Annotated in this window: 52 protein-coding genes (1 of these 52 running past the window's edge); 30 read left to right on the top strand and 22 right to left on the bottom strand. The window is 71.1% G+C overall.

Annotation, left to right across the window (positions count from 1 at the left end; translation table 11 throughout):
* The 3 genes from dusB to CSC68_RS00250 form a co-directional block, all read right to left on the bottom strand.
* Window positions 1-789 carry the 5' portion of a tRNA dihydrouridine synthase DusB gene (gene dusB / locus CSC68_RS00260; protein WP_162201512.1) on the bottom strand. 210 nt of this gene lie to the left of the window's left edge, so only the first 789 of its 999 coding nucleotides appear in the window; it begins with the start codon at window positions 787-789; its stop codon lies off the left edge, out of view.
* A 10-nt stretch (window positions 790-799) separates the two neighbouring features.
* Entirely contained in the window at window positions 800-1,765 is a 966-nt protein-coding gene (locus CSC68_RS00255; protein WP_162201511.1) for a ribokinase, read from the bottom strand.
* A 74-nt stretch (window positions 1,766-1,839) separates the two neighbouring features.
* A complete protein-coding gene (locus CSC68_RS00250; protein ID WP_162201510.1) occupies window positions 1,840-3,138 on the bottom strand; it encodes a NupC/NupG family nucleoside CNT transporter in 1,299 nt (432 codons plus the stop codon).
* Window positions 3,139-3,332: 194 nt separating this feature from the next.
* Between CSC68_RS00250 and CSC68_RS00245 the strand changes: the two genes are divergently transcribed.
* Together CSC68_RS00245 and hemP are read left to right on the top strand one after the other, a co-directional pair.
* A complete protein-coding gene (locus tag CSC68_RS00245) occupies window positions 3,333-4,307 on the top strand; it encodes an aldo/keto reductase (RefSeq protein ID WP_162201509.1) in 975 nt (324 codons plus the stop codon).
* Window positions 4,308-4,382: 75 nt separating this feature from the next.
* Window positions 4,383-4,577 (top strand): hemin uptake protein HemP, encoded by a 195-nt coding sequence (gene hemP, locus CSC68_RS00240; protein ID WP_162201508.1) that lies wholly within the window; start codon window positions 4,383-4,385, stop codon window positions 4,575-4,577.
* Between the two features lie 106 nt (window positions 4,578-4,683).
* On the opposite strand, the gene CSC68_RS00235 is transcribed toward hemP, so the two are convergent.
* From CSC68_RS00235 to CSC68_RS00225, 3 genes are read right to left on the bottom strand one after another with little or no spacing between them, the layout of a single operon-like run.
* Window positions 4,684-5,757 (bottom strand): PDZ domain-containing protein, encoded by a 1,074-nt coding sequence (locus CSC68_RS00235; protein ID WP_162201507.1) that lies wholly within the window; start codon window positions 5,755-5,757, stop codon window positions 4,684-4,686.
* 27 nt (window positions 5,758-5,784) lie between these two features.
* On the bottom strand, window positions 5,785-6,495 hold the full coding sequence (locus tag CSC68_RS00230) for a hypothetical protein (protein WP_162201506.1): 711 nt from the start codon (window positions 6,493-6,495) through the stop codon (window positions 5,785-5,787).
* The gene (locus CSC68_RS00225; RefSeq protein WP_162201505.1) at window positions 6,492-7,151 is read right to left on the bottom strand and encodes an RNA polymerase sigma factor; all 660 of its coding nucleotides are present in this window, start codon (window positions 7,149-7,151) and stop codon (window positions 6,492-6,494) included. The genes CSC68_RS00230 and CSC68_RS00225 overlap by 4 nt, the downstream gene beginning before the upstream one ends.
* A gap of 145 nt (window positions 7,152-7,296) precedes the next feature.
* Here CSC68_RS00225 and CSC68_RS00220 point away from each other — a divergent pair, with 145 nt between their 5' ends.
* The 6 genes from CSC68_RS00220 to CSC68_RS00195 all read left to right on the top strand — a co-directional run bounded on the left by CSC68_RS00220 (window position 7,297) and on the right by CSC68_RS00195 (window position 12,241).
* Window positions 7,297-8,262 (top strand): SPFH domain-containing protein, encoded by a 966-nt coding sequence (locus CSC68_RS00220; protein ID WP_162201504.1) that lies wholly within the window; start codon window positions 7,297-7,299, stop codon window positions 8,260-8,262.
* A 3-nt stretch (window positions 8,263-8,265) separates the two neighbouring features.
* Window positions 8,266-8,697 (top strand): NfeD family protein, encoded by a 432-nt coding sequence (locus tag CSC68_RS00215; protein WP_162201503.1) that lies wholly within the window; start codon window positions 8,266-8,268, stop codon window positions 8,695-8,697.
* Window positions 8,698-8,728: 31 nt separating this feature from the next.
* Window positions 8,729-9,346, top strand: a complete 618-nt coding sequence (locus tag CSC68_RS00210; RefSeq protein WP_162201502.1) for a cation efflux transmembrane domain-containing protein — start codon at window positions 8,729-8,731, stop codon at window positions 9,344-9,346.
* 67 nt (window positions 9,347-9,413) lie between these two features.
* Window positions 9,414-10,520 carry a glycine cleavage system aminomethyltransferase GcvT gene (gene gcvT / locus CSC68_RS00205; protein WP_162201501.1) on the top strand — a complete coding sequence of 369 codons (1,107 nt, stop codon included), beginning with the start codon at window positions 9,414-9,416 and terminating at the stop codon, window positions 10,518-10,520.
* A 91-nt stretch (window positions 10,521-10,611) separates the two neighbouring features.
* Window positions 10,612-11,007, top strand: coding sequence for a glycine cleavage system protein GcvH (gcvH, locus tag CSC68_RS00200; RefSeq protein ID WP_162201500.1), 396 nt, complete (start codon window positions 10,612-10,614; stop codon window positions 11,005-11,007).
* 763 nt (window positions 11,008-11,770) lie between these two features.
* Window positions 11,771-12,241 (top strand): histidine biosynthesis protein HisIE, encoded by a 471-nt coding sequence (locus CSC68_RS00195; RefSeq protein WP_162201499.1) that lies wholly within the window; start codon window positions 11,771-11,773, stop codon window positions 12,239-12,241.
* Window positions 12,242-12,357: 116 nt separating this feature from the next.
* Here CSC68_RS00195 and CSC68_RS00190 read toward each other — a convergent pair whose 3' ends face one another.
* Window positions 12,358-13,743, bottom strand: a complete 1,386-nt coding sequence (locus CSC68_RS00190; RefSeq protein WP_484573199.1) for a serine hydrolase domain-containing protein — start codon at window positions 13,741-13,743, stop codon at window positions 12,358-12,360.
* Window positions 13,744-13,820: 77 nt separating this feature from the next.
* On the opposite strand from CSC68_RS00190, the gene CSC68_RS00185 reads away from it, so the two are divergent.
* A complete protein-coding gene (locus tag CSC68_RS00185; RefSeq protein ID WP_162201497.1) occupies window positions 13,821-14,426 on the top strand; it encodes a LemA family protein in 606 nt (201 codons plus the stop codon).
* Between the two features lie 103 nt (window positions 14,427-14,529).
* Window positions 14,530-16,428 carry a M48 family metallopeptidase gene (locus tag CSC68_RS00180; RefSeq protein ID WP_162201496.1) on the top strand — a complete coding sequence of 633 codons (1,899 nt, stop codon included), beginning with the start codon at window positions 14,530-14,532 and terminating at the stop codon, window positions 16,426-16,428.
* 43 nt (window positions 16,429-16,471) lie between these two features.
* Here CSC68_RS00180 and CSC68_RS00175 read toward each other — a convergent pair whose 3' ends face one another.
* Window positions 16,472-18,055, bottom strand: coding sequence for a GMC family oxidoreductase (locus CSC68_RS00175; RefSeq protein WP_162201495.1), 1,584 nt, complete (start codon window positions 18,053-18,055; stop codon window positions 16,472-16,474).
* A 285-nt stretch (window positions 18,056-18,340) separates the two neighbouring features.
* On the opposite strand from CSC68_RS00175, the gene CSC68_RS00170 reads away from it, so the two are divergent.
* Window positions 18,341-19,690 (top strand): NTP/NDP exchange transporter, encoded by a 1,350-nt coding sequence (locus tag CSC68_RS00170; protein WP_246193396.1) that lies wholly within the window; start codon window positions 18,341-18,343, stop codon window positions 19,688-19,690.
* Between the two features lie 148 nt (window positions 19,691-19,838).
* Here the strand turns inward: CSC68_RS00170 and CSC68_RS00165 are convergent, their stop codons facing one another.
* From CSC68_RS00165 to CSC68_RS00155, 3 genes are all read right to left on the bottom strand, one after another.
* The gene (locus CSC68_RS00165; protein ID WP_162201494.1) at window positions 19,839-20,315 is read right to left on the bottom strand and encodes a hotdog fold domain-containing protein; all 477 of its coding nucleotides are present in this window, start codon (window positions 20,313-20,315) and stop codon (window positions 19,839-19,841) included.
* A 70-nt stretch (window positions 20,316-20,385) separates the two neighbouring features.
* Entirely contained in the window at window positions 20,386-22,857 is a 2,472-nt protein-coding gene (locus CSC68_RS00160; RefSeq protein ID WP_162201493.1) for an acyl-CoA dehydrogenase, read from the bottom strand.
* Window positions 22,854-23,783: an alpha/beta fold hydrolase gene (locus tag CSC68_RS00155; protein WP_162201492.1), complete on the bottom strand. Its 930-nt coding sequence runs from the start codon at window positions 23,781-23,783 to the stop codon at window positions 22,854-22,856. The genes CSC68_RS00160 and CSC68_RS00155 overlap by 4 nt, the downstream gene beginning before the upstream one ends.
* Before the next feature lie 164 nt (window positions 23,784-23,947).
* Here CSC68_RS00155 and CSC68_RS00150 point away from each other — a divergent pair, with 164 nt between their 5' ends.
* Entirely contained in the window at window positions 23,948-24,544 is a 597-nt protein-coding gene (locus CSC68_RS00150) for a TetR/AcrR family transcriptional regulator (protein ID WP_162201491.1), read from the top strand.
* A gap of 66 nt (window positions 24,545-24,610) precedes the next feature.
* Here the strand turns inward: CSC68_RS00150 and pepQ are convergent, their stop codons facing one another.
* The 6 genes from pepQ to rph form a co-directional block, all read right to left on the bottom strand.
* On the bottom strand, window positions 24,611-25,930 hold the full coding sequence (gene pepQ / locus CSC68_RS00145) for a Xaa-Pro dipeptidase (RefSeq protein WP_162201490.1): 1,320 nt from the start codon (window positions 25,928-25,930) through the stop codon (window positions 24,611-24,613).
* 66 nt (window positions 25,931-25,996) lie between these two features.
* The gene (locus tag CSC68_RS00140) at window positions 25,997-26,320 is read right to left on the bottom strand and encodes a PilZ domain-containing protein (protein WP_162201489.1); all 324 of its coding nucleotides are present in this window, start codon (window positions 26,318-26,320) and stop codon (window positions 25,997-25,999) included.
* Window positions 26,317-28,674, bottom strand: a complete 2,358-nt coding sequence (locus CSC68_RS00135) for a DUF1631 domain-containing protein (RefSeq protein WP_162201488.1) — start codon at window positions 28,672-28,674, stop codon at window positions 26,317-26,319. Before CSC68_RS00135 ends, CSC68_RS00140 begins: the two co-directional genes overlap by 4 nt.
* A gap of 91 nt (window positions 28,675-28,765) precedes the next feature.
* The gene (gene hemW, locus CSC68_RS00130) at window positions 28,766-29,920 is read right to left on the bottom strand and encodes a radical SAM family heme chaperone HemW (RefSeq protein ID WP_162201487.1); all 1,155 of its coding nucleotides are present in this window, start codon (window positions 29,918-29,920) and stop codon (window positions 28,766-28,768) included.
* Between the two features lie 24 nt (window positions 29,921-29,944).
* Window positions 29,945-30,541 (bottom strand): RdgB/HAM1 family non-canonical purine NTP pyrophosphatase, encoded by a 597-nt coding sequence (gene rdgB / locus CSC68_RS00125; RefSeq protein ID WP_162201486.1) that lies wholly within the window; start codon window positions 30,539-30,541, stop codon window positions 29,945-29,947.
* A 14-nt stretch (window positions 30,542-30,555) separates the two neighbouring features.
* A complete protein-coding gene (rph, locus tag CSC68_RS00120; protein WP_162201485.1) occupies window positions 30,556-31,281 on the bottom strand; it encodes a ribonuclease PH in 726 nt (241 codons plus the stop codon).
* Window positions 31,282-31,397: 116 nt separating this feature from the next.
* Here rph and CSC68_RS00115 point away from each other — a divergent pair, with 116 nt between their 5' ends.
* The 15 genes from CSC68_RS00115 (at window position 31,398) to CSC68_RS00045 (ending at window position 45,911) form a co-directional block, all read left to right on the top strand.
* A complete protein-coding gene (locus tag CSC68_RS00115) occupies window positions 31,398-32,261 on the top strand; it encodes a YicC/YloC family endoribonuclease (RefSeq protein WP_162201484.1) in 864 nt (287 codons plus the stop codon).
* Window positions 32,262-32,403: 142 nt separating this feature from the next.
* Window positions 32,404-33,024 (top strand): guanylate kinase, encoded by a 621-nt coding sequence (gene gmk / locus CSC68_RS00110; protein WP_162201483.1) that lies wholly within the window; start codon window positions 32,404-32,406, stop codon window positions 33,022-33,024.
* 146 nt (window positions 33,025-33,170) lie between these two features.
* Window positions 33,171-33,470, top strand: a complete 300-nt coding sequence (rpoZ, locus tag CSC68_RS00105) for a DNA-directed RNA polymerase subunit omega (RefSeq protein WP_013534225.1) — start codon at window positions 33,171-33,173, stop codon at window positions 33,468-33,470.
* Window positions 33,471-33,613: 143 nt separating this feature from the next.
* Window positions 33,614-34,459 (top strand): SDR family oxidoreductase, encoded by an 846-nt coding sequence (locus tag CSC68_RS00100; protein ID WP_162201482.1) that lies wholly within the window; start codon window positions 33,614-33,616, stop codon window positions 34,457-34,459.
* Between the two features lie 3 nt (window positions 34,460-34,462).
* The gene (locus tag CSC68_RS00095) at window positions 34,463-35,449 is read left to right on the top strand and encodes a glycosyltransferase family 2 protein (RefSeq protein ID WP_162201481.1); all 987 of its coding nucleotides are present in this window, start codon (window positions 34,463-34,465) and stop codon (window positions 35,447-35,449) included.
* Complete coding sequence (locus CSC68_RS00090) at window positions 35,439-36,371, top strand: glycosyltransferase family 2 protein (RefSeq protein WP_162201480.1); 933 nt, start codon at window positions 35,439-35,441, stop codon at window positions 36,369-36,371. Before CSC68_RS00095 ends, CSC68_RS00090 begins: the two co-directional genes overlap by 11 nt.
* An 86-nt stretch (window positions 36,372-36,457) precedes the next feature.
* Complete coding sequence (gene mrcB, locus CSC68_RS00085; RefSeq protein ID WP_162201479.1) at window positions 36,458-38,887, top strand: penicillin-binding protein 1B; 2,430 nt, start codon at window positions 36,458-36,460, stop codon at window positions 38,885-38,887.
* A 7-nt stretch (window positions 38,888-38,894) separates the two neighbouring features.
* Window positions 38,895-39,416: a tetratricopeptide repeat protein gene (locus CSC68_RS00080; RefSeq protein WP_162201478.1), complete on the top strand. Its 522-nt coding sequence runs from the start codon at window positions 38,895-38,897 to the stop codon at window positions 39,414-39,416.
* 60 nt (window positions 39,417-39,476) lie between these two features.
* Window positions 39,477-41,525 (top strand): DNA repair helicase YoaA, encoded by a 2,049-nt coding sequence (gene yoaA, locus CSC68_RS00075; protein WP_162201477.1) that lies wholly within the window; start codon window positions 39,477-39,479, stop codon window positions 41,523-41,525.
* Window positions 41,526-41,573: 48 nt separating this feature from the next.
* The gene (tsaB, locus tag CSC68_RS00070) at window positions 41,574-42,278 is read left to right on the top strand and encodes a tRNA (adenosine(37)-N6)-threonylcarbamoyltransferase complex dimerization subunit type 1 TsaB (RefSeq protein ID WP_162201476.1); all 705 of its coding nucleotides are present in this window, start codon (window positions 41,574-41,576) and stop codon (window positions 42,276-42,278) included.
* 226 nt (window positions 42,279-42,504) lie between these two features.
* Window positions 42,505-42,885, top strand: a complete 381-nt coding sequence (locus CSC68_RS00065; protein WP_162201475.1) for a diacylglycerol kinase — start codon at window positions 42,505-42,507, stop codon at window positions 42,883-42,885.
* A gap of 24 nt (window positions 42,886-42,909) precedes the next feature.
* Entirely contained in the window at window positions 42,910-43,659 is a 750-nt protein-coding gene (locus CSC68_RS00060) for a TerC family protein (RefSeq protein WP_162201474.1), read from the top strand.
* A 76-nt stretch (window positions 43,660-43,735) separates the two neighbouring features.
* The gene (gene lgt / locus CSC68_RS00055) at window positions 43,736-44,623 is read left to right on the top strand and encodes a prolipoprotein diacylglyceryl transferase (RefSeq protein ID WP_162201473.1); all 888 of its coding nucleotides are present in this window, start codon (window positions 43,736-43,738) and stop codon (window positions 44,621-44,623) included.
* Window positions 44,620-45,414, top strand: coding sequence for a thymidylate synthase (locus CSC68_RS00050; protein ID WP_162201472.1), 795 nt, complete (start codon window positions 44,620-44,622; stop codon window positions 45,412-45,414). The genes lgt and CSC68_RS00050 overlap by 4 nt, the downstream gene beginning before the upstream one ends.
* A 2-nt stretch (window positions 45,415-45,416) precedes the next feature.
* On the top strand, window positions 45,417-45,911 hold the full coding sequence (locus CSC68_RS00045; protein ID WP_162201471.1) for a dihydrofolate reductase: 495 nt from the start codon (window positions 45,417-45,419) through the stop codon (window positions 45,909-45,911).
* 10 nt (window positions 45,912-45,921) lie between these two features.
* On the opposite strand, the gene CSC68_RS00040 is transcribed toward CSC68_RS00045, so the two are convergent.
* The 5 genes from CSC68_RS00040 to CSC68_RS00020 all read right to left on the bottom strand — a co-directional run bounded on the left by CSC68_RS00040 (window position 45,922) and on the right by CSC68_RS00020 (window position 51,168).
* Window positions 45,922-46,773: a symmetrical bis(5'-nucleosyl)-tetraphosphatase gene (locus CSC68_RS00040; RefSeq protein ID WP_162201470.1), complete on the bottom strand. Its 852-nt coding sequence runs from the start codon at window positions 46,771-46,773 to the stop codon at window positions 45,922-45,924.
* Window positions 46,774-46,783: 10 nt separating this feature from the next.
* Window positions 46,784-47,170, bottom strand: a complete 387-nt coding sequence (apaG, locus tag CSC68_RS00035) for a Co2+/Mg2+ efflux protein ApaG (RefSeq protein WP_162201469.1) — start codon at window positions 47,168-47,170, stop codon at window positions 46,784-46,786.
* Window positions 47,171-47,267: 97 nt separating this feature from the next.
* Window positions 47,268-48,041: a 16S rRNA (adenine(1518)-N(6)/adenine(1519)-N(6))-dimethyltransferase RsmA gene (gene rsmA, locus CSC68_RS00030; RefSeq protein WP_162201468.1), complete on the bottom strand. Its 774-nt coding sequence runs from the start codon at window positions 48,039-48,041 to the stop codon at window positions 47,268-47,270.
* A gap of 79 nt (window positions 48,042-48,120) precedes the next feature.
* Window positions 48,121-49,515 carry a sigma-54-dependent transcriptional regulator gene (locus CSC68_RS00025; RefSeq protein WP_162201467.1) on the bottom strand — a complete coding sequence of 465 codons (1,395 nt, stop codon included), beginning with the start codon at window positions 49,513-49,515 and terminating at the stop codon, window positions 48,121-48,123.
* 51 nt (window positions 49,516-49,566) lie between these two features.
* Window positions 49,567-51,168, bottom strand: a complete 1,602-nt coding sequence (locus CSC68_RS00020; protein ID WP_246193394.1) for a sensor histidine kinase — start codon at window positions 51,166-51,168, stop codon at window positions 49,567-49,569.
* Window positions 51,169-51,345: 177 nt separating this feature from the next.
* Here CSC68_RS00020 and sucC point away from each other — a divergent pair, with 177 nt between their 5' ends.
* The 3 genes from sucC (at window position 51,346) to CSC68_RS00005 (ending at window position 55,351) form a co-directional block, all read left to right on the top strand.
* Window positions 51,346-52,515: an ADP-forming succinate--CoA ligase subunit beta gene (gene sucC / locus CSC68_RS00015; RefSeq protein WP_162201465.1), complete on the top strand. Its 1,170-nt coding sequence runs from the start codon at window positions 51,346-51,348 to the stop codon at window positions 52,513-52,515.
* A 176-nt stretch (window positions 52,516-52,691) separates the two neighbouring features.
* On the top strand, window positions 52,692-53,567 hold the full coding sequence (gene sucD / locus CSC68_RS00010) for a succinate--CoA ligase subunit alpha (protein WP_162201464.1): 876 nt from the start codon (window positions 52,692-52,694) through the stop codon (window positions 53,565-53,567).
* Window positions 53,568-53,713: 146 nt separating this feature from the next.
* Window positions 53,714-55,351, top strand: coding sequence for an NAD+ synthase (locus CSC68_RS00005; protein WP_162201463.1), 1,638 nt, complete (start codon window positions 53,714-53,716; stop codon window positions 55,349-55,351).
* The last annotated feature ends 286 nt before the right edge of the window (window positions 55,352-55,637 follow it).

Genomic DNA, 55,637 nt, shown 5'->3' with positions numbered 1-55,637 from the left:
CAGGTGGCCGATCAGGATGTCGCGCACCTCGGCCACGGACGGGTCGGGCAGTTCCTCGCCGGTGGCCAGGTAATGGGCGATCTGGCGGAAGATCCACGGCCGGCCCTGGGCGGCGCGACCGACCATGACCGCGTCGGCACCGGTGTGGCGCAGCACGAAGGCGGCCTTGGCCGGCGAGTCGATGTCGCCGTTGGCGACCACCGGGATGCGCAGCCTCGACTTCACCTCGGCGATGGTGTCGTACTCGGCCTGCCCGGTGTAGTGCTGGTTGCGGGTGCGGCCATGGATCGCCAGCGCGGCGATGCCGGATTCCTCGGCGATGCGCGCGATGGTCGGCGCATTGCGCACCTCGGCGCACCAGCCGGTGCGGATCTTGAGCGTGACCGGCACGTCGACCGCGGCCACCACCGCCTCGAGGATGCGCGCCACCAGTGCCTCGTCGCGCATCAGCGCTGACCCGGCCCAGGCGTTGCACACCTTCTTGGCCGGGCAGCCCATGTTGATGTCGATGATCTGGGCGCCGTTGGCGACGTTGTAGCGCGCCGCCCCGGCCAGCTGCGCCGGCTCGGTCCCGGCGATCTGCACGCTGACCGGGTCCGGTTCGCCGGCATGGTCCATGCGCTGCAGCGACTTGCGGGTGTTCCAGAAGCGCGGGTCGGAGATGGTCATCTCCGACACCGCCAGGCCGGCGCCCAGCTGCTTGCACAGCAGCCGGAACGGCTTGTCGGTGACGCCGGCCATCGGCGCCAGCACCACCTTCGGCTCGATCGCGTACGGACCGATCCGCATCGCCGCCGCCTCAGCCCGGGAAGCGGGCCAGCACCTCGTCGTGGCGCGGCATCGAGGCGGCCGCGCCCGCACGCTCGGTCGACAGGGCGGCGAAACGGTTGGCGTAGCGCACGTGGGCCGCGAACGGCTGCCCTGGCGCGCGCGCCAGCGAGGCGGCGAGCGCCCCGTTGAAGGCATCGCCGGCGCCGGTGGTGTCGCTGGCGGTCACGCTCTCGGCGCCGATGCGGTAGTACGGCTGGGCGTCGCCGCGCGGCTCTTCCTCGGCATGCGAGACGAACACGCCCACCGAACCCATGGTCACCACCACGGTGCCGTGCGGCAGCAGCTTGCGGCACAGCGCATGCAGGCGCGCGCCGTCCAGCGCGGCGACCGAATCCGGCTCGACCCGCTCGCCGACGTGGCGCGCCAGCTGGGCGGCGAATTCGGTCTCGTTCGGGGTCAGCACGTCGGCCAGGCGCAGCAGGCCCATGCTGGTCGGCGCGTTGGCCGGGGCCGGGTTGAGCACGGTGGTGGCGCCGGCCTCGCGCGCCATCGCCAGCGCGGCCTCGATCGCCTCGGCGGGCGATTCCAGCTGCGCCAGCAGCACGCCCGCGGCGCGCGCCAGGGCGGGATCGGCGGTGACATGGGCCGCGCCCAGCACGCCGTTGGCGCCGGCGCCGATCACGATGGTGTTGCGGCCGCGCGCGTCGACGTAGATGCCCGCGGTGCCGGTGGGCTCGCTGCTGGCCTCGGCGCGCAGGTCGATGCCGTCGGCCGCGGCCAGTTCGCGCGCCATCGCGCCGCCGGCGTCATCGCCCAGCGCGCAGATGAAGGTGGTGGGCGCACCGGAACGGGCGCAGGCCACGGCCTGGTTGAAACCCTTGCCGCCCGGGCCGGTCATGTACTGGCCGGCGATGGTGGCGCCGGTGGCGGGCAGTTCGTTGCAACGCCAGACATGGTCGACGTTGAAGGAGCCGACGACGATGACCGGATTCATGGGGCCTCTGTTGCGTCTGGATATCGGGGGAGGAGAACGGCCGGGTGCACGGGGCACCCGGCGGACGGCGATGCTCAGCCGAAATGCGACAGTACACCCGCGATGGTCGCGGTCATGAAGGTGGCCACCGAGCCACCGAGCACCGCGCGCAGGCCGAAGCGCGCCAGGTCCTGGCGGCGCTCCGGGGCTAGGCCACCGATGCCGCCGATCTGGATCGCGATCGAGCTGAAGTTGGCGAAGCCGCACAGGGCATAGGTGGCGATCAGCGCGCCTTCCTTGCTCAGGAACTGGCCCGGGACCTGGCCGTTCACGATCTGCGACAGCTCGGTGTAGGCCACGAACTCGTTGATCACGATCTTCTGGCCGATCAGCGAACCGACCGTGGTGGCGTCGCCCCACGGGGTGCCGATGATCCACGCCACCGGGGCCAGCACGTAGCCGAGGATGGTCGACAGGCTGGTCGGCTTGCCGATCATGCCGGCGATGCCGGTGACCTCGCCCAGCCAGGTCAGCGGTGCGTTGACCAGGGCGATCAGGGCGATGAAGGCCAGCAGCATCGCGCCGATGTTCAGCGCCAGGCGCAGGCCGTCGCCGGCGCCGGCGGCGGCCGCGTCGATCACGTTGGCGGTGGTCTTCTCGACCTCCATCTTGACCGTGCCGCGGGTCAGCGGCTCGGAGGTCTCCGGCACCAGGATCTTGGCGATCACCAGGGTGGCCGGCGCGGCCATGATGCTCGCCGCCAGCAGGTGCTTGGCGTAGAACACCTGCTGCTCCGGGTCGCCGCCGCCGAGCATGCCCACGTAGGCGGCGAGCACGCCGCCGGCGATGTGCGCCATGCCGCCGATCATCATGGTCAGCAGCTCGGACTGGGTCATCTTCGGGATGTACGGGCGGACCGTCAGCGGCGCCTCGGTCTGGCCGATGAACACGCTGGCGCAGACGCTGGTGGTCTCGGCGCCGGACACGCGCATGACCTTGGTGATCGCCCAGGCCATGGCCCGCACGACCGCCTGCATGATGCCCAGGTGGTAGAGCACGCCCATCAGCGCCGAGAAGAAGATGATGGTCGGCAGCACCTGGAAGGCGAAGATGAAGCCCACCGTCGAGGTGTCCATCAGGCTGCCGAAGATGAAGTTGGAGCCCTCGCTGACGAAGCCCAGCACGCGCACGAAGCCGTGGCTCATCGCGTCGAACACCTGGCGGCCGCCCGGGACCAGCAGCACGACCGCCGCGAACGCGATCTGCAGCAGCACGCCGGTGCCGACCAGCCTCCAATCGATGGCCCGCCGGTTGTTGGAGAACAGCCAGACGATGCCGATCAGCACGGCCAGTCCGAACAGGCCGAAGCCAATCCGCCCGATTGCCTCGATCATGGGGGTCCTGCAAATGTTAAAGATGCGCGAAAGCGTAGCAGGTCGACACCCTGCGCGTGTGTACGGAGTGCGCCCGCGGAAGGTGGATCGGCCCGTCGCAACCCCGCTGCGACAGGCCCTGGAGCGGGACGCGACGCCCGTCGCGGCGGGCTGCGCCTACACTGCGCGGGTTCCCGTTTCCCTGGAGTGATTCCATGCAATACCGCCGCCTCGGCGCTACCGGACTGCAGCTGTCGGCGCTGTCCTTCGGCGCCTGGATGACCTTCGGCCGCCAGGTCGGGCGCAGCCAGGCCCGCGAACTGGTCGCCGCGGCCTGGGACCACGGCATCAACTTCTTCGACAACGCCGAGGCCTATGCCAATGGCGAGGCCGAGCGGGTCATGGGCGACGTGATCGCCGACCTGCGCCTGCCTCGCGATGGCTTCTGCGTTTCCAGCAAGGTGTTCTTCGGCTCGGCCGAGTCGCCGCGCCCGACCCAGCGCGGACTGTCGCGCAAGCATGTGGTCGACGCCTGCCATGGCGCGCTCAGGCGCCTGCGGGTGGATTACCTGGACCTCTATTACTGCCACCGCCCGGATCCGGACACCCCGGTGGAGGAGACGGTCGCGGCGATGGACATGCTCGTGCGCCAGGGCAAGGTCATGTACTGGGGCACCTCGGAGTGGCCGGAGGCGCTGATCCGCGAGGCGGCACGGTTCGCCCGCAGCCAGCACATGGCCGCGCCGGTGGTCGAGCAGCCGCAGTACAACCTGCTGCACCGGCAGCGGGTGGAGCTGGAATACGCGCCGCTCTATGCCGAGCTGGGCATGGGTACCACCACCTGGTCGCCGCTGGCGTCGGGCCTGCTGACCGGCAAGTACGCCGGTGGCGTGGGTGGGGAAGGGCGGCTGGCGCAGGCCGACGCCGTCTGGCTGCAGCCACTGGTGCTGGGCGAGCCGCAGGAACGACGGCTCGAGCGTGCCCAGGCCTTCGTCGAGGCGGCGGCCCAGCTGGGCGAGGCGCCGGCGCCGCTGGCGATCGCCTGGTGCCTGCGCAATCCGCATGTCAGCAGCGTGATCCTGGGCGCCAGCCGGGTCGAGCAGCTGCTGCAGAACCTGGCGGCACTGGAGATCGCGCAGCGGCATGACGAGCAGGTGTGGCAGCGGCTGGAGGTCGTCACCACGCGCTGACTGGCGTTGACATGCAAATGCGAATTATTATCATCGGCGTGGCTGCATTCCTCCTGTCCCCCGCCGGAGTCCGCAATGAGTGTCCTTCGCCTGGCCCCGCCGTCGTCCTCCCCCCGCAGCGCCCCTGCCAGCACGAGCGTTCCGCTCGATGCCGAAGCCCTCAGCAGCGACCAGCTGCTGCGGGGCCGCCGCGAGATCCTGATCCGCCACGGCGACCGCGTCTACCGGCTGCGCCATACCAGCAACGACAAGCTGATCCTGACCAAGTAACCGGACTGGCGCCGCCCGGCCCGGCATTCCCCGCTGCCGGGCGGTGGCATCCACGCCGGACCCGCTGCCCGCACGGCCGTCGCAGCAGGCGGCCTGGTGGCTGGCTTCAGACCAGCGGATCGATCGGCGGCGCCAGCACGTCGGCGGTGGGTGCGGGCGGCTCCGGTGGCGCGGGGGGCGGCGCCATCCCGGGCCTGGCGGGTGGAGCAGGCGGTGCGGGTGGCGCGGGCACGAATTCCAGCGAGCGCAGCCGCTCGGGCACGGTCACCTGGACCTGGCGCGCGCTGCGGTCGCGCATCACCGTCAGCCGCGCCTGTTCGCCGGGCTTCTTCCGGGTCATCTGCCGCATCGCCTCGGCCGGGGTCGACACCGCCCGGCCTTCGACCTGCTGGATGACATCGCCGGCCTGCAACCCGGGAAGCGCGCCCTGCGACAGCACCAGCACGCCGCGGTCGGTGCCGAAGTAGCGTCCCAGCTGCGCATCCAGCGCGACCAGGTGCAGTCCGTTCCAGCGCAGCGCCTCGCTCAGCAGCGGGGCGTGGCAGTCATCGCCTGCGCATGCGCCCGGCAGCGACAGTTGCAGGACCTCGTTGCGCAGCTGCGGCGCCGGTGGCGCATTGCCGGAGAGCCGCTGGGCGAAGACATGCGCCTGCATCGGCTCCGGCACGACCTCGACCGTATGCTCGCGGCCGCCGCGCTGGTAGGCCAGCTGCACCCTGCTGCCGGACTGCAGCTGCGCCAGTGCCTGGCGCGCGGCTTCGACCCGGTCCCTGCCGGAAGTGCCGGCGATGGCCTTGCCGCGGATGCGCAGCAGGCGGTCACCACTGCGCAGTCCGGCCTTCTCCGCGGCGCTGCCCGGGGTCACGCCGGCGATGCGGACGCCGGCTTGGGGGTCCTCGCCAAGCAGCACGCCCAGGCGCGGGCGGGCGGCATCGTCCGCCAGCCTGGCGGCGGCGCCCATCCCGGGCCCGGCCTGCTCGCGCGACAGCCCGGCCACGCGGCGCGCTGCCTGGGCCAGGTCAGTGCGGGCACGCGCGAGTTCCCCGCGGGCGTTGGCCAGTTCTTCGGCGCTGGCCGGGTCCTGGGACGGACTGCTGGCGGCCTGGGCCGGCAGCGCCAGCAGGCACGACATGGCAAGCGCCCAGGGCGTGGCATGTCGGATAACGGGTACGTGGATCATCTCGTCTTCTCCGGAAGGGGCCGGGCCTCAATAGACCTGGACCAGGGCGTAGCGGGAACCGGTGTCGGCAAACAGCGCATCCCAACGCTGGTCGCTGGCGACGGCGGCCAGTTCGCGCAGCAGGGCGACGCGGCGTTGCCACAGGCCTGCACGGGTCTCATCGTCGAGCGCGGCCGATCCCAGGGCCGCGTCGATCTCGCCGACCTGCGCCTGCAGCGACAGGGTCAGCACCAGCTGGGCGCCGTCGACCGGGCCGTTCGTGGACAGATGGACCAGCAGCGTTTCCAGGCGCGCGGACTCCTCCTGCAACGTTGCGAGCGTGGGGTCGTCGGGTTCGGCGGGCGTGGCAGCAGCGTGCGCCGGGAGCGTGGCGGACGACGGCGTCGAGCGGCCGGCTGCGATGGTGCCGGTGGTCGCGCCCGCCGGAGCGGCGCTGGTCCCGCGTGGTTCCGTCGTCGTCCCCGTGGTTGCAGCGGTGGCGGACGCCACGGACCGCGGCGCGGCGTCGATCCGGGGCGTATCCGACGGCTGTCCGGAACGCACCAGCAGCAGTACCGGCAATGCCGCCAGCACGGCGGTGGATGCGGCGATCGCCCACGGCAGTACGCGCCGCACGCGGCGGGGCTTCGGCGCGAGCCGTGGTGCGATCCGCTGCCATGCCCCGACTGGCGGCGACTCCAGGGGCAGCGCGGCGAAGGCGTCGTCCCAGGTCCGTGGCGGGGAAGGGGTCTTGCTCATATTGATTGCTCCTGGACCTGCAGCAGCACGCGCAGGCGACGGGTGCCGCGCGCCAGCTGCGACTTGGAGAAACTCGGGCTGCGCTGCATCAGCGCGGCGATCTCCTCGTGGGTATGGCCCTCGGCGTGGTAGAGCCAGAGCACGCTGCGGGTGGCCGCCGGCAGCGCGGCGAGGGCGCGTTGCAGCAACGCCGCATCGGCGGCCGCCGGCGGAGGCGGTGCGGCATCCTCGGCGTCATGCCCATCCAGCGGCAGCATGTGCTCCAGGCGCCGACCGCGGCGCAGCCGCAGCAGCGCCTCGTTGATCGCGATCTGCCGCAGCCAGCCCCAGAACGGACCGCTTCCGCGGTAGTCGCACACGCCACGCAGCACCTTGAGCATGGTGTCCTGCAGCACCTCGCTGGCCTCCTCGCGGTCGCCGCACAGGCGCATCGCCAGGGTGAACACAGGGCGTTCGAACCAGCGGTAGAGCTGTTCGAAGGCCGCCGGCTCGCCACGCCTGGCGCGTTCCAGCAGCGCTTCGGGCACGGCGATGGCGAAAGCCGAGCGTGGCGCACCTTCCGCGCGGGTGTCGGCGGCGGCAAGCGCGACGCACGGGACGCCGCCGCCGTCGGGCGCGGGCGGAGGGGGGACGCCGGGGAGGAGGCCGTGGGTCATCAGTCTTGTGGATGCCTGGGGCGGCGAAAGCGTCGCAGCCCGGTTGCAGGTCGTGACCGGACGGAAGGCCGGCGGTCCGGCGTCGCTCCGTGCCTATACTGGCGCCGGACCAATCGCGGCCTGGATGGCCACAAGGAGCATGGGGATGTTCTCTTCGGGTTTCGTCGCGGCAGTGCTGGCGGTTGCCGGCATCATCGTCCTGTTCAAGACCGTGCGGATGGTGCCGCAGGGTTTCGAGTGGACGGTCGAGCGCTTCGGCAAGTACACACACACGCTCGATCCCGGCCTGCATTTCCTGGTCCCGATCGTCTACGGCATCGGTCGCAAGGTGAACATGATGGAACAGGTGCTGGACGTGCCCAGCCAGGATGTCATCACCAAGGACAACGCCGTGGTCCGGGTCGACGGCGTGGTGTTCTTCCAGGTGCTGGACGCGGCCAAGGCCGCCTACGAGGTGGCCAACCTCGAAGTGGCGATGATCGCCCTGGTCCAGACCAACATCCGTACCGTGATCGGTTCGATGGACCTGGACGAATCGCTGAGCCAGCGCGAGGCGATCAACGCCCAGCTGCTGGGCGTGGTCGACCATGCCACCAACCCGTGGGGCGTCAAGGTCACCCGCATCGAGATCCGTGACATCCAGCCGCCGCGCGACCTGGTCGACGCCATGGCCCGGCAGATGAAGGCCGAGCGCGAGAAGCGCGCGCAGATCCTCGAGGCCGAGGGCTCGCGCCAGTCCGAGATCCTGCGCGCCGAGGGCGAGAAGCAGGCCGCGGTGCTCGAGGCCGAAGGCCGCAAGGAAGCCGCGTTCCGCGACGCCGAGGCGCGTGAGCGCCTGGCCGAGGCGGAAGCCAAGGCGACCACGATGGTGTCCGAGGCGATCGCCAAGGGCGACGTCCAGGCCATCAACTACTTCGTCGCACAGAAATACGTGGAGGCGTTCGCCAAGCTGGCCACCGCGCCGAACCAGAAGTTCGTGCTGATGCCGATGGAGGCCAGCGGAATCCTCGGCTCGCTCGGCGGCGTGGCCGAACTGGCGCGCGAGGCGCTGGCCGGGCAGCAGGCCAACGCCGCACGCCGCAACACCCCGCCGCCGCGTCCGGGAGCCTGAGCCGTGCGCTGGGACGTGACCACCTGGGCGGTGCTGGCACTGGTGCTGATCGCGGCCGAGACTCTGGCGCCGGGCGCCTTCCTGCTGTGGATGGGTTTCGCCGCCGCGGCGATGCTGCTGCTGGTGCTGCTGCTGCCCGGCATCCCGCTGCTGGCCCAGGTCGCGCTGTTCGTGGTGCTGAGCTTCGTCTCGATCCAGGTCTACCGGCGCTGGTTCCGCGGCCGCGGACGGCAGAGCGACCGGCCGTTGCTCAACCGCCGCGCCGAGCAGAACATCGGCCTGGTGGTGCCGCTGGACCAGGCGATCGTCGCCGGCCGCGGCCGGATCAAGGTCGGCGACGCGTTCTGGACCGTGGAAGGTCCCGACCTGCCGGCGGGCACGCTGGTGCGGGTGGTCGCCGTGGACGGCATGGTCCTCAAGGTGCAGCAGGCCTGACGCAGGCTCCGCGCGGGCCGGGAGCAGGGTGATGGTCGGGTGCCATGGGGGATGCGGGGTCGAGGCGGCACGCCTGCAGGCGTGCCAGCGCCGGGTCCTGCACATCGTGCTGTGGATCAACGCGGCCAGCTTCCTGCTGATGGTCGGCGCTGCGTTCTACGCCCGTTCCACCTCGCTGCTGTCCGGCGCCCTGGACAGCCTGGGCGACGCGCTTACCTATGCGCTGAGCCTGGCGGTGGTGGCCTCTTCGCTGCGGGCCAAGGCCTGGGTCGCGATGTTCAAGGCCGCGCTGATCCTGGGCGCGGCGCTGGCGGTGGCCACGGCGATCGGATGGCGGCTGTTCGTCGATCCGGCGGTGCCGCTGTTCGAGGCGATGGGCTGGGCCGGTGCGCTGAACCTGGCCGCCAACCTCGCCTGCGTGTGGCTGCTGCGCCCCTGGCGCGATGGCGACGTCAACCTCGCCTCGGCCTACGAATGCGCGCGCAACGACATCGCCGACGGCCTGTCGGTGCTGCTCGCCGGCACGCTGGTATGGCTGACCGGCAGGGGCTGGCCGGACCTGGTGGTGGCGGCATTGCTGCTGGCCGTGTTCCTGGCCTCGGCCTGGCGCGTTTCCCGGAACGCGCTCGGGGCGCTGCGCGCGGCATGACCCCAGGCACGCGCCGCCGCGGCGGCGCCGTAGGGGATAATGGCGCCTTTCCATCCCCGAGAGCGCCATGACCCTCAAGACCGTACTCAATGAAAGCCACCGTGCCCTGGGCGCGAAGATGGTCGACTTCGGCGGCTGGGACATGCCGATCCACTACGGCTCGCAGATCGACGAGCACCACCTGGTGCGCCAGGCCGTGGGCATGTTCGACGTCAGCCACATGACCGTGGTCGACCTGCACGGCGACCAGGTGCGGCCCTTCCTGCGCCGGCTGCTGGCCAACTCGGTGGACAAGCTCAAGGTCCGGGGCAAGGCCCTGTACTCGTGCATGCTCAACGAGCAGGGCGGGGTGATCGACGACCTGATCGCCTACTACCTGGCCGACGACTGGTTCCGCCTGGTGGTCAACGCCTCCACCCGCGAGAAGGACCTGGCGTGGATCAGCCGGCAGGCCCAGGACTTCGGCGTCGAGGTCCGCGAGCGTGCCGAGCTGGCGATCATCGCGGTGCAGGGTCCGCGGGCGCGCGACACGGTGATCGGCCTGCTGGCCGAAGGCGAGCGCGACCGCGCCGGCGCCCTGGCCCGATTCGCCGCGATCGACGTCGCCACCGCCAGCGGCATCCCGCTGTTCCTGGCGCGCACCGGCTACACCGGCGAGGACGGCTTCGAGGTGGTGCTGCCGCAGGACCAGGCGGTCGCGTTCTGGAACGCGTTGCTGGAGGCGGGGGTCAGGCCGGCCGGCCTGGGTGCGCGCGACACCCTGCGCCTGGAAGCGGGCATGAACCTCTATGGCCAGGACATGGACGAGTCGACCACCCCGTGGGAAGCCGGCCTGGCCTGGACCGTGGCGCTGGACGAGGGCCGCGACTTCATCGGCCGCGCCGCGCTGGAGGCGCAGAAGGCGGCGGGCGTGCCGCGCCAGCTGGTCGGCCTGGTGATGGACGAACGCGGCGTGCTGCGCCACGGCCAGAAGGTGCTGGCCGCCGGTGGCGAGGGCGAGATCCTGTCCGGCACCTACTCCCCGACCCTGGGCAAGGCGATCGCGTTCGCGCGCATTCCCGCCGGCGAGCCGGGCCAGGTGCGGGTCGACATCCGTGGCCGCGAGGTGCCGGTCCGGGTGGTGAAGTTCCCGTTCGTCCGCGAAGGCCAGGCGCAGCCCGGCGTCCTCGCCTGAGCCAGGGCCCAGCGCGAGGTTTACCTCGGGTTGGGCGCTACTTAGACTAACCACTGTTCCCACATACCCCTGCGCGAGCGGAGCCTTTCCAATGAGCGAGATCCCCGGCGACCTCAAGTTCCTCAAGTCCCACGAATGGGTCCGTGCCGAAGGCAACGGCCGCGTCACCGTGGGTATCTCCGACCACGCGCAGTCGCTGCTGGGCGACCTGGTGTACGTCGAGCTGCCGGAAATCGGCGCCAGCGTCGAGGCGGGCAACGCCGTGGCGGTGGTGGAGTCGGTCAAGGCCGCCTCGGACGTGTACACCCCGGTCAGCGGCAAGGTGGTCGAGGTCAACGAGGCCCTGGCCGACAAGCCGGAAACCATCAACGAGGACGCCTACGGCGAAGGCTGGATGTTCGTGGTCGAGGGCGTGGACGACGACCAGCTCGCCGAGCTGCTTTCGCCGGACGACTACGCCGAGCTGATCGAGGGCGACGAGGACTGACCGTCCGTCGCCGACCTGCGGCAACGAACGACGCCCGCCATCCGGCGGGCGTCGTCGTTTCCGGGCGGCGCGCGCATCGCCACGCACCCGGGTCGTTCCCGTTCCTTGTCCGCCGGCGGCCGCTCGCCGGCGCGCGCATCGCCTTCCAGGGTTCGCGCAGTTCTGCGCAAATCGGCTTGTGCGACGCGAAAAGGACCGGGCGCCGGAAAAAAAATCGCGCGCTCGTCGGGTCCGTTCGGCGCAGTCGGGGTACGCCTCCGGCGAGTCCGTCGGACTGCCCGGTGCGTGCATGCAGAAACGCACGATGCAAAAAAAACCACTTGTTTTTCCGCACCTGCTTGCATGGCGCATCGTGCGCGGTGGTCGACGCGCACGATGCGGTGGCGATCGATGGCGGCGTGAGGCGGTGAGCATGGCGTGCAGGCGCGCGCGGAATTGCGCGCGCAGGTGTTGACAGTAAAAAAAACCGTGATTAGGTTTCGCCCAGCAGACGCTGCCTGCCGAAGCGAGTGAGTCGAATCAACACCACAACGCGAAGCACAACCCGGGCATCCGCCATGAAGTTCCAGCAGGTGGATAAGGCCCGCTTCCCCCAAGCAAAAGCAGCGACCCCCAGGATTCCGGCCCGCGCCATCGCATCGCGCGGGCCCAACCGTATCCGGATCGACGTGCCTGACGCGCCGACGGACCACCCGCTGCCAAGGCGGCGGGCTTTCGCGACTGGGCGATACCCAAACGCAAATCACTGACGAGGAGCTACACCATGGCTGTCAAGAAAGCTGCGAAGAAGAAACCCGCCGCCAAGAAGGCGGTGAAGAAGGTCGCCAAGAAGGCCACCGCCAAGAAGACCGCCGCCAGGAAGCCGGCTGCGAAGAAGGTCGCCAAGAAGGCCACCGCGAAGAAGGCCGTCAAGAAGGTCGCGAAGAAGGCCACCGCCAAGAAGGCGACCAAGAAGGCCGCCGCGAAGAAGACCACCGCCCGCAAGCCGGCCAAGAAGGCCGCGGCGAAGAAGACCGCCAAGAAGGCGGTGAAGAAGGTCGCGAAGAAGGCCACCGCCAAGAAGGCGACCAAGAAGACCGCCGCCAGGAAGCCGGCTGCGAAGAAGGTCGCCAAGAAGGCCACCGCGAAGAAGGCCACCAAGAAGGCCGCTGCCAAGAAGCCGGCCGCCAAGAAGGCCGCCAAGAAGAAGCAGGCCCCGGTTGCCCTGCCGGCCACCCCGGCTCCGCTGATCTGATCAGCTTCCGATTACCGTAGTACCCGAATGCCTCCCTCCCCGATGCCCAGCGGGGAGGGAGTTTTTTTTTTTGGGAGTCGTCGTGGCGGCCGCTACGGCCGCCGGCGGGCCGCCGCTCAGCGCGGCGAAGCGGCGGCGCGGGCGGCGGAGGTGCCGCGCGCCGGCGTGGACGGCGCCTGTTCGCGGTCCACCATCAGGTTGTCCGAACCGAAGTCCACGTCCACGTCGAGCCAGCGCTGCGGCGGCAGGCCGAGTGCCTGGTCGATGATGGTCGGCAGCAGGCCGGACGGCAGGCTGCTCTCGCTGTTCCACAGGATCGCCACGCCCAGGTCGCGCCCCGGCAGCATCGCCGCCAGGCCGCGGTAGCCCTGCACGGCGCCGGCATGGAACACGACTTCCTCGCCCGCGTAGTCGAACACGCGCCAGCCCAGCGCATAGGCGGCGGAGTTGACCCGCTGCCGGCGCCAGCCCGAGCGCAGCTCGCCCGGGGTCGACACGACCGGCGCGTGCAGGGTTGCCAGCAGCGGCGCCGGCAGCACGTCGGGGCGGTGGCCGGTATGGGCGAGCAGCCATTGCGCCATGTCGCTGGCGCTGGCGTTGACGCCGGCGGCAGGCGGCAGGCGGTAGTAGGTCGGCTTCGGCCGGATCGAGACCCAGCCGTTGCGGCTGCGCACGTGCGGGCGCGCCCAGCGGCTGCTGGATTCGATGCCCGGCAGGCCGAGGCTGGCATCGCGCATGCCCAGCGGCTCGAAGATGCGGCGCTGGACTTCCTGTTCGTAGAAGTTGCCGGTGGCGGCGAAGACCACGTCGCCGACCAGGCTGAAGGCCACGTTCTGGTAGGCGTAGCACTGGCCCGGTGCGCACTGCATCGGCGCGTCGGCCAGCTTCTGCGCCACCTGGTAGTACTCGGCGTTGGCCTCGATGTCGCGGTCGTAGGCGTTGTGCGCCTTCAGCCCGACGCTGTGGCTGAGCAGGTCGGACACGGTGACCTGCCGGGTATAGGAGTCATCGGCCAGGCGGAAGCCGGGGACGAAGTCGGCGACCCGGCTGTCCCAGCGCAGGCTGCCGTCGTTCACCAGCAGGCCGGTCATGGTCCCGGCGAAGGCCTTGGACAGCGAGGCCAGGCGGAACACGGTGTGCGCATCCACCGGCTCGGGACGGGCGACGTCGGTGACACCGTAGCCGCGGGCGCTCAGGATGCGGCCGCCCTGGACGATGGCCATCGCCATGCCGGGGACGCGGCGGCCCTGGACCAGCTGCTCGGCCATGGCCTCGAACATGGCGACGTCGAAGCCCTGCGCCGGAGGCAGCACGGCGCGTGTGGCGGTATCGCGGTAGGGCAGGGGTTGGGTCGGCGGCGGAGGCGTGGCCGACAGGGTCGGAGTGCGGGCGGTCGACGGAATGGCCAGTCCCAGCATCAGGCCCAGGGTAGCCAGCCTGAGTGCCCGGGGTGCGAGTGCGCGGACCGCCTTCGCGGACCGGGGAGTGCGCCCGTCTCTCATCGCTTCCTACCTGTGATTTACTGCTGCAACCGATTCTAGCGCCGGTTTTCCGGAATGCACAAACAAGGAGAAGATGAATGGGCAGTTTGTTGATCCTGTTGGTAATTCTGGGGCTGGTCGTGGTGGTCGCCCTGTGGGCGGTGGGGATCTACAACGGGCTGGTGACCGCGCGCAACGCGTGGAAGAACGCCTTCGCCCAGATCGACGTCCAGCTGCAGCGGCGCTTCGACCTGATCCCCAACCTGGTGGAGACCGCCAAGGCCTACATGGGACACGAGCGACAGACGCTGGAGGCGGTGATCGCCGCGCGCTCGGCCGCCCAGGCGGGACTGGCGGCGGCCAAGGCCAACCCGGGCGACGCCGCGGCGATGGCCGAGCTGGCTGCCAGCCAGGGCCAGCTCAACGGCGTGCTGGGCCGGCTGATGGCGGTGGCCGAGGCCTATCCGGACCTGAAGGCCAACCAGAACATGATGCAGCTGTCCGAGGAGCTGACCTCGACCGAGAATCGCGTCGCCTTCGCGCGCCAGGCCTACAACGACGCGGTGATGGCCTACAACAACAGGCGCGAGATGTTCCCGTCCAGCGTGGTGGCCGGCATGTTCAACTTCGCCCCGGCGGCGCTGCTGGAACCGCCGGCCGACCGGGCCGCGCAGGTGCGCGAGGCGCCGCGGGTCCAGTTCTGACCGCGCGGCGCGGGGAGCGCCCTCGCGCGGCCGGCAGGTGCGCGGGGGCATCGTCAGCGTCCGGCGGCGGGAAGCGCCGGACGTCGACCAAGGATATGTGCCGATGAACTTCTTCGAACAACAGGAACTGGCCCGGCGCGGCTCGTTCCGCCTGGTGGTGCTGTTCGCGCTGGCGGTGGCCTGCATCGTGCTGGTGGTGGACGCGGTGACGCTGGTGTTCACCGGCAGCGTCGGTGCGGTGGTGGCCGCCACGGGGCTCACCCTGGCCGTGATCGGGCTGGGCTCGCTCTACCGGATCGCCTCCCTGCGCGGCGGCGGCGCGGCGATCGCCGCGCAGATGGGCGGTACCTGGGTGCCGGAGGACACCCGCGATCCGCAGCTGCGCCGGCTGCGCAACGTCGTCGAGGAGATGGCGATCGCCTCCGGCGTGCCGGTGCCGAAGCTGTTCGTGATGGAGGACGAGCCCGGCATCAATGCCTGCGCCGCCGGCTACAGCCCTTCCGACGCCGCCATCGCGGTCACCCGCGGCGCGCTGGAGCGGCTCAACCGCGACGAGCTGCAGGGCGTGATCGCGCACGAGTTCAGCCACGTGCTCAACGGCGACATGCGCCTGAACATCCGCCTGGTGGGCGTGCTGTTCGGGATCATGATGCTGACCCTGATCGGCCAGCGCATCCTCACCTACGGACGCCTGGGCCGCAGCCGCGACGGCGCGCCGCTGCTGATCACCGCGCTGGTGGCGGTGGGGGTCGGCAGCATCGGCGTGTTCTTCGGCCGGCTCATCAAGGCCGGCGTCAGCCGACAGCGCGAGTACCTGGCCGATGCCTCGGCGGTGCAGTTCACCCGCCAGACCCATGGCCTGGCCGGCGCGTTGAAGAAGATCGGAGGGCTGGAGCAGGGCTCGCGCCTGGCCGACCGCGCCGAGGCGGAGGAAATCGGGCACATGCTGTTCGGCGAGGGCATGGCCCTGTCCTCGTGGAGGGCCACGCACCCGCCGCTGGTGGACCGCATCCGCAGGCTCGAGCCCGCGTTCGATCCCGGGCAGCTGCGGGAGCTGCAGACGCGCTGGCGCACTGCGCCGCCGGATGGACTGGCCGAGGACATCGCCCTGGGACTGGTCGCGCGCGATGCGGCGCCCGGCGCGCCGCCGCCGCTGCCGTCACGCGATGCGCGGCTGGCGCTGGCTCCCGCAACGGTCTCCGGCCAGGTGGCGGCACCTGCCGAGGACGATTACCACCAGGCGCACGGGCTGGTGGAGAGCCTGGACCCGGAACTGCGCGCGCTGGCACGACGGCGCGACCAGGCCGTGCCTTTGCTGCTGGGCATGGTGCTGGACGGCGATGCCGCGGTCGCCGCCCGCCAGCTGCAGGAAATCTCAGTGCACTGCGGCGACGTGGTGGCAGAGCAGGCGCGGCAGCTGCGGCAGGAGCGGCTGGAGTCGCTGCACCCGGCCCAGCGACTGCCGCTGGCCGCGCTGGCGTTCCCCACGCTGCGGCAGCAGCCGCGGCCGGCGCTGGACGCCTTCCTGCGGGCGATCGAGGCGGCCGTGCACGCGGACGGCCGGGTGTCGGTGTTCGAGTACTGCCTGTCGCGGCTGCTGCAGGTGCAGGTACGGGAGGCGCTGGATCCGTCGCGGCACGCGAGCTTCGGGCGCAACAAGGCGCCGGGCGTGCGCCGCGAATTCGCCATCCTGCTGGCGGTGCTGGCCCAGGCCGGGCATCCGGGCGACCCGCAGGCCGCGCAGCGCGCCTACCTGGCCGGCCTGCAGCGGGTACTGCCGCGCGACCACCTGCCGTACGCGCCACCGGCGCAGGGCGTGCAGGCGCTGGACGAGGTCTGGGGGCCACTGGATGCGCTGGCGCCTCCGGCCAAGCAGGTGCTGGTCGAGGCGCTGGTGGATGCGGTCTCGCACGACGGCAAGGTCAGCGTCGCCGAGGCCGAATTGCTGCGCACGGTGTGCGGCGTCCTGCACTGCCCGCTGCCGGCGCTGCTGTCGCGCTGACAATGCGGGCACGCGCCGCGCGAAGCGGCGCGTGCCCGGACGGTCAGGCGCGCCCGCGCAGCAGGTCGGCCATGCGCTCGGCGATCATGATGGTCGGCGCATTGGTGTTGCCGCCGGGGAGTTCCGGCATCACCGAGGCGTCGACCACGCGCAGGCCGTCGATGCCGCGCACCCGCAGCAGCGGATCCACCACCGCCTCGGCATCGCTGCCCATGCGGCAGGTGCCGGCCGGATGGTAGATGGTCTCGGCCTTGGCCCGCACGAATTCCTCCAGGCCGGCATCGGACAGGTCGGTGCGCGGCGGGTGGATCGGCTCGCCCAGGTAGCGCGCCAGCGCCGGCTGCGACAGCAGCTGGCGCGACAGCTTCGCGCACTCCACCATCATCCGCAGGTCGAAGCCCTCGGGGTCGGACAGGTAGCCTGCGTGGATCCGCACCGGGCTGCGCGGGTCGGCATCGCGCAGCGCGATCCGGCCGCGGCTGCGCGGACGCAGGAAGCAGGCGTGTACGGTCAGGCCATCGCCGGCCAGGCGGTTGCGGCCGTGATCGTCGAGCATGGCCGGCACGAAGTGGAACTGCACGTCGGGACGCTGGTCGGTGGCCAGCGCCGAGCGCACGAAGCCACCGGCCTCGGCGATGTTGCTGGTGCCGGCGCCGCGACGGCCGCGCAGGAAGTAGTCGAAGGCGATCTTCAGCTCGCTGGCACGGTCGTAGCTGAGGCCAGGCGGGCAGTGGTGCAGGGTGCAGATGTCCAGGTGGTCCTGCAGGTTGGCGCCGACCCCGGGCAGGTCGGCAAGCACCGGGATGCCATGCGCGCGCAGCTCGTCGGCCGGGCCGATGCCGGACAGCATCAGCAGCTGCGGCGAGTTGACCGCGCCGGCGCTCAGCAGCACCTCGCCGCCGGCCCTGGCGCGATGCGCCCCGCTGCCGGTCCGGTACTCGACCGCGCGTGCGCGTCCGCCCTCGACCACGATCCGGGTGACCAGGGCGCCGGTGACGATCTCCAGGTTGGGACGCGCGCGCGCCGGCGCCAGGTAGGCGGCGGCGGCCGAACAACGTGCGCCGTCGCGCTGGGTGACCTGGTAGAAGCCGAAGCCTTCCTGAGAGGGACCGTTGAAGTCGTCGTTGCGCGGCCAGCCGGCCTGCACGCCGGCCTCGACGAAGGCCTCCGACAGCAGATTGCGGTGGCGCAGGTCGGACACGCCCAGCGGGCCATCGCCGCCATGCAGCGGTCCGGCGCCGCGCGTGTTGCCTTCGGCGCGCAGGAAGTACGGCAGCACCGAATCCCAGTGCCAGCCTTCGGCGCCGGCCGCGGCCCAGGCGTCGTAGTCGCCCGGCACGCCGCGGGTGTAGCACATGGCATTGATCGAGCTGCAGCCGCCCAGCACCTTGCCGCGCGGCCACCACAGCCGGCGCCCGTGCAGCTGCGGCTCCGGCTCGGTGGTGTAGTCCCAGTTGATGCGGCGCTGGCTGACCAGGCGGCCCAGGCCGGCCGGCATGTGGATGAAGGGGTGCCAGTCGCGCGGACCGGCTTCCAGCAGCAGCACCCGGCAGGCCGGATCCTCGCTCAGGCGCGCGGCCAGCACGCAGCCGGCCGAGCCGGCGCCGATGATCACGTAGTCGTACATGGATTCCCCTGTTCCGCCGGCTGGCGCGGGTGAATGCTGGCCGCGGCGTCGCCGGCGCGCAAGCGTGGGGATCCTGCTCTCCTTCCGGAGAGGGGCGGGGAGAACGATGGGGAGAGGGCAGGTCGCTGACGTCCGCCACACGCCTGGTCGACCGGGCAGCGCGATGCGTTGCTCCGCGCTGATCCGCGTGTTCCGCCAACGCCCACCTGCTGGCGGCGATGCCCCGCATCGGCTAACTTGCGCGCCTTACGGCCGGTCCCCAGGCCGGCAACCGGCACCAGGCGCATGACCCGAACCTCCGACGATCCGAACCGCCGCCGCGGCCTGCGGCAGGCGCTGGAGCAGCTCGGGGTCGAGGCGCCGGCCCTGTGGTGGTCGCTGCTGTACTTCTTCTGCCTGCTCACCGGCTACTACGTGCTGCGCCCGGTGCGCGAGGCGATGGCCGCCTCCAGCGACATCGAAGCGGTGTTCCCGCGCGCGATGATCGCGTTCTTCGCCGACCGCGGCGTCTCCCTGGGCGAGTTCGCGCTGCAGGTGATCTTCACCTCGGTGTTCCTGATCATGCTGGTGCTGCAGCCGGTGTACGGCTGGCTGGTCAGCCGTTTCCCCCGGCGGGTGTTCCTGCCGGTGATCTATGGCTTCTTCATCCTGACCCTGCTGCTGTTCTACGCCATGTTCGACAGCGGCATGCCCGGTCGCGGGCTGGCCTTCATCCTCTGGATCACGGTGTTCAACCTGTTCGCGGTGGCCGTGTTCTGGAGCTTCATGGCCGACGTGTTCGAGAACGTCCAGGCGCGCGCCTGCTACGGCTACATCGGCGCGGCCGGCACCGTCGGCGCATTCCTCGGCCCCCTGCTGACCAAGGCCCTGGTGATCCGCCTTGGCGTGGCCAACATGATGCTGGTCTCGGCGGTGATGCTGGGCCTGTGCGTGGTCTGCCTGCTGCGCCTGCGCCACTACGCAGTGCGGCGCGAGCGCGCCCGCAGCCTGGCCAGCGGCGAGCGGCCGATGGGTGGCGAGATCATGGCCGGCCTCAAGCTGATCGCGCGCGAGCCGCTGCTGCGCTGGCTGGCGCTGATGGTGGTGATGGGCGTGGGCGTCGGCACCCTGCTGTACAACGAGCAGAACGCCATCGCCCGCGCCGCCTTCAGCAACGCCGAGCAGCGCGCCAACTACTTCGCCACCCTGGACCTGGCGGTCAACACCCTGACCCTGGTGGTGCAGCTGCTGCTGACCCGCAGGATCCTGTCGCGCTTCGGCATCGCCCCGGCGCTGCTGATCCCGGGCTTCGCCATCATCCTCGGCTTCTCGATCCTGGCCGCCTCGCCGCTGCCGCTGCTGGTGGCGGTGGTGCAGGTGGTGACGCGCGCCAGCGAGTTCTCGCTGGCCAAGCCGGCGCGCGAGACCATCTACACCCGGGTCGGCCGCGAGTGGCGGTACAAGGCCGGCGCGGCGATCGACACCGTGATCTACCGCGGCGGCGACCTGACCTTCGTCTGGCTGCACAAGCTGCTGTCGGCGTTCGGCTCCAGCGTGGTGTTCGGTGCCGGCCTGCTGGTGGCGGGCACCATGACCGTGGGGGCCTGGCGCCTGCTGCGCGAGGAACGCAAGCTGCCGGCCGAGCGCGGGGGCTGAGGGACTACGTTCCGGCGCAGCCCGGACAGGGCCGCGCCCCCGTGCGGCCGACGTGCGACGAGGCCCGGGCCGTCGCCACCGCCCCGCGTCCCCACGGCGCGAGGTCTTTGCGTCGCCCGGATGCGCTGCGCTTGTCCGGGCGACGGGGCTACCGCGACGGGCGCGGCGAGACCCACATGGAGATGCGGGCGCGGAACACGGTTTCGCCTGCGGTATTGCGGGCCTCGACCAGCACCGGCAGGACATGGCCCTCGGCCGCCTCCACCAGCTCCGCTTCCGGCGTGGCCACGGCGTGGATCGTGCCCGTCGCCTTCTTCAGGTACTCGACTTCCATGCCGCGCGGGATCCAGCGCATCGACGGCGGCAGGCTGGCATCGGTCATCAGTCCGGCCACCAGCTCGGCCAGGTTGCACATCGCGATCGCGTGCACCGTGCCGATGTGGTTGGTCACCCGGCGGCGGTGGTGGATCCGGCCCTCGCAGCGGCCGGGCTCCAGCACGGTGATGCGCGGGGAGATGCTGGCGAAGTAGGGGGCCTTGAAGCACACCGCGCGCGAGAACAGCCACTGGCCGGCGGGCCAGCGCTGCATGCGGCGGTACAGGCGCAGCAGCGGGTTATCGGACATCGTCCTCTCCTTTCCGGATGCCGGATACGGAGACGGCGGGCTCAAGGCCCGCCGTCTTCGTCGATCAGGTTCAGGCCGCGGCGCGGCTGCCGGATCCGTGCTTGTCGTAGTAGCTGGCGGCGCGCAGCTCGTGCACGTCGAAATCGTCCACGGTGATGGTGTCCATGGTGATCTCGCGCAGCTCCTCCAGCAGCTTGCGCTCGTCGGCGCTGATCACGCCCTCGGCCACGGCCTCGTCCAGCTGGGCGTTGAACTCCAGCGCCTCGATGCCCTTGGTCTTGAGCGCCTTGAGGAACTTGCGCTCCACCGGCTCGGCCTGCACGGCGCGCGCCAGGTAGCTGTCGATGCGGCCGCCGGGGTTGTTCTCGCACGGGGTCAGGAACACGCCCTGGCCCAGGCGGTCGCGCGCCTCGTTCGGGGTCATCAGCAGCGAGGCGACGCGGTGGTTCAGGCGGTCGCCGGGGGCCTCGGCACGACGGCCCAGCGGGAACACCAGCGCCCACAGCAGCCAGCCCACCGGGCGGATCGGGAAGTTGCGCAGCGCATCCGACAGCGCCTTCTCGATCACGTGGAAGCTGTTGTACATGCTCCACGCCAGCAGCGGCTTGTCCGCTTCCGGGGTGCCCTCGTCGTGGTAGCGCTTGAGCACGGCGCCGGCCATGTACAGGTGGCTCAGCACGTCGCCCAGGCGGCCGGACAGCGACTCCTTGAACTTCAGCTTGCCGCCCAGCAGCATCATCGACACGTCGGTCATCAGCGCCAGGTTGGCCGAGTAGCGGTCGAGCTTGCGGAAGAACGGACGGGTGTAGTCGTTGCCCGGGACGCTGCCGAACTTCGAGCCGGTCAGGCCCAGCCAGAACGAGCGCACCGCGTTGGAGAAGCCGAAGCGGACGTGGCCGGCCAGGCTCTCGTCGAAGCTGGCGACGGCGGCCTTGCGGTCCTTCTCCTGGGCGGCCTTCATCTCCTTCATGACCCACGGATGGCACAGGATCGCGCCCTGGCCGAAGATCAGCAGGCTGCGGGTCATGATGTTGGCGCCCTCGACCGTGATGCTGATCGGGGCGGCCTGCCAGTTGCGGCCAGCGAAGTTGCGCGGGCCCAGGATGATGCCCTTGCCGCCGATCACGTCCATGGTGTCGGAGATGATCTCGCGGCCCATGCTGGTGCAGTGGTACTTGGCGATCGCCGACGGCACCGACGGCACGTCGCCGCGGTCGACGGCCGCTGCGGTGGCCTGCGACAGGGCGCTGACGGTGTAGGCCTTGCCGCCGATGCGGGCCAGGGCCTCTTCCACGCCCTCGAAGCGGCCGACCGACAGGCCGAACTGCTTGCGGATGCGCGCATAGGCGCCGGTCACGCGGGCGCCGAACTTGGAGCCGCCGGAGGCGGTGGACGGCAGGGTGATCGAGCGGCCCACGGCCAGGCACTCGTTGAGCATGTTCCAGCCCTTGCCGGCCTTCTCGGCGCCGCCGATCAGCTGGGTCAGCGGGATGAACACGTCCTTGCCGCGGATCGGGCCGTTCTGGAACGGCGAGTTCAGCGGGAAGTGGCGACGGCCGATCTCCACGCCCTCGGTGTCACGCGGCAGCAGCGCCAGGGTGATGCCGATGTCCTTGGTGTCGCCGATCAGGCCGTCCGGGTCGTACATGCGGAAGGCCAGGCCGATCAGCGTCGCGACCGGGGCCAGGGTGATGTAGCGCTTGTCGAAGGTCAGGCGCACGCCCAGCACTTCCTGGCCCTTCCACACGCCCTTGCAGACGATGCCGAAGTCCGGGATCGAGGTGGCGTCGGAGCCGGCGAACGGGCCGGTCAGGCCGAAGCACGGCACTTCCTCGCCGACGGCCAGGCGCGGCAGGTAGTACTCCTTCTGCTCCTTGGTGCCGTAGTGGTTGAGCAGCTCGCCCGGGCCCAGCGAGTTGGGCACGCCGACGGTGGAGCTGACCACCGAGGAGATCGAGGCGATCTTCTGGATGACCTTGTGGTGCGCCAGGGCGGAGAAGCCCAGGCCGCCGTACTCCTTCGGGATGATCATGCCGAAGAACTTGTTCTTCTTGATGAAGTCCCACAGCTCCGGCGGCAGGTCGGCGTGGACGTGGGTCAGTTCCCAGTCGTTGATCATCCGGCACAGCTCTTCCACCGGGCCGTCGAGGAACGCCTGCTCCTCGGCGGTGAGCTGCGGCTTGGGGTAGTCGAGCAGCTTCTGCCAGTCCGGGTCGCCGGTGAACAGCTCGCCTTCGAAGCCGACCGAGCCGGTTTCCAGGGCGATGCGCTCGGTCTGCGACAGCGGCGGCAGGATCCTGCGGAACACGCTCAGCAGCGGGCCCACGATCAGCGGCTTGCGGATGAACGGCAGCAGCAGCGGCACGGCGATGGCCGCGGTGATGATTGCCATCACCAGGGTGGTGGTCTGGTGTGCGCCCAGGTACCAGCAGGCCGCCAGGGCGATGGCCTGCAGCACGGTCCAGGTGACAAGGCGCATGCGGTGGTAGGCAGCAAACCCGCTTATCAGCAGGAAAGCCAGGATTGGCGCGGCAATGCTCATGGGAAAGCTCCGTTGACGGACGCTGGATCACAGGACGCGGCGCGACGGCCGGTGGGTCCCATGCCGTCCAGTTCGCCCAGGTAGTCCAGCAGGGTGGCGGTAAAACGGTCGTTGTCGTCGCCGGCCAGCATATGCGTGGCGCCGGCGATCCGGACATGGCGCGCATGTGGCGCCAGCCCGAGGAACTCGGTGACGGTGTCGTCGGACACCAGGTCGCTGCGCCCGCCGCTGAGCAGCATCAGCGGACAGCGTACCGCACGGGCGGCGTTGGCCAGGTCTTCCTGGTGGCGCTCGCCGTCGCGGGCCAGCTCGTCCACCAGGCGGCGGTCCCAGTGCCAGTGCCAGCGGCCGTCCGGCTGCTGGCGCAGGACTTCGCGCAGTGCCGCCTCGCTCTTGCGTGCGCGTCCGGGCAGGTATGCCCCGATCGCGTCGGCGGCCGCGTCCAGCGAGGCGAAGCCGTCCGGGAAGGCGGTGATGAAACCGAGGATGCGCTGCATGCCTTCCGGCTCCCAGCGCGGGGTGATGTCCACCAGCACCATGGCCCGGAACAGGCCCGGCCAGCGTGCCTCGGCCGACAGGCCGAACAGCCCGCCCATCGAGGCGGCCACCAGCACCGGCGGCTGCGGCAGTTCGCCGGCGACCACGATCAGGTCGTCTATGAACTGCTGCGCGGTATAGGCCTGGTCGGCGGGATTGCGGTCCGAACCGCCATGTCCGCGGGCGTCGTAGGCCAGGGCGCGGTAGCCCTGCGCCACTACCCTGGCGGCACTGGCCGTCCACGCGCGACGGGTCTGGCCGAAGCCGTGCGCGAACAGCACGGTGGCCGGCGCATCGCAGGCGCCATGGCAGGTCGCGGCCAGTTCGAGGCCGGCGCCGGACAGGCGCAGCTCGTGGCTGCCGGTGGCAGGGGATGGGGGAGAGACCATACCGAATGGTATGGATGCGTTTCGCGCAAAGTCAATACGAATGCGTATGGCAGTGCAGCATCGACCGTATGGTCCGCGCGCCCGGTATGCAAGCCCCTGTCAGGGCTCGGTTTCCGTGGAAACGGCGTACTGCAACGGACCTCGCCGTATGGTTAAATCGGCGCATGGATACCACCACCGCGCCCGTCACCCCGTCCGCCACGCCTGCCCGTGGCGCCCGCCTCAGCGCCTCCGACTGGGCGCAGGCCGCCCTGGACGTCATCGCCGAACAGGGCGTGTCCGCCGTCGCGGTGGAACCGCTGGCGCGCCGCCTCGGCGTGACCAAGGGCAGCTTCTACTGGCATTTCCCCTCGCGCGACGCGCTGCTGCAGGCCGCGCTGGAGCGCTGGGAGGAGGTCGAGCAGGAGCAGGTGTTCGGCAGCCTGGAGGAAGTGCCGGACCCGCGCGAGCGCCTGCGCAAGCTGTTCCAGCTGGTCGGCCACGAGACCAAGCCGCACGCCATCTACAGCGAGCTGCTGCGCGCGCTGGAGCATCCGGCCGTGGGCCCGGTGATCCAGCGGGTCTCGCAGCGCCGCCAGGACTACCTCACCGCCTCGTTCCGCCAGGCCGGGCTCGGACGCACCGAGGCGGTGAACCGCGCGCGGCTGACCTACGCGGCCTACGTCGGCTTCCTGCAGCTGCGCCCGCAGCAGCCGAAGATGACCCACGAGGAATTCGAGGAATACCTCGAGCACGTGATCAATACGCTCATCCCGAACTGAGCGGATGGATGGAACGACGAAGGGCCCGCGCAAGCGGGCCCTTCGCTTTCCCCGCCTGCCGCCAGCTCAGGCGGCGAACGCGGCGCGGGTGAGGTTCTCCGGCGCGTCGCCGGTGCACAGCACGTTGTCCTCGATGCGGATGCCGCCATAGGGGCGGAAGAAGTCGACCCGCGCCCAGTCCACCGCGTCGGCATGGCCCCTGGCCTTCACCTCGTCCAGCAGCATGTCGATGAAGTACAGGCCCGGCTCGATGGTGACCACCATCCCCGGCTCCAGGACGCGGGTCATGCGCAGGTAGGGATGGCCGGCTGGACGGTCGATCGTGCCGCCGCGGTCGCTGGCGGCGAAGCCGGCCACGTCGTGGACCTGCAGGCCCAGCGGATGGCCCAGGCCGTGCGGGAAGAACGCCGCGCTCACGCCGCTGGCCAGCGCCGCCTCCGGCGACACCTTCAGCACGCCGAACTCGCGCAGGATGCCCATCAGCGCCAGGTGCGCGTCCACGTGCAGCTGGCGGTAGTCGGTACCGGGGCGGACGCTGGCGCACATGGCCTGCTGCACGGCGTCGACCGCGTCGATCAGGGCCTGGAATTCGCCGCTGCGCTCGGCCGCGTAGGTGCGGGTGATGTCGGCGGCGTAGCCGCAGTGGCTGGCGCCGGCATCGATCAGGAAGCTCAGCCGCTGCTCCGGCACCTCGCGGTCCAGCTCGGTGTAGTGCAGCACCGCTCCGTGGCTGTTGAGCGCGACGATGTTCTGGTACGGCACCTCGGTGGCGTCCTGCTGCGCGGCCGCGCAGTAGGCCATGTGGATCTCGAACTCGCTGCCGCCGGCGCGGAACGCGCGCTCGGCGGCGCGATGCGCATGCACTGCGCGGCGCTGGGCCTGGCGCATCAGCGCGATCTCGTACGGGGTCTTGTACGAGCGCTGGTAGTGCAGGTAGTCAAGCGCCGCCTGCGGGTTGTCGGGGACGTAGTCGCCCAGGGCGCTGTTGGCCTCGCCGATGATCGCGCTGCGCGCGGCCGGCGGCAGCAGCGGCAGGGCCTCCTCCGGGGTGCGGATCACCTGCACCTCGAGGTGGTCCACCCACCAGCCGCTGGGCGCCTCCGGCACCACGTGCCAGTAATCGCGCGGCTGCAGGTAGATGAGCCGCGGCTTGCGGCCGGGGGTATGGACCAGCCAGCTGTCGGCCACCGTGGTCAGCGGTACCCAGTGCTTGAAGTGCGGATTGACCGCGAACGGGTAGTCGCGGTCGTCGAAGACCTGGTAGTGGCGGCGGCCGCTGGGCACCAGCAGGTGCTCGCGGCCGCAGCGCGCCAGCGCCTCGTCGGCGCGCGCACAGAGGGTGGCCAGGTGCTGGGGATACAGGGCGGCGATGTCGGTGGCGTTCATCCGGGGGACGTTGCGGCGGAAAGCAGCCATTCTGCCCCAGCGCGGGCGTGGGCTGCCCGCCGCCGTTCAGGCCCCGGATTCGACCCAGGCACGCACGCGCGCCCGGTGCACCTCGGAGATGGTCAGGAAGCGGAAGCCGCACCAGGCCTGTCCGGGCGTGTTGGCCGGCGCCGACCACAGCAGGTGCGCACCCACGCCGATCGTCGTGCCGTCGAGCGCGAATTCGAGCTGGTACAGCGCGTCCTCGCACAACGGCTGGGTCGCCAGCAGCAGCAGGCCGCCTTCGGACAGGTTGCCCAGGTGGCCGACGACCTGGCCGCCCATCACGTCCGCTACCGGCACGCTGCCGGCTACCTGGCGCCGCGGCAGGCGGCGTGCTTCCCCGGTCATGCCCCGGCTCCCTTGGTTTCCGGCGCAGGGCGTCCGGCCAGCCCGCGCAGTACCCGCAGCGTGGCATGCCAGGCGCGGTCGACCAGGCGGCCGCGCTCCTCGGTGACGATGCGCGCCTGGCCGGCGGCCATCATCCGGCCAAGGCTGTCGAGCGACTGCTCGCCGAGCTTCTGCCCGCGCGAGTTGACGAACAGGGCGTTGTCGGTGACCGGGCTGTACCAGGACAGCCGCTGCCGGCGCACCGCGCCCTGCTGGTTTATTGCGAATTCGAACCACGTGCCGAACGGCAATACCCGGACCTGGTCGTAGCAGGCCTGTTCGGCGGCGCTGCGCGGGGGCAGCGGTTCCCTGCGCTGGGCGGCCTCCTCGCCCAGGCGGGCACGCGCCTTCAGCCGGGCGGTGAGCTCGGTCTTCGAGGTGACCTCGTCGTCCGCGCTGCGCGACAGGCGCCGCGCGATCGCCCCGGCTTCCTCGTCGTGGTAGCCGACCTGGCGCAGCGCGGTCTCGATCTGCGCCCCCAGTGCCGGGTCCGGTGCCGCCCCGGGATCGCAGGTGACCTCGGCGATGCGCGTGGTTGCGGCGATGCGCTCCTGCCACTCGGGCGAGTCCTCGCCATGGCGCAGTGCGGTGAGCGTAAGCACGTCGGCCCAGGCCTGGTTGAGCAGGGCCTGCGCGAACTGCGGCAGCTTGCGCCCGGCCAGGCTGGCGCGGATCGCGGCGTCGGCCTGGTGCTTGGCGCCGGCCAGGCGGTCGCGACCGCGTGCGGCTTCGACCTGGCGGCGCTCGCTGACTTCGGCCTTGCGCAGCGCGGCGCGCTGCTGCTCCTGCACCTCCTGGTTGGCCAGCTCGAACACGGCGGGGTCGCCGTCGAAGGCCTCGACCACGCGCTGCACGACCTGCTCCAGTCGCTGCACCAGCTGCGGGTCGGCATCCTCCTCTCCCAGCCAGGCGGCACCGGATTCGGCGACGGTGTTGAGCAGTTCACGCGCCGGATGGCGCTCGGCCACGAAGAATGCCTGGTCCTGCAGCGCCGCGCGGGCCACCGGCACCTGCAGCCGTTCCAGCAGGTCCTGGGCCGGCGCATCGCGGCGGACCTGGCGGTCGATCTCGCGGTAGAGGATGGACAGCAGTTCGAAGGCGTCCTCCTGCTCCTGCGGCAGGGTTACCCCTGGCCCGTGCTCGGCGCGCAGCCGCGCCAGGGTGGCCTCGCGTACGTCCTCCATGGTGCGCCGGCGCTGCCCGCGGGCGCGCGCCAGCGGCAACGACTGCAGGCTGCCCAGCACCTGGTTCACGACCTGCGCCGGCAGCACCTGCGGGCCACCATGGGCAGCGGCCGGAACGCCATCGCCCGTGGCCGCGTGGCGACGTGCGGACAGCAGCTGGCGCATGGCGGCGAAGGCCTCCGCCGTCCCCTCCTGTTCGCGGGCCGCCTCCTGCGACCCCGCCGTGCCGTCCGTGTCGGCGCTGGACGGTCCGGGCTGCGGGGCGCCCGCGGGGGCCGGCATGGCCGATGCGGCGAGGCCGGCGAGGACGCGGCCCCAGGCGGCACCGCGCGCCTGGCCGTGCCAGCCCGTCATCGGGCGGTGCCGTGGGACACCCGCGGCCGGCGGGGCCCGGCGTGGCGCGGCCGACGCGCGCGCAGGGCGGTAGGGCGTGTACACCAGGCCCGGCAGCACGCCGGCCTGGTCGAGCAGGGCGTTGAGGCGCTGGGCGAAATCGCCGTGCCGATCCATCACGTGGCGTTCGACCTGGCGGTACAGCAGCAGCTGCGCCTGCAGCGGAAGCTGCAGGACCTCGCCGGCCGCGCCGAGGCACTGGCACAACGCATGCGGACCCAGCGGAAGCTCCTCCAGGTCGAATGCGGGGCGCGCGGCGAGGACGGCGAAACGCTGGGCAAGCAGCAGCAGCTCGTTGCCGCCGCGCTGCACCTGTCGCCGTGCGACCTCCCGCAGCACGATGGCGCGATCCAGCTCGTTGTCCTCGATCAGCGCCAGGGCCGGGGTCGCTTCGCCCGGCCCCGGTGCCGTTGCCACGGCCGGGGGCGTCGTCCGCAGCGTTGCCAGCGACGCCTCCAGGTTTCCCAGGAACCGTGGCACGAAGGCGGCGCGGTGCTGGCGCAGCTGCCGCAGCGCATCCAGGCGCTCGGCCTGTTCGTGGCTGTTGCGCGCGGATTCGGCCTGCTCGAACAGCTGGGCCTCCAGCGCGTCGAGCGCCATTTCCAGCGGAGGCCCGAGTTCGCCCGCAGCCAGCGCCCGGACCTGGCCAAGAATGGCGCGGACGCGCGGCGGCAAGGCGGCGTCCGCCAGTGCCGGGCCTGCCGGTTCACCCGGCATTGGTCGGATCGTGGCATGCATTCTGTGACCGTGCTCTCCCCTTGGCGCCGTATTTAGCACGTTTCCCCGGGCCCGGCATGTGCGTTCCGCTGGCCGGCGCCCCCGGGCCCACTCACAGGAACAGGGAGATGACGTCGTTGGCGAAGCGCCAGCCCAGCGCGGTGGGCACGACCCGGTCCGCGTCGAGCTGCAGCCAGCCCTGGTCGCGGGCCTGTTCCAGGGCCGGGGCGATGCGCCCGCGCGGCAGGCCGGTGCGCACCTCGAAGTCGGCCAGGGCAAAGCCCTCGTGCAGGCGCAGGGCGTTGAGCATGTACTCGAACGGACGCTGTTCCGGGGCGATGCGGTCGTCGCCGCCGATCGCCTGGCCGGTACCGGCGGCGGCCATCCAGATCGCGGGGTGCTTGTGCTTCCAGCGGCGCAGGATCGCCTGCTCGGCGCCCAGGGTGATCTTGCCGTGGGCGCCGGCACCGATGCCCAGGTAATCGCCGTAGCGCCAGTAGTTGAGGTTGTGCGCGCACTGCCGGCCCGGGCGGGCATAGGCGCTGGTTTCGTAGTGGCCGTAGCCGACCTCGGCGAGCAGGGCCTGGCAGCGTTCCTGGATGTCCCAGGCCAGGTCGTCGTCCGGGATGCCCTGCGGCGGCCGGGCGAAGAACACCGTGTTCGGCTCCAGCGTGAGCTGGTAGTGGCTGATATGCGCCGGCTGCAGGGCGAAGGCCCGTTCCAGGTCGCGCTCGGCCATGGCCAGGTCCTGGCCGGGCAGGGCGTACATCAGGTCCAGGTTGAGGTTGTCGAAGCCGGCATCCTGGGCCAGCTTCACCGCGGCCTCGGCCTCGCGGCTGTCGTGGATCCGCCCCAGCCGCTGCAGGCAGCCGTCGTCGAAGCTCTGGATGCCGAAGCTGATCCGGTTCACGCCGGCGGCGCGATAGCCCTCGAAGCGGTCGTGCTCGGCGGTGCCGGGGTTGGCTTCCAGGGTGATCTCGGCATCGGGCGCGAAGCGCAGTCGCGCCGAAGCCGCGGAGAGGATGGATTCGATCGCCGCGGCCGGGAACAGGCTGGGCGTGCCGCCGCCGAAGAACACGCTGTGCACGGTGCGGCCCCAGACCAGCGGCAGGTCGTGCTCGAGGTCGCGCACCAGCGCGGCGACGTAGTCGTCGAACGGCAGCTCCCCCCTGGCGCCATGCGAATTGAAGTCGCAGTACGGGCACTTGCGCACGCACCAGGGCAGGTGCACGTACAGCGACAGTGGCGGCGGGATCAGGTCTGGCATGGCGGAGGGCTCGCGCGGGTGCGCTCAGCCAAGCATTTCCGGAAGGCGCGCGCGCAGCAGCTCCAGCGCCTTGCCGCGGTGGCTGATGCGGTTCTTGAGCTCCATCGGCATTTCCGCCGCGGTCTGGCCGTGTTCCGGATCCAGGAACACCGGGTCGTAGCCATGGCCGCCTTCGCCGCGGCGCTCATGGATGATGCAGCCGCGCCACTGGCCCTCGACCAGCAGCGGCTGCGGATCCTCGGCATGACGCAGCACCACCAGCACGCACTGGAAGTGGGCGCCGCGGCGCGCGTCGTCCACCCCGTGCAGGGCGGCCAGCAGCTTGTCGATGTTGCGCCGTGGATCGGCGGGTTCGCCGGCATAGCGCGCCGAGTACAGGCCCGGAGCGCCGCCCAGCGCGTCCACGCACAGGCCGGAGTCGTCGGCCAGGGCGGGCAGGCCGGTGACGCGGCAGGCGTGGCGCGCCTTGATCAGCGCGTTCTCGATGAAGGTGAGCCCGGTTTCCTCGGCGTCCTCGACGCCCAGGTCCGACTGTGCGACCAGTTCGATGCCGCTGCCGGCCAGCAGGTGGCGCAACTCGTCGAGCTTGCCGCGGTTGGAGGAGGCCAGGACCAGCTTCATTGCCTGTTCCCGCCTCAGCCGGCCAGCGCCTGGCGCTGCAGTTCCAGCAGCTGGCCGATGCCGGTCTCGGCCAGGGCCAGCAGCGCGTCGAGCTCGTCGCGGCGGAAGGCATGGCCCTCGGCCGTGCCCTGCAACTCGATGAAGCCGCCGCCGTCGTTCATGACCACGTTCATGTCGGTGTCGCAGTCGCTGTCCTCGGCGTAATCCAGGTCCAGCACCGGCACGCCCTTGTACACGCCCACCGAAACCGCGGCGACCGCGCCGAACACCGGGTCGCGCTTGATCTCGCCACGCGCCTGCAGCCAGCGCACGGCATCGACCAGTGCCACGTAGGCGCCGGTGATGGCGGCGGTGCGGGTGCCTCCGTCGGCCTGCAGCACGTCGCAGTCCAGGGTGATGGTGCGCTCGCCCAGGGCGCCGCGGTCCACGCAGGCGCGCAGGGTGCGGCCGATCAGGCGCTGGATCTCCAGCGTGCGTCCGCCCTGCTTGCCGCGCGCGGCCTCGCGGTCGGAACGGGTGTGGGTGGAGCGCGGCAGCATGCCGTACTCGGCCGTTACCCAGCCCTCGCCCTTGCCGCGCAGGAAGGCCGGCACCTTGTTGTCGATGCTGGCGGTGCACAGCACGCGGGTATCGCCGAAGCTGACGAGGACGGAGCCTTCGGCATGGCGGGTGAAGCCGCGCTCGATGCGCACGGGGCGCAGCTGGTCGGGGGCGCGGCCACTGGGGCGGACGACGGTCATGGAGTGGTTTCCGGTAGGCGGTCCCGGCGGGTCGCGGCAGGGCCGGCGAAGGCGGGAGGGGGCCGCGGCGGGCCGGCTAGATTAACATTCGCTCCCTGTCAAAGACGGATTCCCACATGATCCGCAGCATGACCGCCTTCGCCAGCGGCGAACGCGGCACACCCTGGGGCGCGCTTTCCTGCGAACTGCGCTCGGTCAACCACCGCTTCTTGGAGACCGGCCTGCGCCTGGCCGACGAGCTGCGCACGCTGGAGCCGGTCCTGCGCGAACGCGTGGCTGCGCGGGTGCAGCGCGGCAAGCTGGACCTGGTGATGCGCCTGCGCGCGCCCGAGGCCGCGTCCAGCCTGACGGTCAACGAGGCGCTGCTGGGGCAGCTGGGCGAGCTGGCCCGGCGCCTGGGCGGGCAGTTCCCGAACCTGCAGGTGCAGTTCACCGACCTGCTGCAGCTGCCCGGCGTGCTGCAGACCCCGGTCGCCGATGGCGAGGCCCTGCAGGCGCAGGCACTGGAGCTGCTGGACCAGGTGCTGGACGAGTTCATCGCCGCCCGCGAGCGCGAGGGCGCCGCCCTGGCCGCCGCGATCCGCGAGCGGGTGGACGCGGTCGAGCGCATCGCCGGCGAGGTCCGCGCGCTGGTGCCGGACATCCGCGAGGGCCAGCGCGCCAAGCTCGCCGCGCGCCTGGCCGACCTGCCGCATCCGGTCGATCCAGGCCGCGCCGAGCAGGAACTGGTGCTGTGGTTGCAGAAGCTGGACGTGGACGAGGAGCTGGACCGGCTGGGCAGCCACATCGCCGAGATCCGCCGGATCCTGTCGCAGAAGGGCCAGGCAGTGGGCCGCCGGCTCGATTTCCTGCTGCAGGAGTTCAATCGCGAGGCCAACACCCTCGGCTCCAAGTCGGTCGACGCCCGCACCTCCGCGGCGGCGGTGGAGCTGAAGGTGCTGATCGACCAGATCCGCGAGCAGGTCCAGAACATTGAGTAAGAGCCGGGATTGGTGATTCGTGGAAGAGCCGGGATTGGTGATTCGTGATTAGTGATTCGAAAAGGCAACGGCTGAAGCGGGATTGCTGTGGGAGGGTGGTGCTGTGACCAATCACGAATCACCAATCACCAGTCACGCCCCGATGAGGGGAACCCTGTTCATCGTCGCGGCGCCGTCGGGGGCGGGAAAATCGAGCATCGTCAACGCGGTGCTGTCGCGCGATCGGTCGATCCGCCTGTCGGTCTCCTTCACCTCGCGCGCGCCGCGTCCGGGTGAGCGCCATGCCGAGCACTACCACTTCGTCACCGAGGAGGAGTTCCGGCGGATGATCGACGCCGGCGACTTCTTCGAGTACGCCCGCGTGCACGGCGACTGGAAGGGTACGGCGCGGCAGTCGGTGGAGCCGCAGCTCGCCGCCGGCCATGACGTCCTGCTGGAGATCGACTGGCAGGGCGCGGCCCAGGTGCGGGCCAAGGTGCCCGACGCGGTCAGCGTCTTCATCCTGCCGCCCTCGCGGGATGCGCTGGAGCAGCGCATGCGCAAGCGCGGCCAGGACAGCGACGAGGTCATCGCCCGGCGGATGGCCGCCGCGCGCGAGGAGATGTCGCACTACGGCGAGTTCGACTACGTCATCGTCAACGAGGTGTTCGACACCGCGGTGGACGAGATGTGCGCGATCTTCGTGGCCAGCCGGCTGCGCCGCGGCCAGCAGCAGCAGCGCCATGCCGGGCTGATCCGGGCCCTGCTGGAACAGGGCGGCTGAGCAGGTTGCGATTGCCAGCCTGAACGCAAGTCACTGAACGCAAAGGAAGAAGCGGTGCCGGGCCTTGCTCCGGCGCCGTCCTGGCGGGTAAACTCCGCCTCCATTTCCCCTGACACGAGTGGCGACCACAGTCGCCTGGAACCCTTATGGCCCGTATCACCGTCGAAGATTGCCTGGAAGTGGTCGACAACCGCTTCGAACTGGTCATGATGGCCGCCAAGCGCGCCCGCCAGCTGGCCAATGGCGTGCCGGCCACCATCGAGAACGAGGACGGCGACGACAAGCCGACCGTGCTGGCCCTGCGCGAGATCGCCGCGCGCACCGTCGACAACGCCCTGATCGATGAAGTGGAGAAGGCCGAGCGCGAGCGCGCCGAGCGCGAGGCGCTGGAGTGGGCCGCCGCCGAGGTCGTGGCCGACGACGACCTGTCCAAGGGCGACGACTGATCCGCTCCGCGTCCCATGCATTTCCAGACGGCCCGCCCTGTGCGGGCCGTCTGCGTTAGGCGGGCGCCCGCGCCACGCGTCGCCGCCGGGCGCGCGCTATAGTCGGCCACCGCGGCGCCCCCGCTTCACTGCCAGCAGTCGCCATGCCCGTCCTCGTCATCGGCGCCACCAGCCAGATCGGCCACTTCCTCCTGCCGCGACTCGTCGCCGGCGGTCACCGCGTGCTTGCCCTGAGCCGCCAGCCACGGCCTGCCGTCGCCGGCGTGCAATGGCTGCAGGGCAGCCTGCCCGGCCCCCTGCCGGACCTGCCGCCGCTCGGCGCGGTAGCCAGCTTCGCTCCGCTGGACGTGCTGGCGGACTGGCTGTCGGGACAGCAGTCCGCACCTGCGCGGCGGATCGTCGCCACCAGCTCGATGAGCGTGCTGACCAAGCGCGATTCCGAGGTGCCGGCCGAGCGCGAACTGATCGCCCGCCTGGCCGCGGGCGAGGCGGGGCTGGCCCGTGAGTGCCGGCGCCTGGGCATCGCCTGGACGGTGCTGCGCCCGACCCTGATCTATGGCGCCGGCCTGGACCGCAGCCTGACCCCGATCGCGCGCCGCGCCGCGCCCACCCGCCTGTTCCCGCTGCCGGCCGGACGCGGCCAGCGCCAGCCGGTGCACGCCGACGACCTCGCCCAGGCCGTGGTCGCCTGCCTGGGATCGGACGCGGCCGCCGGCCGCATCCTCGCCATTGGCGGCGGCGAGCGGCTGCCGTCGGCGGAGATGTTCGCGCGGGTACGCGACAGCCTGCCGTTCGCCACGCTGCCGCTGCCGCTGGGCCGGCCCCTGCTGGCCCTGCTGGCGCGGCTGGTCCCGGGCGCGCGCGGCCCCGTCTCGCGGCTGGACGCCGATCTCATCGCCGACAACACCGAGGCCGCCACGCTGCTCGGCATAGCGCCGCGTCCGTTCCACGTCGACGCGACGATGTGGCGCCTCGATCGGGAGGGCTGAGGCGTGCGCGTTTCGGTGGTGCTGTGCACGTACAACGGCGAACGTTTCCTCGACGCGCAGCTGGACAGCCTGCTGGCGCAGACGCGCCTGCCGGACGAGGTCATCGCCAGCGACGACGCCTCCTCCGACGGCACCTGGGCGCGGCTGCAGGCCTTCGCCGAGCGCGCAGGGGGGCGTGGGATCGAGGTGCGCCTGCAGCGCAACCCTGCCAACCTCGGCTATGTGCACAATTTCGAGCAGGGGCTGCAAGCTGCGGGCGGCGAACTGCTGTTTCCCTGCGACCAGGACGATGCCTGGCACCCACGGCGCATCGAACTATGTGTGAAGGCCTTCGCGCGCGATCCCGGTCTCTTGCTGCTGCACACCGACGCACGCTTGGTCGACGCTGCTGGCGAGCCACTCGGGCGACGCCTGTTTGAGGTGCTGGGCGTAACCGCCGGCGAGTTGACCGCGATGCATGCCGGCCGCGCGGCCGAGGTGCTGCTCCGGCGTAACATCGTCACCGGCGCGACCATGGCGCTGCGCCGGGAACTGCTGGCGCAGGCGCTGCCGGTCGCGGAAGGCTGGGTTCACGACGAGTGGTTGGCTGCGGTAGCCGCCCTGGTCGGCCGGGTGAACACGCTGGAGGAGACCACCATCGATTACCGACAGCACGGCGGAAACCAGCTCGGCGCGCGGAAGCGCAGCTTGGGTGAACGCGCCGATGCAGGGGCGCGGCGTGACTACCGCGAGGCGATGGCGGCGAAGATGTGCGCGCTGGCCTGGCGCGTCGATGCCGGCGGACTGCAGCCGCCTGACGACGCACGCGAGTTGTTGCGCGAGCGCCTGCGCCATGATCGCGTGCGCACCAGCCTGCCGCGGGCGCGTTGGCAGCGTATTGCGCCGGTGCTCGGCGAACTGCGCGCTGGCGGCTATGCGCGTTTCGGCACCGGCCTGCGTGGTGCGCTGCTGGACCTGGTCGGTCCGCCGGGAGGTCGCGATGCAGGCTGAATGCAGCGCGCTGCGCCGCGAGGACGTGTACGCGGTGGTCGTGACCTACCGGCCGGAACTGCCGTTGCTGGAGGAGGCGATCAACGCGGTACTGCCGCAGGTCGGTCGCATGCTGGTATTCGATAACGCAACCGCAGATCTGCAGTACAAGGCATGGCTGGACCAGGCCGAAGCGCGCGAACGGATCGAGGTGCTGCGCTCGCCGGCCAACGTCGGCCTCGGCGCGGCGATCAACCAGGCATGGCAGCGCGCGCGTGCCGCCGGCTTCCGCCATCTGCTGCTGCTGGACCAGGACAGCGTGGCCGACCCGGCCATGGTCGCCACCCTGCACGACGCGCTGGCGCGGCTGCGCCGCGAGCGCCCGGTCGCCGCCGTGGGGCCGGCATTCCATGACGCGCGCGATGGCAGCGCGGCTCCGTTCGTGCGCATCGGCTTCCCGCTTAACCACAAGCTGCACGGCGCGCCCGGGCAATGCATCGAGTGCGACTTTCTGATCACCTCCGGCTCGCTGCTGCCGCTGAACGTACTGGAGCGGATCGGTGGCATGGATGCCGGCCTGTTCATCGACAACGTCGACCTGGACTGGTCGTTCCGCGCACGCAGCCATGGCCATGCGCTGTACGGCGTGTGCGATGCCGGCATGCGCCATCGCATCGGCGATCGCTTGCGCCGGGTGCCCGGTCTGCGCAATCCGGTGCAGATCCATGGCCCGGTGCGGCTGTACTACATGATGCGCAACCGCGTGCTGCTGTACCGGCGCGCCCACGTGCCGCGCACCTGGGTGGCGCAGGACGTGCCGCGGCTGCTCCTGAAGTTCGCTGGGATGAGCCTGTTCGTGCGCCCACGCCTAGCCAACCTGCGGGCCATGCTGCGCGGGATCGCCCATGGCATCGCCGGGCGTGATGGTCCGATGCCCGGTTGAACGTGGCCCAAAGGCCTGGGGGGGCGTGTATCCCGGGCCCGGGTGGGCGCTGCTAGACTCCGGCCATTCTCACGCCCGTACCTCACGTGCCACGCCGCAAACACGATGACAACGACAGCCAGGAAAAGGGCGCCAGCCCGGCCTGGCGCCGCCACCTGCTGACGGCGGTGCTTGCCATGATCGCGCTGGCGGCGGGCTTCCTGATCCCGTACACGGTCCACCTCAACAACCAGGTGACCGAGCGCTTCGGCGCGTTGCAGTGGCAGATCCCGACCCGCGTATACGCGCGTCCGCTGCAGCTGCGGCCCGGCCTGGCGCTCGACGAGCGCACCCTGCGCACCGAGCTCGATGCGGCCGGCTACCAGGAGGATGGCGAGGGCAGGCGCCAGGGCAGCTACCACGTCGACGGCGCGCGCTTCACCATCTCCAGCCGCGGCTATGCCGACATCGACGGGCAGGTGCCGCCGCGGCGCGTGGAGGCCACGCTGTCCGGCGGCAAGGTCTCGCGCCTGCGCGACGCCGACAGCGGCAAGGCGATCAAGGCCGCGCGGCTGGACCCGGCGCGCATCGCCACGCTTTACGGCCAGCGCCAGGAAGAGCGGCGGCTGGTGCGGATCGAGGAGGTGCCGGAGCTGCTGACCACCGGCCTGCAGGCGGTGGAGGACCGCGACTTCGCCCGCCACCATGGCATCGACGTGTCCGGCATGCTGCGCGCGGGGCTGGTGAACCTGCGCTCGGGCGAGAAGAAGCAGGGCGCTTCCACCCTGACCCAGCAGCTGGCCCGCAGCGGCCTGCTGGGAATCGGCAAGGAGCAGACCTGGACCCGCAAGTTCAACGAGATCCTGTACGCGCTGATCCTCGAGTCGCGTTACGACAAGCGCACGATCCTGGAGACCTACCTCAACCAGGTCTACCTGGGCCAGCGCGGCGGCCAGGCCATCCACGGCGTGGCCGCCGGCGCCGAGTTCTGGTTCGGGCGCGACCTGGACGAGCTGACCACCGAGCAGACCGCGCTGCTGATCGGCCTGGTCAAGGGGCCCTCGTACTACGATCCGCGCAAGCATCCGCAGCGCGCGCTGGAGCGCCGCAACGTCGCCCTTTCGATGATGCATGCCACCGGGCTGGTCGACCAGGCCGAGTACGAGCGCGCGCGCAGGGCGCCACTGGGCATCACCGCGCGCCCGGGCGTGGCCGCGGCCAACCGCTTCCCCGGCTACATCGACCTGGTGCGCCGGCAGCTGGCCAGCGACTATCCCGAAAGCGCGCTGCAGGGCGCCGGCCTGACCGTGCTCACCGGCATGTCGCCCTCGGCCCAGGCCTATGCCGAGGGCGCGGTGGCGCGCACGCTCGAATCGCTGCAGACCGGCAAGCGCCCCCCGCTGGAGGCCGCGGTGGTGGTCACCGACGTGCACGGCGGCGACGTCCTGGCGGTGGTTGGCGGTCGTGATGCGGCCACGCACGGCTTCAACCGCGCGGTCGAGGCGCAGCGTCCGGTCGGTTCCCTGCTCAAGCCGTTCGTGTACCTGCTGGCGCTGGCGCAGCCACAGCGCTTCTCGCTGGCCAGTTTCGTCGAGGACGGGCCGGTCACGGTGGAGCTGGGGCGCGGCAAGCGCTGGTCGCCGGGCAACTCCGACAACCGCAGCCACGGCACCGTGCGGCTGATGGATGCGCTGGCCATGTCCTACAACCAGGCCACGGTGCGGGTCGGCATGCAGGTCGGCCCGGACCGTCTGGCGCAGCTGCTGAAGGTGCTGGCCGGCATCGAGGCCGAGCCCAATCCCTCGCTGATCCTCGGCTCCACCGACCAGAGCCCGTATGCCATGGCCCAGCTGTACCAGTTCCTTGCCTCCGGCGGGCAGGTGCAGCCGCTGCGCGCGGTGCGCGGCGTGCTCGATCCGCAGGGCAAGCTGCTCAAGCGCTACGACACCGCGCCGGCGCCGGCCCAGGAGGGCGATTCGATCGCCGCCAAGCTGGTCACCATCGGGCTGCAGGAAGTGGTCAACGAGGGGACGGCGCGCCAGTTGCACCGCGACGGCCTCGGCCGGCTGTCCCCGGCCGGCAAGACCGGCACCAGCAACGATGGCCGCGACAGCTGGTTCGCCGGCTACACCGGCGACCACCTGGCCGTGGTCTGGGTCGGCAACGACCAGAACGAGCAGACCGGGCTGTACGGCGCCACCGGCGCGATGCGGGTGTGGTCGGGGCTGTTCTCGCGCCTGCCGAGCTCGCCGCTGAGGGTGGACCCCAAGGGCGTGGACTGGCAGTGGGTGCAGGCCGAAGGCTCCTACATCACCGATGCCGACTGCCCCGGCGCCCGCCGTTTCCCGTTCGTGGCCGGCGCGGTGCCCGATTACGCACCCTGCGGCCCGTCCTACCTTCCGGATCCGGCCGGCGAAGACGCCGGAGCGGCGCAGGACCAGCCCGGCTTCTGGCGTCGCCTGTTCGGTGGCGGCCGCCAGTCCGCGCAGCCGCAGCAACAGGAACAGCCGGCCCCGGCGCAGCCGCCTGGGCCATAATGGCGGCATGAACGCCTCCCCCCGTTCCCTGGCCGCGCTGCTGCCGTGCCTGCTGCTGGCCGCGTGTAGTACCGCCCCCCAACAGCCGGTCCCCGCCGCGCCGGAAGTGACGCCCGCCCAGCGCCTGGCCGCGGTCCAGGCCGCCGCCGGCGCCGCGGACACCGAACTGGACGTGCGGCCGCTGCGCGATCCGCAGGTGGCCGACCTGCGCGAGCGTGCGACCGCCGCCCTGGCCGCCGGCCAGGTCGAGGCCGCGGCCGACGCGCTCAACCAGGCCTTGCTCATCGTCCCCGACGACCCGGTGGTGCTGCAGGAGCGGGCCGAGGTCGCGCTGCTGCAGGCCCAGTACGACCGCGCCGAGACCCTGGCGCGTCGCGCCTACGACCTGGGTTCGCGGGTCGGGCCGATGTGCCGCCGCCACTGGGCCACCATCGAGCAGTCGCGCCTTGCGCGCGGACAGGCGGAGAATGCCGCCTCGGCCAAGGCCCAGCTCGCCACCTGCACCGTTCCGGGCGTGCAGCGGTTCTGACGGCCCGGGCCGTGGCGGACCCGCCACCGGCCGCGCCGCACCGTGCATCCTGCATCGACCATGTCACTCCTTGCCCAGGCCAGCCGCGAGGCGCTCAGTGAAGGAGGCGCGCTCGCATCGCGCCTGGACGGCTTCGCCGCGCGCCCGGCGCAGCAGCGCCTGACCGCCGCCGTCGCCGAGGCGATCGAGCAGCGCGAGGTGCTGCTGGCCGAGGCCGGCACCGGCACCGGCAAGACCTACGCCTACCTGGTCCCGGCGCTGCTGTCGGGCCTGAAGACCATCGTCAGTACCGGCACCCGCGCGCTGCAGGACCAGCTCTACCACCGCGACCTGCCGCGGGTGCGCGACGCGCTGGGCAAGGGCATCCGCAGCGCGCTGCTGAAGGGCCGCGCCAACTACCTGTGCCGCTACCGCATGGAGCAGGCCAAGGGCGACGCGCGCTTCGCCAGTCCCGAGCAGGCCAGCCAGTTCCAGCGCATCGTCGCCTGGGCCGGGCGCACCCGCGCCGGCGACATGGCCGAGATGGAATCGCTGCCGGACGACTCGCCGCTGCTGCCGCTGGTCACCTCCACGGTCGACAACTGCCTCGGCACCGACTGCCCGTTCTGGGAGGAGTGCTTCGTGGTCCAGGCGCGCCAGCGCGCCCAGGCCGCGGACCTGGTGGTGGTCAACCACCACCTGCTGCTGGCCGACCTGGCGCTCAAGCAGGAAGGTTTCGGCGAGATCCTGCCCGGCGCCCAGGCCTTCGTGATCGACGAGGCGCACCAGCTGCCCGAGCTGGCCGCCAGCTTCTTCGGCGAAGGCTTCGGCATGCGCCAGATCCAGGAGCTGGGCCGCGACTGCCTGGCCGAGTGCAAGCAGACCACCGGCGCCACCGCGGTGGTGCAGGGCCCGGTGCGCACCCTGGAACAGGCACTGCGCGAACTGCGCGCGGCGATGGAGGCGCTGCCGCCGCGCGGCACGCGTTACCGCGCCCTGACCCTGCCGGCGGTGGCCGATGGATTCGACGTGCTGGCCGACGCGCTGGCCGCGCTGGAGCAGGCCATGGAGCCGCTGGCCGAAACCTCGCCCGGTTTCGAGGCCTGCGTGGCCCGTGCCCGCGACCTGGGCGAACGCCTGCAACGCTGGCGCGATGGCGACGCCGCCTCCGATGCCTTCGCCGAACCCGGCGAGCAGGACTCGCTGGTCGAGGCGGTCGCCGGCGAAGGCGAGGGGGTCGACGCGGAGGCCCTGGCCGCCGCGGCCGCGCGCGGCGGCGAGGTCTACTGGGACGAACTGAGTGCGCGCGGTTTTCGCTGCCAGCGCACGCCGCTGGACGTGTCCGCGCCGTTGCGCCAGCACCGCGAGCGCTCGCAGGCGGCATGGATCTTCACTTCGGCCACCCTGGCGGTGGGCGGCGGTTTCAACCACATCGGCCGCAAGCTCGGCCTGTTCGACCCGCAGACGCTGCTGGAACCCAGTCCGTTCGACTGGAAGCGCCAGGCCCTGTGCTACCTGCCGCGCAACCTGCCCGAGCCCGGCAGCCGCGATTTCACCCAGGCCATGATCGCCGCGGTGCGGCCGGTGCTGGAGGCTTCCGGCGGGCGCGCCTTCCTGCTGTTCGCTTCGCACCGTGCGCTGCGCGAGGCCGCCGCCGCGCTGGAAGGCGGGCCGTGGCCGCTGTTCGTGCAGGGCCAGTCGCCCAAGGCCGAGCTGCTGCGCCGCTTCCGCGAGTCCGGCAACGGCGTGCTGCTGGGTTCGGCCACCTTTCGCGAGGGCGTGGACGTGGCCGGCGACGCGCTGAGCGTGGTGGTGATCGACAAGCTGCCGTTCGCCGCGCCGGACGACCCGGTGTTCGAGGCGCGCCTGGAAGCGGTACGCCGCCGCGGCGGCAATCCGTTCCGCGACGAGCAGCTGCCGCAGGCGGTGATCGCGCTCAAGCAGGGCGTGGGCCGGCTGATCCGCACCGAATCGGACCGCGGCGTGCTGGTGCTGTGCGACCCGCGCATCACCAGCAAGCCCTATGGCCGGGTGTTCATGCAGTCGCTGCCGCCCTTCGCCGTGACCCGCAGGATCGAGGACGTGCAGGCGTTCTTCTCCACCGCCGGGGTCGCCGCGGCGATCGATTGACCCGCACTTCCCCCTCCGTCTCCCGTTCCGCTGCCGAAGACCATCCCGATGAAACTGCTCGCTTTCGAAACCGCCACCGAGGCCTGTTCGGTCGCGCTGTACCTGGATGGCCAGGTCATCGAGCGCTTCGGGGTGGCGCCGCGCCGCCATGCGGAACTGGCCCTGCCATGGGCGCAGGAGCTGCTGCAGGAAGCGGGCATCGCCCGCGCGCAGCTGGACGCGATCGCCGTGGGCCGCGGTCCGGGCGCGTTCACCGGGGTGCGCCTGGCCATCGCCCTTGCCCAAGGCATCGCCCTGGCGCTGGAGCGGCCCCTGGTGCCGGTCTCCACCCTGCAGGTGCTGGCTGCCGGAGCCGCGGCCGACGGCCCCGACAGGATCCTGGCCGCGATCGACGCGCGCATGGGCGAGGTCTACGTCGGCGCCTATGAACGCAACGGCGGGCGCCTGGTCGCGCTGGACCGCGAGCAGGTGCTGGCTCCCGCGGAGGTGATGCTGCCGGCGGGCGAGGGCCGGTGGCAGGGCGTGGGGACCGGTTTCGCCGCCGCCGACGGACTGCTCGCGCGGCGGCTCGCCGACGCCATGGGCGGGCTCGATGCGGCGGCGCTGCCGCGCGCCTCGGTGCTGGCGCAGCTGGCCGCGGTGGCCTACGCCGCCGGCGAGGCGGTGGCCGCGGAGCGGGTCGAGCCGGCCTACCTGCGCGACAACGTCGCCCTGACCCTGTCCGAACAGCAGGCCCTGCGCGCCTCGAGGTGACATCGGCTGGCGCCGCGGCTCCGGCCGTGGCTCATGGCCTGCTGCGACTGCCAATTCCCGGGGGGGTGGCCGCCGGTCCGTTGCGCCGCGGGCCGCGGGGAGGGGGGATATGGCAAAATTGGCGTTCCGTTGGCCCGCTACCGCCTGATGACGCCCAAGTTCCGGGCCCGGCCCCACGGCCGGCTTCCTTCGTCGCCTTCCTTCCCCGTCTCCCGTGGTGCCCGCCGTGGCTGACGTGACCGGCCACCTGCCGCGCGGCCCGCGCCGCATCCTGCGGGCCGCCCGGTGGTCGTGCCAGGGCCTGGCGGCCGCCTGGCGCCACGAGTCCTCGTTCCGCCTGGAGGTCTGCCTGCTGGTGGTCCTCGCGCCGCTGGCGCTGTGGCTGGGCCAGGATGGCGTGGAGCGCGCCCTGCTGCTGGGCTCGATGCTGGCCGTGCTGGCCGCCGAACTGCTGAATTCGGCGATCGAGGCCGTGATCGAGCGTTACGGCCCCGAGTACCACGAGCTGGCCGGCCGCGCCAAGGACATGGGCTCGGCCGCCGTGTTCGTGCTGATGATGAACGTGCTGGCATGCTGGGGCCTGGTCCTCGGCCCGCGCCTGCTTTGACCCCCGCATGACTGGAATCCCCCGATGAGTTTCGAATTCCTGGCCGACCCGAACGTCTGGCTGACCCTGGTGACCCTCAGCGCGCTGGAAATCGTGCTGGGCATCGACAACCTGGTGTTCATTTCGATCGCCGTCGGCCGGCTGCCGCAGGAGAAGCGCGCATTTGCCCGCAAGTTCGGCATCGCGGTGGCCTGCATCACCCGCATCTGCCTGCTGGTCTCGCTGGCCTTCCTGGCGCGCATGCACACCGAGCTGTTCCACGTCGGCGGCATGGGCATCTCGGTGCGCGACCTGATCCTGATCGTCGGCGGCGCCTTCCTGCTGGTGAAGGGCACGATGGAGATCCGCGAGCTGATCTCCGGCGGCCACGACGACGACCCGCGTACCACCAAGGCCTCGCAGGTGTTCTGGGTGGTGATCGCCCAGATCGCCGTGATCGACATCGTGTTCTCGCTGGACTCGGTGATCACCGCGGTCGGCATCGCCGACCACATCCCGGTGATGGTGGTGGCGGTGCTGGTGGCGGTGGCGATCATGCTGCTGGCGGCCAACCCGCTGGGCAACTTCATCGACGCCAACCCGACCATCAAGATGCTGGCCCTGGCCTTCATCCTGCTGATCGGCGTGGTGCTGGTGCTCGACGGCTTCGACGTGCACGTGCCCAAGCCGTACATCTACTTCGCCATGGCGTTCTCGGTGATGGTGGAGATCCTGAACCTGATGATGCGCCGCGTGGCGCGCGCCAAGCAGGTGCCGGGCGCGGGCGAGTTCTGAGCCGGTGGCGCGTCCACCCGCGGTGGACGCGCCTTCCCTGTAATACAGTCCGACTCCGTTACCCAGGCGTGGCCCCATGATTGTCCTTCACCAGATCGACCCGATCGCCCTGAGCCTCGGCCCATTCAAGGTCCACTGGTATGGCGTGATGTACCTGCTGGCGTTCGCCTCGGCCTGGCTGCTGGGGCAGCGCAGGATCCGCGCCGGGCGCCTGCCCGGGACCGACGCCAACGGCTATTCGGACCTGCTGTTCTACGGGATGCTCGGCGTGGTGCTCGGCGGCCGCCTGGGCTACGTGCTGTTCTACGCCATGGGCGATGCGCTGCGTGACCCGCTGATGGTGGTGCGGGTGTGGGATGGCGGCATGAGCTTCCACGGCGGCCTGATCGGGGTGCTCATCGCCTGCTGGATGTGGTCGCGCCGCCAGCGGCTGCACTTCTTCGACACCATGGATTTCGTCGCGCCGGTGGTGCCGCTGGGCCTGGGCTTCGGCCGCATCGGCAACTACATCGGCGGCGAGCTGTGGGGCAAGTACACCGGCGGCAATTGGGGCGTGGTGTTCCCAAGCGGGCTGCCCGCCGAATACCAGGCGCTGGATCCGGCCGCGCTCAGGGCGCAGTTCGACGCCGGCGCGCTGGACGCGTTCGCGCGGCATCCGTCGCAGCTGTACCAGGCTTTCCTCGAGGGCCTGGTGATGTTCTGCGTGCTGTGGTGGTTCTCCAGCCGGCCGCGCCCGCGCTACGCGGTGGCGGGCATGTTCGCCCTGCTGTACGGCTGCTTCCGCTTCCTGGTCGAGTTCGTGCGCGTGCCCGATGCGCAGATCGGCTACCTGGCCTTCGGCTGGCTGACCATGGGCCAGCTGCTGAGCCTGCCGCTGGTGCTGCTGGGCCTGTTCCTGCTGTGGCGCTCGCATGGCGCGCCCGTGCTGCAGCCGGTGATCCCTGCTGATGGAGGCAAGGCGTGAAGCAATACCTGGAGCTGCTGGCCCACGTGCTGGAGCACGGCACCGACAAGCCGGACCGCACGGGTACCGGCACGCGCAGCGTGTTCGGCTGGCAGATGCGCTTCGACCTGCGCGAGGGCTTCCCGCTGGTCACCACCAAGAAGCTGCACCTGCGCTCGATCATCCACGAGCTGCTGTGGTTCCTGAAGGGCGAGACCAACATCGCCTACCTGAAGGAAAACAAGGTCAGCATCTGGGACGAATGGGCCGACGAACAGGGCGAGCTGGGGCCGGTCTACGGCAAGCAGTGGCGCCGCTGGACCGGCAGCGACGGCAGCGAGATCGACCAGGTCCGCTGGGTGGTCGAGGAGATCAGGCGCAACCCGGACTCGCGCCGGTTGCTGGTCAGTGCCTGGAACGTGGCCGACCTGCCGAAGATGGCGCTGATGCCGTGCCACACCCTGTTCCAGTTCTACGTGGCCGATGGCCGCCTGAGCTGCCAGCTGTACCAGCGCAGCGGCGACATCTTCCTCGGCGTGCCGTTCAACATCGCCAGCTACGCGCTGCTGACCCACATGGTGGCGCAGGCCACCGGGCTGGAGGTCGGCGACTTCGTGCACACGCTGGGCGACGCCCACCTGTACTCGAACCACTTCGAGCAGGCGCGCGAGCAGCTTTCCCGCGAGCCGCGGCCGCTGCCGAAGCTGCGGCTCAATCCCGAGGTCCGCGACCTGTTCGACTTCCGATACGAGGACATCGCCATCGAGGGGTACGACCCGCTGCCGGCGATCAAGGCCCCGGTGGCGGTGTGAGCATGCGCGTCGCCCTGGTGGTGGCGATGGACCGCAACCGCGCCATCGGGCGCGGCAACGACCTGCCCTGGCGGCTGCCGGACGACCTCCGGCGCTTCAAGGCCCTGACCCTGGGCACGCCGCTGCTGATGGGACGGCGTACCGCCGAATCGCTGGGCCGCGCGCTGCCGGGCCGGACCAACCTGGTGCTGACCCGCAGCGGCGCGGTGCCGTTCGAGGGCATGCAGCCGGTGGCTTCGCTGGAGCAGGCGCTTGGGCTGGCGCGCGCGCAGGGGGCTGGAACCCTCAGCGTGATCGGCGGTGGCGAGGTCTACGCGCTGGCCCTGCCGCTGGCCACCGACCTGCACCTGACCCTGGTCGACACCGCGGTCGAGGATGCCGACACGTTCTTCCCGGAATGGGATCCGGCGCAATGGCAGGAACTCACGCGCGAGGCGCATCCGGCCGACGCGCGCCACGCGCACGCCTTCGAGTTCGTCGACTACCGCCGCCGCTGAGCGGACCGGCTCATTCCTTGCGCAGGTGCGGCGGGATCGCCGACACGTCGCGGCCCGGGACCTGCTTCACGCACAGCTCGTCGCCATCCAGGCGCAGGGCGGTGAGCCTGCCGCCCCAGACCGCGCCGGTGTCGATCGCGTGCACGTTGCGGGCGATGGTCAGGCCCAGGGTGGACCAGTGGCCGCACACGATCCTCAGGTCGCGCTGGGCGTGGCCCGGCGCCTCGTACCACGGGTAGAGGCCGGGCGCCTGGGTGCCGGGCGGGCCCTTCTCGTCGATGGCGATGCGCCCGCGCGGCGTGCAGTAGCGGGCGCGGGTGAACCAGTTGATGATCGCGCGCCAGCGGTCCTGGCCGCGCAGGCCAGGCGACCAGTGCGGCTTGTCGCCGTACATGTTGCGCAGCAGCCCGCGGTAGCCGTCTCCGCGCAGCTGGCGCTGGACCTCGTTGGCCAGCTGCTCGGCCATCTGCGTGGTCCACTGCGGCGCCAGGCCGGCGTGCACCATCAGCCAGCCCAGCTCCCGGTCCACGTGCACCAGCTTCTGCCGGCGCAGCCAGCCCAGCAGCTCGTCGGCGTCCTCGGCCAGCACCACCCGCTGCAGGTCCGGGTTGACCTTGCGCTTCTCGGCCAGCGGGCGCTCTCCGATGGCCAGCAGCGACAGGTCGTGGTTGCCCAGCACCACCACGCTGCAGTCGCGCAGCGAATGCACCAGGCGCAGGGTCTCCAGCGACTGGCCGCCGCGGTTGACCAGGTCGCCGCAGAACCAGAGCGTGTCCGCGGCAGGGTCGAACCGGATCTTCTCCAGCAGCCGCTGGGTGGCGTCGTAGCAACCCTGCAGGTCGCCGATGGCCCAGGTGGTCATCGCATCGGCCTCAGTGCAGGGTCCGCGGGACGGTCAGCAGGAACGGGGCGATCGGCGCGTCGAAGCGCGTGCCATCTGCGGCCAGCATGTCGTAGCGTCCCTGCATCGATCCGTCCCCGGTCTCCAGCACCACGCCGGAGGTGTATTCGAAATCCTCGCCCGGCTCCAGCCAGGGCTGCTCGCCGACCACGCCCTCGCCGTGCACTTCCTCCACCCGGCCGTGCCCGTCGGTGATCACCCAGTGGCGCGCGAGCAGCCGCGCCGCGACGCTGCCGCGGTTGCGGATCCGGATGGTGTAGGCGAACACGTAGCGGTCGGCGTCGGGCTCGGACTGGTCCTCCAGGAACCGCGGGGCGACTTCGACCTCGATCGCGTAGGGCGTATCGGAGCGGGACATGGCGACAGTGTAAGCGAACGCTGCGTGGTGCCGGGTGCAGGAAGATCACCCGCATCGCCCCGCGCCGCAACATGCGCCCGCCGCGGCGGGCATCCGCTCAGGCGTTGGCCAGGCGCACGAAGCCGGCGACGTCGACCTGCTCGGCGCGGTCGTCCGGGCTGACGCCGGCGACCTCGAACTGTTCCGGCGTGCATACGTCGCGCAGGGCGTTGCGCAGGGTCTTGCGGCGCTGGCCGAAGGCGGCGCGCACCACGTGGGCGAAGCGGTCGCGGTCGGCGATGGCGATCGTGGCCGGATCGCGCGGCACCAGCCGCACCACCGCCGAATCGACCTTGGGCGCGGGACGGAACGCGCCCGGCGGCACCACGAACAGCGGCTGCACCTGGCAGTAGGCCTGCAGCATCACGCTCAGGCGGCCATAGACCTTGCTGCCCGGGCCGGCGCCCATGCGGTCGACCACTTCCTTCTGCAGCATGAACACCATGTCCCGGATCGCAGCGGCGTGGTCCAGGGCGTGGAACAGGATCGGCGAGGAGATGTTGTAGGGCAGGTTGCCGGCCAGCTTGATCCTTTCGCCGCCGGCCAGCGCGGTCAGGTCCACCTGCAGCACGTCGCGGTGGATGATCTCCAGCTTGCCGAGCGGCGCGGCCATCTCCGCCAGCGGGCCGACCAGGTCGCGGTCGAACTCGATCACGGTCAGTGCGCCATGGCGGCGCAGCAGCGGAAGGGTCAGCGCGCCCTGGCCAGGCCCGATCTCGACCACCCGGTCGCCGGGGCGCGGATCGATGGCCTGGACGATGCGCTCGATGTAACTGGCATCGTGCAGGAAGTTCTGGCCCAGGGATTTCTTGGGCGTGTGGCTCGTGGTCATGAGCCATTATCACCGCTGGCGTGGCGGCGGCCCAGCGGGCGGCGGTGGCGGCGCGGCCGCCAAGGCGGCCCGGGCCGCCTCATTCCATGCCCAGCTTCTTCAGCTTGTAGCGCAGGGCGCGGAAGGTGATGCCCAGCTGCGCCGCGGCCCGGGTCTTGTTCCAGCGGTTGTCTTCCAGCGCCTTCTGGATCGCCGCCCGCTCCAGCTGCTCGATGTACGAGGGCAGGGCGCCGCCGGACGGCTCGGCCGCGATGGGCGCGGCCGGGAGGGGGGCGGCTTCGGCAGGGGCCGTGGCCGCGGCGACGGTGCGCACCGGCGCCTGCGGCAGGTGCAGGTCGGCCACGTCGATGCGCTCGCCCTCGGCCAGCGCCAGGGCGCGCTCGAGTACGTTCTCCAGCTCGCGCACGTTGCCCGGGAAGGGATAGCGGGCCAGCGCCGCCAGCGCCGCCTCGGTCAGCTCCGGCGCCTCCCGGCCCTGGCCGGCGGACAGCCGCGCCAGGATCGCACCGGCCAGCTGCGGCAGGTCCCCGGTGCGTTCGCGCAGCGGCGGCACGCGCAGCTCGATCACGTTGATGCGGTAGTAGAGGTCGTGGCGGAAGCGGCCCTCGGCGACCAGCCCGGCCAGGTCCTTGTGGGTGGCCGACAGGATCCGCACGTCCACCGGGATCTCGCCGGCGGCGCCCACCGGGCGCACCGACTTCTCCTGGATCGCGCGCAGCAGCTTGACCTGCATCGCCAGTGGCAGCTCGGCCACCTCGTCCAGGAACAGGGTGCCGCCGCTGGCGGCCTGGAACAGGCCGGGCTTGTCGGCGTGGGCGCCGGTGAAGCTGCCCTTCTTGTGGCCGAAGAACTCGCTTTCCATCAGCTCGGCCGGGATCGCGCCGCAGTTGACCGGCACGAAGGGCCCGGCCGCGCGCGCGCCCTGCTCGTGGATCGTGCGCGCCACCAGCTCCTTGCCCACGCCGGATTCGCCGAGGATGTACACCGGCGCCTGGCTGCGCGCGACCTTGGCGATGGTGGTCCGCAGCGACTGCATGGCCGCCGACTCGCCGAGCAGCCGGCTGGCCTGTCCGGCCTGGGCCGGCGCGGCGGGGCGCTCGTCGTTGTTGAGCTCCAGCGCGTGCCTGACCAGGCCGCGCAGCACGTTGAGGTCCACCGGCTTGCTGACGAAGTCGAACGCGCCGGCCTTCAGCGCCTCCACGGCCAGGTCCATGTTGCCGAAGGCGGTGATCATCGCCACCGGCGTCTGCGGGTACTTGCGCGCGATCTCGCCCACCAGCTCGATGCCGTTGCCGTCGGGCAGGCGCATGTCGGTGAAGCACAGGTCGTAGCGGTGGCTGGCCAGGAGCTCGCGCGCCTCGGCGAGGTTGGCGGCCGTGTCCACCCGCAGGCCCATCCGCCCCAGGGTCAGGACCAGCAGCTCGCGGATATCACGTTCATCGTCGACGATCAGGGCGCTGCGGGCTTGATTCATGGCGTGGAACGATAGCCCAGGCGCCCGATGTCACCAAGCGTGTGATGGAAATCACATGGGCAGCATGCCGTGCGGACCGGGGAGGGTGATCCGGAAACTGGTGCCTCCATCCGGCGGCGGGACGTACTCCAGCGTGGCCTGGTTGGCCCGCGCCAGTTCCCCGGCGATGTACAGGCCCAGCCCGGTGCCGTGCTCGGAGGTGGTGAAGAACGGACGGAACAGCTGCGCCACCACGGCCTCGGCAATGCCGGGGCCGTGGTCGACGACCTCGACCACGGCGTTGCGGCCGGCGGCGGCCACCCGGACTTCCACCCGCGCCGGCTCGTCGGCGTTGCGTCCATAGCGCAGCGCGTTCTGCACCAGCGCGGTGAGGATCTGCTGCAGGTGCGCCGGGTCGACCAGGGCGTGGACCGGCTGCTCCGGCAGGAGGGCGTCCAGGCTGTCGGTCTCGATCGGCAGGGTGCTGCGGTAGTCGTCCACGAAGCGGCCCACGAACGCCACCAGGTCCAGGTGCTCGGGCTTGGCGCGTTCGCGGCGGGCCAGGCCGAGCACGTTCTCGACGATGCCGTTGGTGCGCATGCACTGCTGGTGGATGATCTGCAGCAGGCGACGGTCGCCCTCGTCGATACCGCGCGATTCCTGCAGCAGCTGCACTGCGTAGTTGATCGCCGCCAGCGGGTTGCGGATCTCGTGGGCGAGGCTGGCGGAGAAGCGGCCCATCGCCGCCAGGGTCAGCGATTCGGCCCGCCGCGAGACCACGGTGGAGTCGTCCAGGAACACCAGCGCCAGGTCGCTGTCGGCCAGCAGGCGGGCGAAGCGCGGCTGGACCTCCGGCAGGTCCGGGCGCAGCCGCAGCGGGCCGCCGTCGCCTTCGCCGCCTTCGCGCCAGTGCTGCAGGCGGCGCGCAAGCTCCGGCGCGGCGGCGGCGAGGCTGCGCTCCGGCCCCGGCCCCATTTCGCCGAGCAGCAGCAGCGCGGCCTCGTTGGCCAGGGTGATGCGGGTCTCGCCATCCACCACCAGCACGCCGGTGCGCATGCGGCGGATGACCAGCTCGTTGATTTCCACCAGGTTGGCGACCTGGGCGCCGCGGGTGTCCGCCAGCTGCTGGCTGGCGCGCGCGCGCTGCCCGATCTGGTGGCCCAGCCAGCCCAGCGCCAGGTAGCTGGTGATGAACATGGTCAGTTCGGCCAGCGGCCGCGGCGCCGGCCCGGTGCCGTCCAGCACCGCCCAGGCGTACTCGCCTGCCAGGGCCAGCGAGGCCAGCACGGCCAGGCCCAGCCCGTAGCGCAGGGGCAGGAGCATGGCGGCGGCGACCACGTTGAACAGCAACATCATCGCGATGCCGGCGCCGATGCCGGGCAGGGCGTGGGTGGCCAGGGCGGCCGCGGCGATGTCGATGCTGGTGCCGGCCAGCCCCAGGCGCTTCAGCCAGCGCTCGCGGCGGTCCAGCAGCATCAGGGCGGCGGCGGCGACCAGGTAGCCGACGGCCACGACGCCTGCCAGCGGGGCGTTGATCGGCCCGGCCAGGTCGCGCAGCGGGCTGAACGCCATGGCGGCGATCAGCCCGGCTTCCAGCACCCGGTAGAGGCTGAATGCGTGCAGTTCCCGTCGGGGAGTGGATTCGATCCGGTCGATCAGCGAAGGCTGTGGCAAACGGGGGCTCCCCGGGCTGGCGCGGCGTCCAAGTATAGGAACGGTGCGTTGGCGGGGTGGTTTTGCACGCCCGCCCCCCCTTCGGCGACAATACCGCCCCCGCCAGGCGCGCCCGCGGGCCGTTCCCGGCCCTTCCACGCCTGCCACCGGCGGCCGTTCCCCACCCATTGGTGAAGCATGAATTTCCACGAATACCAGGCAAAACAGCTGCTTGCCGAGTACGGCATCCCCGTTCCGGCCGGCAAGGTCGCCGCCACCCCGGACGAGGCGGTCGCCGCCGCCCAGGCGCTGGGCCAGGGTCCCTGGATGGTCAAGGCGCAGATCCCCGCGGGCGGCCGCGGCAAGGCCGGCGGCGGCAAGTTCTGCAAGACCGTCGACGGCGTGAAGGCCGCTGCGGCCAAGATGCTCGGCACCAAGAAGGCCACCTACCAGACCGCCGGCGTCGAGCTGCCGATCAACCTGGTGCTGGTGACCACCGCCGGCGAGATCGTCAAGGAGCTGTACCTGTCGGTCCTGGTCGACCGTGGCCCCCGCACCATCAGCTACATCGCCTCGAGCGAGGGCGGCGTGGAGATCGAGCAGGTCGCAGCCGAGACCCCCGAGAAGATCCACACCCTCAACGTCGACTTCGTCGAGGGCGTGCAGCCGTACCACGGCCGCAACATCGCCTTCAAGATGGGCCTGACCGCCAAGCAGGCCGGCCAGTTCGCCAGCATCATGGTGAACCTGTACCGCCTGTTCAACGAGAAGGACCTGTCGCTGGTCGAGCTGAACCCGCTGGCCATCCTGGACGACGGCAACCTGTACGCGCTGGACGGCAAGTTCAACAGCGACGACAACGCCAACTTCCGCCACAAGGAACTGGTCGCCCTGCGCGACAAGACCCAGGAAGACCAGACCGAGGTGATCGCCTCGGAGCTGGACATCAACTACGTGACCATGGACGGCAACATCGGCTGCATGGTCAACGGCGCCGGCCTGGCCATGGCCACCATGGACGTGATCAAGCTCAACGGCGGCGAGCCGGCGAACTTCCTCGACGTCGGCGGCGGCGCGAACAAGCAGCGCGTGATCGAGGCGTTCAAGCTGATCCTGTCCTCGGACAAGGTCCAGGGCATCTTCGTGAACATCTTCGGCGGCATCGTCCGCTGCGACATGATCGCCGAGGGCATCATCGCCGCGGTCAAGGAAGTGGGCGTCAAGGTCCCGGTCGTGGTGCGCCTGGAAGGCACCAACGTGGAAGAAGGCAAGCAGCTGCTGCGCGACAGCGGCATGGCCATCATCCCGGCCGACAACATCAACGACGGCGCCAAGAAGGTCGTCGAGGCCGTCAAGGCCGCCGCCTGATCGCCCGCGGCCCCGGAGCGTCAGCCCGGCCCGCGCCGCCCCCTTGAGTCAAGGGGGCGGGCCCTCCGCGAAGCGGAGGGACGGGGGTCGTGGAGGCACGCACCACGGACATCGGCGGGAACGCCGGTGTCCCGGATCCGGAGCCGGTTCAACAAAATTACGAAGGACTCAAAGAAATGTCCGTTTTGATCAACAAGAACACGAAGGTGATCGTGCAGGGCTTCACCGGCCAGCAGGGCACCTTCCACGCCACCCAGATGATCGAGTACGGCACCCAGGTCGTCGGCGGCGTCACCCCGGGCAAGGGCGGCACCACCCACCTCGAGCTGCCGGTGTTCAACACCGTCGCCGACGCCGTGCAGAGCACCGGCGCCGACGCCTCGGTCATCTACGTCCCGCCGCCGTTCGCGGCCGATGCGATCCTGGAAGCCGCCGCGGCCGGCATCAAGGTCATCGTCTGCATCACCGAGGGCATCCCGGTGCTGGACATGCTGCGCGTCAAGAACGTGCTGACCCGCAGCTACCCGGAGACCGTGCTGATCGGCCCGAACTGCCCCGGCATCATCACCCCGGGCGAGTGCAAGATCGGCATCATGCCGGGCCACATCCACAAGCCGGGCAAGATCGGCATCGTCTCGCGTTCGGGCACCCTGACCTATGAAGCGGTCAAGCAGACCACCGAGGTGGGCCTGGGCCAGTCGACCTGTATTGGTATTGGCGGCGACCCGATCAACGGCCTGAACTTCGTCGACTGCCTCAAGCTGTTCAACGAGGACCCGCAGACCGAAGGCATCATCATGGTCGGCGAGATCGGCGGCGACGCCGAGGAAGCCGGCGCCGAGTACATCGCCAAGCACGTCAAGAAGCCGGTCGTCGGCTTCATCGCCGGTGCCTCGGCCCCGGCCGGCAAGCGCATGGGCCATGCCGGTGCGATCGCCTCCGGCGGCAAGGGCACCGCGGAAGGCAAGTTCGCCGCGATGGAAGCCGCTGGCGTCAAGACCGTCCGTTCGCCGGGCGACCTGGGCGCGGCCATCGCCGAGCTGGTGAAGTAAGCGGGCCGTCCCCGACGGTTCGAAGCGAAGGCCGCCCCCGGGCGGCCTTCGTCTTTTCCGGGGTGGCGAAACCAGGCAGGCGGCGCATGCAGGATGCCCACGCCGCGCCGGTATCATGGGGGCCATTCCCACACCGGCTTGGCCCCATGAAGGATTCGCTGCGCATCGCGCTGGCCCAGTTCGATTTCCCGGTCGGCGCCGTCGAGGCCAATGCCGGGCGGATCGCCGGGATGATCGCCGAGGCCCGTGACGAGTACGGCGCGGACATCGTGCTGTTCCCGGAACTGGCGATCAGCGGCTATCCGCCGGAGGACCTGCTGATGCGGCCCTCGTTCCTGGCCCGGTGCCAGCAGGCGCTGGAGCAGGTCGCCGCCGGCGTGCACGGCATCACCGCGGTGGTGGGCTGGCCGGAATCGGCCGGCAGCGTGCTCTACAACGCAGCCAGCGTGCTGCGCGCCGGCCGCATCGAGGCCACCTACCGCAAGCGCGAGCTGCCGAACTACGCGGTGTTCGACGAGCGCCGCTACTTCGAGGTCGACCCGGACGGCGGTCCGTGCGTGTTCGAGGTCGAGGGCGTGCCGGTGGGCGTGGTGGTGTGCGAGGACCTGTGGTTCCCGGAGCCGATCGCCGACGCGGTGAAGGCCGGCGCACAGCTGGTGCTGGTGCCCAACGCCTCGCCGTTCGAGCGCGGCAAGCACGCCCAGCGCGACGCCCTGCTGGCCGAGCGCACCCGCGAGACCGGCGCGGCCGTGGCCTACCTCAACGTGGTCGGCGGCCAGGATTCGCTGGTGTTCGACGGCGCCTCGGTGGTGGCGGACGGCAACGGCACCGTGCATCCGGCCGCGGCCGCCTTCACCGACCAGTGGCTGGTGGTGGATTACGACACCGCCGGCCGCAGCTTCACGCCCGTGCAGTGGATGGACGATGGCGACGAGAGCATGGACGCGCTGGCCTGGCGCGCGGTGGTGCGTGGCATCCGCGACTACTGCGGCAAGAACGGCTTCAGGCGCGCCTGGCTGGGCCTGTCCGGCGGCATCGACTCGGCCCTGGTGCTGGCCCTGGCGGCGGAGGCCCTGGGCCCGGAGAACGTCACCGCGGTGCGCCTGCCCTCGCGCTATACCGCGGACCTGTCCAACGACCTGGCCGCCGAGCAGTGCGCGGCGCTGGGCGTGCGCCTGGAGACGATCCCGATCGAGCCGGCGTTCACCGGTTTCCTGCAGTCTCTGGAGCAGGCGTTCGCCGGGCAGGAGGCCGACACCACCGAGGAGAACCTGCAGTCGCGCAGCCGCGGCGCGATCCTGATGGCCCTGTCCAACAAGTTCGGCGGGCTGCTGCTGACCACCGGCAACAAGAGCGAGTACGCGGTCGGCTACGCCACCATCTACGGCGACATGTGCGGCGGCTACGCGCCGCTGAAGGACCTGTACAAGACCGAAGTGTTCGGCCTGGCCAAGTGGCGCAACACCGTCGGCGGCGCGCCGGTGATCCCGCCGGCGGTGATCAGCCGCCCGCCCTCGGCCGAACTGCGCGCCAACCAGCTGGACCAGGATTCGCTGCCGCCGTACGACGTGCTCGACGGCATCCTGTACCGCTACGTGGACCAGGAGCAGTCGCGCGAGGAGATCGTGGCCGCCGGCTACGCCGCCGAGGTGGTCGACCGGGTGCTGCGCCTGGTGCGGACCAGCGAGTGGAAGCGGCAGCAGGCCGCGCCGGGCCCGAAGGTTTCGCGGCGGGCATTCGGCCGCGAGCGGCGCTACCCGATCAGCAACGGGTTCACCGGCTGAACCGGCCAAGCCGGTGCAGGCCCGGGAAGGCCGGGCAAAAAGAAAGGTTCTTCTCCCAACTAAGGGGAGAGAGGCACACGGCCGACCCGGCAGACTTGCTGGTGTCGAAGCAACAAACTGGGGCCGGCCGTGGCCGAGTTGGATTGTATGTCTCCGCTGGGAGGCTGGGCGGGATATGGCGTAAGCCGCTGGCATCGCGAGCCGCGCGGCGGCCAACGCTGGCTGGTGATCGAGCTTGATCCGCAGGAGGGCGTGCGGCGTTGCTGCAGCGGCTGCGGCCAGCCCG

The sequence above is a fragment of the Pseudoxanthomonas suwonensis genome, assembly GCF_010093235.1.
Taxonomy (GTDB): domain Bacteria; phylum Pseudomonadota; class Gammaproteobacteria; order Xanthomonadales; family Xanthomonadaceae; genus Pseudoxanthomonas; species Pseudoxanthomonas suwonensis.
The sequence above is the reverse complement of the archived record's forward strand: the minus strand, read 5'-3'. Positions and strand labels throughout refer to the sequence as shown.

Bases quoted from the DNA above. Each gene is read 5' to 3' on its own strand.
- CSC68_RS00255 (WP_162201511.1), bottom strand. From the start codon at position 1,765: ATGAATCCGGTCATCGTCGTCGGCTCCTTCAACGTCGACCATGTCTGG.
- CSC68_RS00250 (WP_162201510.1), bottom strand. From the start codon at position 3,138: ATGATCGAGGCAATCGGGCGGATTGGCTTCGGCCTGTTCGGACTGGCC.
- CSC68_RS00245 (WP_162201509.1), top strand. From the start codon at position 3,333: ATGCAATACCGCCGCCTCGGCGCTACCGGACTGCAGCTGTCGGCGCTG.
- hemP (WP_162201508.1), top strand. From the start codon at position 4,383: ATGAGTGTCCTTCGCCTGGCCCCGCCGTCGTCCTCCCCCCGCAGCGCC.
- CSC68_RS00235 (WP_162201507.1), bottom strand. From the start codon at position 5,757: ATGATCCACGTACCCGTTATCCGACATGCCACGCCCTGGGCGCTTGCC.
- CSC68_RS00230 (WP_162201506.1), bottom strand. From the start codon at position 6,495: ATGAGCAAGACCCCTTCCCCGCCACGGACCTGGGACGACGCCTTCGCC.
- CSC68_RS00225 (WP_162201505.1), bottom strand. From the start codon at position 7,151: ATGACCCACGGCCTCCTCCCCGGCGTCCCCCCTCCGCCCGCGCCCGAC.
- CSC68_RS00220 (WP_162201504.1), top strand. From the start codon at position 7,297: ATGTTCTCTTCGGGTTTCGTCGCGGCAGTGCTGGCGGTTGCCGGCATC.
- CSC68_RS00210 (WP_162201502.1), top strand. From the start codon at position 8,729: ATGGTCGGGTGCCATGGGGGATGCGGGGTCGAGGCGGCACGCCTGCAG.
- gcvT (WP_162201501.1), top strand. From the start codon at position 9,414: ATGACCCTCAAGACCGTACTCAATGAAAGCCACCGTGCCCTGGGCGCG.
- gcvH (WP_162201500.1), top strand. From the start codon at position 10,612: ATGAGCGAGATCCCCGGCGACCTCAAGTTCCTCAAGTCCCACGAATGG.
- CSC68_RS00195 (WP_162201499.1), top strand. From the start codon at position 11,771: ATGGCTGTCAAGAAAGCTGCGAAGAAGAAACCCGCCGCCAAGAAGGCG.
- CSC68_RS00190 (WP_484573199.1), bottom strand. From the start codon at position 13,743: ATGAGAGACGGGCGCACTCCCCGGTCCGCGAAGGCGGTCCGCGCACTC.
- CSC68_RS00185 (WP_162201497.1), top strand. From the start codon at position 13,821: ATGGGCAGTTTGTTGATCCTGTTGGTAATTCTGGGGCTGGTCGTGGTG.
- CSC68_RS00180 (WP_162201496.1), top strand. From the start codon at position 14,530: ATGAACTTCTTCGAACAACAGGAACTGGCCCGGCGCGGCTCGTTCCGC.
- CSC68_RS00175 (WP_162201495.1), bottom strand. From the start codon at position 18,055: ATGTACGACTACGTGATCATCGGCGCCGGCTCGGCCGGCTGCGTGCTG.
- CSC68_RS00170 (WP_246193396.1), top strand. From the start codon at position 18,341: ATGACCCGAACCTCCGACGATCCGAACCGCCGCCGCGGCCTGCGGCAG.
- CSC68_RS00165 (WP_162201494.1), bottom strand. From the start codon at position 20,315: ATGTCCGATAACCCGCTGCTGCGCCTGTACCGCCGCATGCAGCGCTGG.
- CSC68_RS00160 (WP_162201493.1), bottom strand. From the start codon at position 22,857: ATGAGCATTGCCGCGCCAATCCTGGCTTTCCTGCTGATAAGCGGGTTT.
- CSC68_RS00155 (WP_162201492.1), bottom strand. From the start codon at position 23,783: ATGGTCTCTCCCCCATCCCCTGCCACCGGCAGCCACGAGCTGCGCCTG.
- CSC68_RS00150 (WP_162201491.1), top strand. From the start codon at position 23,948: ATGGATACCACCACCGCGCCCGTCACCCCGTCCGCCACGCCTGCCCGT.
- pepQ (WP_162201490.1), bottom strand. From the start codon at position 25,930: ATGAACGCCACCGACATCGCCGCCCTGTATCCCCAGCACCTGGCCACC.
- CSC68_RS00140 (WP_162201489.1), bottom strand. From the start codon at position 26,320: ATGACCGGGGAAGCACGCCGCCTGCCGCGGCGCCAGGTAGCCGGCAGC.
- CSC68_RS00135 (WP_162201488.1), bottom strand. From the start codon at position 28,674: ATGCATGCCACGATCCGACCAATGCCGGGTGAACCGGCAGGCCCGGCA.
- hemW (WP_162201487.1), bottom strand. From the start codon at position 29,920: ATGCCAGACCTGATCCCGCCGCCACTGTCGCTGTACGTGCACCTGCCC.
- rdgB (WP_162201486.1), bottom strand. From the start codon at position 30,541: ATGAAGCTGGTCCTGGCCTCCTCCAACCGCGGCAAGCTCGACGAGTTG.
- rph (WP_162201485.1), bottom strand. From the start codon at position 31,281: ATGACCGTCGTCCGCCCCAGTGGCCGCGCCCCCGACCAGCTGCGCCCC.
- CSC68_RS00115 (WP_162201484.1), top strand. From the start codon at position 31,398: ATGATCCGCAGCATGACCGCCTTCGCCAGCGGCGAACGCGGCACACCC.
- gmk (WP_162201483.1), top strand. From the start codon at position 32,404: ATGAGGGGAACCCTGTTCATCGTCGCGGCGCCGTCGGGGGCGGGAAAA.
- rpoZ (WP_013534225.1), top strand. From the start codon at position 33,171: ATGGCCCGTATCACCGTCGAAGATTGCCTGGAAGTGGTCGACAACCGC.
- CSC68_RS00100 (WP_162201482.1), top strand. From the start codon at position 33,614: ATGCCCGTCCTCGTCATCGGCGCCACCAGCCAGATCGGCCACTTCCTC.
- CSC68_RS00090 (WP_162201480.1), top strand. From the start codon at position 35,439: ATGCAGGCTGAATGCAGCGCGCTGCGCCGCGAGGACGTGTACGCGGTG.
- CSC68_RS00080 (WP_162201478.1), top strand. From the start codon at position 38,895: ATGAACGCCTCCCCCCGTTCCCTGGCCGCGCTGCTGCCGTGCCTGCTG.
- yoaA (WP_162201477.1), top strand. From the start codon at position 39,477: ATGTCACTCCTTGCCCAGGCCAGCCGCGAGGCGCTCAGTGAAGGAGGC.
- tsaB (WP_162201476.1), top strand. From the start codon at position 41,574: ATGAAACTGCTCGCTTTCGAAACCGCCACCGAGGCCTGTTCGGTCGCG.
- CSC68_RS00060 (WP_162201474.1), top strand. From the start codon at position 42,910: ATGAGTTTCGAATTCCTGGCCGACCCGAACGTCTGGCTGACCCTGGTG.
- lgt (WP_162201473.1), top strand. From the start codon at position 43,736: ATGATTGTCCTTCACCAGATCGACCCGATCGCCCTGAGCCTCGGCCCA.
- CSC68_RS00045 (WP_162201471.1), top strand. From the start codon at position 45,417: ATGCGCGTCGCCCTGGTGGTGGCGATGGACCGCAACCGCGCCATCGGG.
- CSC68_RS00040 (WP_162201470.1), bottom strand. From the start codon at position 46,773: ATGACCACCTGGGCCATCGGCGACCTGCAGGGTTGCTACGACGCCACC.
- apaG (WP_162201469.1), bottom strand. From the start codon at position 47,170: ATGTCCCGCTCCGATACGCCCTACGCGATCGAGGTCGAAGTCGCCCCG.
- rsmA (WP_162201468.1), bottom strand. From the start codon at position 48,041: ATGACCACGAGCCACACGCCCAAGAAATCCCTGGGCCAGAACTTCCTG.
- CSC68_RS00025 (WP_162201467.1), bottom strand. From the start codon at position 49,515: ATGAATCAAGCCCGCAGCGCCCTGATCGTCGACGATGAACGTGATATC.
- sucC (WP_162201465.1), top strand. From the start codon at position 51,346: ATGAATTTCCACGAATACCAGGCAAAACAGCTGCTTGCCGAGTACGGC.
- sucD (WP_162201464.1), top strand. From the start codon at position 52,692: ATGTCCGTTTTGATCAACAAGAACACGAAGGTGATCGTGCAGGGCTTC.
- CSC68_RS00005 (WP_162201463.1), top strand. From the start codon at position 53,714: ATGAAGGATTCGCTGCGCATCGCGCTGGCCCAGTTCGATTTCCCGGTC.